The sequence below is a fragment of the Pseudomonas sp. Sample_23 genome, from assembly GCF_004307595.1.
GTDB classification, from domain to species: domain Bacteria; phylum Pseudomonadota; class Gammaproteobacteria; order Pseudomonadales; family Pseudomonadaceae; genus Aquipseudomonas; species Aquipseudomonas atacamensis.
This window is the reverse complement of record NZ_RCNX01000088.1, coordinates 1-57,671: the sequence shown is the minus strand read 5'-3', so window position 1 is coordinate 57,671 and position 57,671 is coordinate 1. Positions and strand designations below refer to the sequence as shown.

Here is a 57,671-nt window from a genome sequence, read left to right as displayed (position 1 = left end):
TGATCACTTCGCGAAAGGTCTGGCGCGGCAGGCTGGTTTCTTCCAGCGGCAAGTCGTAGCGCTTGTTGACCACGGTGAACCAGTCGATGTCGTCGTTGACGCTGTTGTCGAGAATCCGGCTCGCGCGGCCAACGGCTTTGGACGAATGGAAATAACGCTGCTGCTCGCCATAGACGATCAGTTCGGAATCGCGCTGGCTGATGCGCTCGACCTTGTACCCGGCATTCTGCTGCAAACGCCGCGACACATCGGCCCAGTTGACCTGTTCCATCGAGGTCGTCGGCGCCTTCGCCGGCAGCGGTTCGGGGGTCGGGTCGTAGGTCTTGGCCGGCGCCTTGCGGCTGACGAAATTGGTGTGAAAGGTCACGCCGAACATCGCCGTGTTGCCCCGTTCCCAAGCAGCGCTCAGATCGATCGAATCGGTCACCTTGAACACCGCGCCAAGGTTGATCGGCGAGTCCTGTTTGATCTCGTTGTCCTTCGGCTCGTTCTTGTAGTCGTTGCCTTCGAATTCCAGCTTCAGGCTCAGCCGATCCCACGGCGTCTGGTAGCTCACGCCACCGAACAGTGAAGGCTTGCCGCGAAAGTACGAGCCGGAGTTGACGTCACCGGTGCCTTCCAGCGCCGGGCGCGTATCGAAGCGATTGCTGACGTAGCCCAGCGGGTTGTCGAAGTCGCCGCGATTACCGATGTAGCCCCAGGCAATGCCGGCGCTGAAGTCGAAATTGTCGAAGCGCTTGTTGGCGACGAAGAATTCGCTGGAGAACAAACCGGTACCACCGATATCTCGAAAGCCCAGCGCCACTTCCGGCGCCCAGTGGCTTTCCTGCCACAGGCGTACTTTGGCGTCGACCGCCTTGTCCTTGTAGCTTTGACTGCCGCTGAGGGCCTCCGAGCCGTACGGCCGGTTGGTGATCGCGGTGTAGCGGAACGAACCTTCGAGCCAGTCCAGCGGTTGCAACGACACACTGTAGCGGCTGTAGGGATCGGTGCGGTTGGCATTGACGCTCAGCTCGCCGGCCGGGGCCATGCGCGCCGTCGGTGTCTGCAACAGACCGGCGCCACCGAAGTCATTCTGGGTGATGCGCGGCTCGGCGTGAGCCAGACCGCAGGGCAATAACAACACAGCTGCAAAACGTAACTTCAACGAACCACCTCGGCCAGCTGCGTGGCAATGAATTCGGCCAACTGCTGATTCAATTCAGGAAGAGGCGGATCCAGATCATCATTTTTAATCGGCACCAGAATCCTGCTGCCGGCCACCGGAAACTGCCCGGACTCGCGATTCCAGTGCGCGATGCCGACGCGCCGCGACACGCCGTTGGGCTGGATCAGCCACAGGTAATCGGCCTCGGCATCGTCGAGAATCGAGCAGCCTTCCAGGTATTCACGAGCCTCCTGCAATGGCTGGTACGGCAAGTGACATGGCTCGGTGACCGCGCCCAACACCTGCACTTCATCAACCCGTTTCGGATAGATCAGCCGATCGCCGTCATCCAGGCGAATGTTGCGCGCGAAGCCGACTTCCACCGCTACCGGATCGAGGTCAGCGATCTGCCGTCCGGTCACTGGCATTTGTCGGACTTCTTCAGCAACGCGCTGTGCCAGTGCCGCGCGGCTTGGCCGATCAAACAGCGTCGCCATGCGCTGCAGCACCTCGAGATCGAACAACACGCCGACCTTGAGCCGTGTCTGTTCCTCGACCAGCGCCTGGCGCAACAAGCCGCCCGCCAGCCAATAACCCTCTGCATTGGGCACGGCTTCGCTGATCACATCGAACAGGCGTCCACCCGGCGGCAATGCGATCGGACCGGGATTGGCGACGTCGCCGGACACGATGACGGCGGCCTGACTCGCCCCTGCGACCAGCAAAAGACCCGCCGCGATTAGGCTTAAGCGCTTCACGGCAGATGCCTGCGATCAGGAGTCAATTGCACCAGCTTCACGCGCAATTGCGAGGTCAGTTGTTGCTCGCTCTGCAGAATGAAACCGTCGCGCGGGTCGACCCAGTAACGGTTGGTCGCGCTGAGGCCGATGGCTGGGGCGTCGATCTGTTCATCGATGCGCAGCACCGAGTAAGGCTTGTCGAGAATTTCCAGGGTTTCGGTGGCGCGGCGCGAGAAGCGGCTGTTGACGATCACGCCGACTTCCTGGCCCTTGTACAGATCAATCCAGCGCCGTGTGGTGAAACCGTCGGCGACGTGATGCAGACCCTGTTTGAACGGCGAATCATCGGCCAGCCGCGTGCCATCCAGATCACCTTGCAGGCCGAGGCCGATGCTGCGCACGGCGAGGCCATCGCGCAGCAGCAACACCTGCTTGCCGGAGGCGACCCAGAATTGCAGGTCTTCGCGCTCGCGCACCAGCGCCAGTACACCTGAGCCGGATGGCGTGGTCAGTTTCAGTTGCGGGTAGTTGACCCCGGCGACTTCGGCCGCTGTCACATCAACCTCGTCGGGGCCGACGACGGCGGCTTTGAGGTTGTTCAGCGATGCGCTCATCAGCGGGTTACAGCCGCACAGCAACGAGGCCGCCACCAGGCAGACGCCCACTTTCAATAGGTTCACAGTCGGGCGGCCTTATTTGCTGTTGTTGCTGTATTCGCTCCAGTTCTTCGCTGCCGAAGCCCCGGTGCCGACAATCGACGCCGACGGCACCAACTGGCTGATGAAACGGTTCCAGCGCGTAACGTTGGCCGGGCCGACGTAGACGACATCCTGCGGCCGCACCTGAAAGTGCGAGGCCAGCGCCATGGCGGTCGGCGATTCGGCTTCGAGCTGATAGATCTTCGCCGGCTCGACGTCGAGATTTTCCACGCCGCGAATCACGTACACCGCGTTACCGTTGGAACTGGTCTGACTCAGGCCACCGACCGAACCGAGCACGTCGGACAGGTTCATGGTTGCGGTCTTGAAGCTCAGCGCGCGTGGCTGGTTGACCTCGCCCATGACGTAGATGCGCTTGTTGTCGTTGTACGGCAGATACAGCTGATCGCCGCCCTTGAGGTAGACGTTCTGCAGTTCGGAATCCTGCTGATTGAGCGAGTCGAGATTGAGCGGATACACCCGCCCGTTGCGCGTCAGCAGCAGGCCCGACAAGTCGGCGTTATTAGTGTCGATGCCAGCGGAACCGAGGGCTTCGACCACACTCAGCGGATTGGTCGAAATCGCTTGCGGGCCGGCCTTCGTCACGGCGCCGGTGACCACGACTTTCTGGCTGGCGAAGCGCAGCACCGCGACGTCGACCTGCGGCTCGGCGATGAACGCCGACAAGCGCTGTTCGATGTCAGCGCGCAGTTGCTGGATAGTCCGGCCGGCGGCCTGGACTTCCTTGATGAACGGGTAATACAGCGTGCCATCGGAGCGCACCAGACGGCCGTTGGCATCGATTTGTTGTTGCGCGCCGGAGGGGGCGGTCAGCTCCGGATGATCCCAGACGGTGATGTACAGCACGTCATTGTTGCCGATGCGATATTCCGCCGGCGTCACCAGCAGCTCCGCCGGCAGCGACTCACGCTTCTGGGTGGCGCGGTTCATGGCGATCAACTTCGGTGTGATCGGAATCAGCTCGACCCGACTGCTTTCGCTGGCACCCTGGCGGGTGATATCGCTGGTGCTCAGGTACTGGCCGGGGGAAAACATGCAACCTTGCAAAGCGAGACTTGCCAACATTAAAAGATAAACACTACGAGTCATAATGGCACTACGCTATTCAAGGGCGAATCCAAAAAACAAAGTCACCCGACTTGCGTCGGGCGACTCTGTACTGCACTAACAAATGTTCCTGTTAGTTATGCGTGCCGGTTGTACCGGTGGTACCCGTCGTACCGGTGGTACCGCCGTTGGCACTGCCACCGCTGTTGGACGCCGCTACAGCACTGGCAACCATTGCAGTACTGGCCGCGGGCGCTTGCGAAGCCGCCACACTGCCACCTACATTGGTTACCGCTGTCAACGGTGCTTCAGCGGCGGCAGCCCAGTTGCTCAACATCGTCAACAGGGCAACTGCCATCACTTTTTTCATAACAACTCCTTTCTAACATTCGAACTGTTAAAAAACAGATCTGTGTCAGAGCTGGTAGCTTTCAAGTCCGCAAAGAGCGCGAACAAGATCCGTTGTTCTTTCACAGTCCTGTGCAACTGCTAAAGTCGAACGGCAGGTTTATATCTACGGATTTGCAAATGGCATTGCCAGTGTAATTTCCCGACGTTATCTAACAACCTGACTGAAACTAACATCGGACTAAATGGCCATCATCGCGAATAACCATTGGGATGATTCGATTGCCAGCGCCAAGTGTCGGCGACCATGTCCTGCAAGTTGCGCGTGGCTTTCCAGCCGAGTTCTTTCGCCGCTTTCGAAGCATCGGCAAAACTCTCGGCGATATCACCGGCGCGGCGCGGCATCATCCGGTACGGCACCGGCCGCCCGCAGGCCTGTTCGAACGCATGCAGCACTTGCAGCACGCTGTAGCCATCGCCGGTGCCGAGGTTCCAGGTGTGAATGCCGGTGCGCTCGCTGATCGACTGCAACGCTTTCAAATGCCCGTCCGCCAGATCGACGACATGAATGTAATCGCGCACGCCGGTGCCATCGGCGGTCGGGTAATCGTTACCGAAAATCGACAGCTCACGCAGGCTGCCGACCGCAACCTGGCTGATATACGGCACCAGATTGTTCGGGATGCCGTTGGGGTCTTCGCCCATGTGCCCGCTGGCGTGGGCGCCGATAGGGTTGAAGTAGCGCAGCAGCGCAATGCTCCAGCGCGGCTCGGCGAGGCTCAGGTCGCGCAGCACGTTCTCGACGATCAGCTTGGACTGACCGTAGGGATTGGTCGGATTGCCCGTAGGAAAATCCTCGCGAATCGGCATCTCTTCAGGCTCGCCGTACACCGTCGCCGAGGAACTGAACACCAGCCGGAACACCCCCGCCGCTGCCATCGCCTGACACAGAGTGATGCTGCCGCCGACGTTGGTTTCGTAGTATTCGAGCGGCTTGCGCACACTCTCGCCCACGGCTTTGAGCCCGGCGAAATGCAGCACGGCGTCGATCTGATGCTCGCGGAAAATCCGGTCGAGCAGCGGCCGATCGCAGACATCGCCGCGAATCATCCATGCACTTTTGCCGCAAATGGCTTCAACGGCGTGAAGTGCTGCGTCGCTGCTGTTACAAAGATTATCCAGAACGACAACTTCATAACCTGCCTCAAGCAATGCAAGTGTGGTATGCGAGCCGATATAGCCGGCACCACCCGTTACCAGAATCTTCATAGCGCGGTCCGTCATTGAATAAATACCCGGTAGCGTGTCAAGCCATGCCTGGTGGATATGCGGAGCAATTCACACAAACAGGGCGACAACAACCTCAAACAAATTTAGTTCAACCACTGGCAATAATTATTTTTGCCGGTCAAACTGTTTGACGGGTACTTATTAGCACTCCCTGGATACTTATCACTATCGACAGATACCGACTAAAAATAACTTACAACCAAGTAGTCGACATCTCATAACATTAGCGCTTTTTAACAGCGCAACTAATTGCCAGCAACAACCTGACTCGGGTATTAAAGTAAGCCTTCAATAATCATTGAAACTTGCCGCCACTTTCTGGTGCGCAACCGTCGCCTGTGTTCCATGACTGTCCAGGATACTTTTATGATTCGTAAATGTTTGTTCCCCGCTGCCGGCTACGGCACGCGTTTCTTGCCGGCGACCAAAGCCATGCCGAAAGAGATGCTGCCGATCGTCAACAAGCCGTTGATTGAATACGCCGTTGAAGAAGCGCGGGACGCCGGCCTGCAACACATGGCCATCGTCACCGGCCGGGGCAAGCGCGCGCTGGAAGACCACTTCGACATCAGCTACGAACTCGAGCACCAGATTCGTGGCACCGAGAAAGAGAAATTCCTCGCCGGCACCCGCGAGCTGATCGACACCTGCATCTTCTCCTACACCCGTCAGGTGGAAATGAAAGGCCTGGGCCACGCCATTCTCAGCGGTCGCCCATTGATCGGCGACGAGCCGTTTGCCGTGGTGCTGGCCGACGACCTGTGTCTGAACCTGGAAGGCGACGGTGTGCTGTCGCAGATGATCCAGCTGTACAGGAAATTCCGTTGCTCGATCGTCGCCATTCAGGAAGTCCCGGCCGACCAGACTCACAAGTACGGCGTGATTGCCGGTGAGCTGATTTCCGAGGGCATCTACCGGGTCAACAACATGGTGGAAAAACCGGCGCCGCAGGACGCGCCGTCGAACCTGGCGATCATCGGGCGCTACATCCTCACCCCGGACATCTTCGACCTGATCGCCGACACCGAACCGGGCAAGGGCGGCGAAATCCAGATCACCGACGCACTGATGAAACAGGCGCAGAACGGCTGCGTGCTGGCCTACAAATTCAAAGGCCTGCGCTTTGATTGCGGCGATGCCGAGGGCTACTTGCAGGCGACCAACTTCTGCTACGACAACGTGTACCTCAAGGGCCGCTGAGACGCCCCCCCATCACCAGAGGCAGGCAACCATGAACATTGCACAACATTCGACAGAGATTGAACGTGAGGTGGGCAACCTCGGGGTGATGAGCTGGTTGTCGCGCCATCAACCGCTGCCCAGCGCCAACGAGACCTGGCTGGGCACGATTCTGCTGGTGGAGCGGATCGGTGTGTTTCCTGCGTCCGGCGATATTCGCCGGCCGCTGCGCGATCCTTATCCGCTGCTCGCGCACCTGAAGGCGTTGTATGGCGAACAGGCGCTGGAAATGGACGACCGCGATGGTCTGAAAGTGATCTTCAGCGACTGGCGTTTTCGCGTGCGCATCTGCTGCAACGATCCGGCGATCATCATTAATGTTGAAACCCGCTGCGATGCGCGGTTGATGCCGCGCAAGCTTGACGAACTGTTGGGGCTCATCGACGCCTTCAAACACGACGCCTGATCACCCGGGCGTCACGCCGATCCATTGTGGGAGCGAGCCTGCTCGCGAAAGCGGCGGCACAGTCAGCATTGATCGTTCCCACGCTCCGCGTGGGAATGCATCCAGTGACGCTCTGCGTCACGCTGCGGAGGGACGCGGAGCGTCCCGGGCGGCATTCCCACGCGGAGCGTGGGAACGATCAGGGTGGCGAGTCGTCGCAACCGGTACTCGTACCCGTTATCCAGCGATAAAAATAATCGGCAATCACCTTCCCGCCCGTGGCCGGCAACGGATGAATCTTGTCCGGGCCAATCATCGCGCTGGCGTAGCGTTTGACGTCGGGGCCGAAGGCGCATTGCAGGTTGGCGAAGCCCAAATGCTGCTCCCGCGCCCACGGTTCGAGCACCTGCGCATAGGCCGACATCGGATAAGCGCTGGAGCGCGTGGTGTCCTGACGCATGATCAGGTTGATGCTCGCCGCCGGCTGAATCTCGCGCAGCATGCTCACCAGGCCCTGAACGTTTTGCAGGTACTGCGCAGGTTTGACGCCGAAGCCCTGATCGTTGCCGCCGAGCATGATCAGGTAAACGTCGGCCGGGATCTTCGACACCACCGCTTTCCATTGCGCCTGCCACTGTCGATCGGCGTGATAGAAATCCGCCGATGCCGCGCCGGAGGCCGCCAGTTTCGACACCCGAATGCCCTTCTCATCATTCGTCATCCAAAGGCCGAACAACGTGGGCGCGCCCTTCACCACTTCCAGTCTGAATGACCAGTCTGCGGCTGATGGAACGCCCGCTAGCGCGACTTCCTGAACGCCCGAGCCTGCGAGTTTCAACGGTTGCCAGGCTTGCGCGGGCGACCAGCGATAGCGCAGCTCGTCGGCTTCGCCGTTGCCCAGATACAACAGTTTCGCCTGAGTGACCGTGGTATCGATGCGCGGCGAAGGACTGGCATCGACTTGCAACCAGGCGCCCGGCTTGCCGCTGATCGTGCGACTGTCCGGGCTGGCCTGGCCCAGCTCGGAAACCTTCCAGCCGCCGCCGAAGTATTTGTCGCTGCTGCGGGTGTATTTGAAATGCGTGCCGCCCAGCGCCGCGCCGTGGTTGAAACCGACGTAACCGGGGCCGGCGAAACCCACCTCGGCGGCCACTCGCTGCACCAGTTTATTCAGGTAGAAATCCTGCCCGGCGGTGTAGCTGTCGCCGATCACCGAAACCGCCAGCACCTTGCCGGCCTTGCCCTCGCGCCACTGCGCAAAGCGCTGGCGGGCATCGTCTATCGTGATGGCCGAGGTGGCGACTGGTTGAGGGGCGTCTACTGGCATCATTGAATATTTCCTTTGTCCGGGATGGCCCCTTCGCGAGCAGGCTCGCTCCCACAAAAGACCTTGTGCAATTCACACAACCTCTGTGGGAGCGAGCCTGCTCGCGAAGCTTTCAGCTGTTCTGCGTCTGCACCACCGGAGCGACAATCACCGGTGCTTTCTTCTTCGCCGCGCGCTCGCCAAGGAACAGCACCGAGGTGAAATTGAACCGGCTGAACACCATCGCCAACAGCACCGGCCCGAGCAATCCGCAACTCAGACCACCCAGCACCAGCAAGCTCTCATCCTTCACGCCGAGGCGCCCGAGGATAAACCGCGACGTGGCTGCGAACAGCACATGAAAAAGGAAAATCGCATAGGAATATCCACCGAGCCAGGTCAGCGCTTTCGAGCGCATGTCACTCGACAGCAATGCGATACAAGACACGCACCCCACCGTCAAACCAATCAGGCTGCGGCGATCGACAATCAGCTCACGATCAATCGCCGCGACATACAACAGCGTCAGCGAGATCAGCACAAACAGCAGCGGCCCGATCACTTTGAAACGCTGTTTCAAAACATCGACATTTTCCTGACCGATCATCCCTGCAACAAAAAACGGCAGCAGGTAAATCGCACCGTTGATACCGAACGCATCCAGCGGCAAGGGTGGCAGCAGGAACAACACCGCCGCAAACGCAAACAAACCATACAACCGCGTCGCCGAACGCAGCAGACCGCGCCACTCCAGCAAACCGACGAAGATGAAAATGCTGAACACCGCCTGCAGGAACCAGAAGTGGTTGATCGGTACCCAGAACGACAACAACGCATCGATCACGCCGACGTCCTTGTTCACCCCCGGCCCCACCGCTTGCAGCACCGAGAACGGCACGCCGACGCAGAACAGCGGCACGATCAGCCGCCGCACCTTGCCGGCGAAGAACGCGGCAAAGTCATTGCCGCGAATCTTGTAGATCGAATAGATGTAGCCGGAGATGAACGTGAACAGCGGCATGCGCACGTACACCATCGAGTCGGCGATGACCCGGAACGGTGAGCCGATGTCGATCTTCAAGCCGCCGCCCAGCGGGCCGATGACGTGATAGAGCACCAGCAGCAGGCACGCCAGGCCGCGCAGGGTTTCGATCTCCAGGGATTTTTTCTTGCTCGACATAGAGCACCTGCCTTAAGTGAGAATTCTTGATTCGACCTGCACCGGTTTGTTCGCGCGCAGCATCAAGCCCAGGCCGACGAACAACACCGGCACCACCATGGAGAAGTGGCGGGCGAAGGAGCCGAAGTCCGGCTCGAACAAGCCTTGCACCAACAGAAACGCCAGCGGAATCGCGATCAGTTCCTTGGGTTTGGTCTGGATCGGCGCGCCCTTGTAGTCGGTCGAAGTGATGACTTTGAACAGCAGCAGTGCAGTCATGATCATCAGCGCAACGAAGATCACCTGCCCCGGCCCGGACAGCAGAATCAGCTCAACCGGGAACGACAGGCGGAAGAAAATGATCATCGAATCCAGTGCCTGGGAGACGAAGTCGCTGCCGCTGAGCCACGAGACGATCAGCGACTTCGAGCCCTCCTCGCCCGCCGTGCGCAGCTCGTTGTTGCTCGCCCGGATCGATGACACCGGAAAGCCCAGCGCCAGCTGAATGGCCATGGCCACCGCCAGATAAAACAGGAACAGCATCAGAAAGAAGGTGAAGCGCGAGACGTACTTTTTCATCACGCAGACGCCGACCCACGACAGCGAAAACAGAATCCAGTACGGCCGGATCAACACGCCGTAAATCACCGCCGAAAGAAAAAAACCGCCGCGATATTTGCGCGTCAATGCGCTGAGCAGAATGCTCAACACCGCCACCGACACGATGATTTCCTTGGTCAGGTTCTCGAGGAAAAACGAGCGCACGATACCCCACAGGCACAGGGTGCCGAAAATGGTCAGCGGCATGCGCCGAAACACCACCACCGGAATCGCCGTGAGGAAGAAATTGCAGAACATGCCATAGGCCCAGGCATTGGTCAGGTTGATCCCGGTGGGCCGCAGCAGGAACGCCGAACATTCGTAGGACGAGCGATCCGGCGAGAACGGGTTCCAGAAATTGCAGTTGTCGGCGCGCGCATACGACGACCACAACGTCATCGCATCCGGCCCCGGATCACGCGGCACCAGCAACGGCATCGCCACTGACAGAAACAGCCCGGTGAACAGAATCAGGAAGGAAATCGACGAATCGAATTTGCGCCCACGAAACTCGATGCGCGGCAGTTTCAGGCCCATGACAGCGCAGCCTTTTTCGCGCCGCTGACACGGGTCAACAGTGCAATCACACTGAGCTGCACGACGATGGCGAAAACATTGCCCCACGCCGCGCCATAGATCGAGTAATGCTTGATCAGCACATAGCTGACCGGCACTGAAATCAGCAGGCAGAGCGCAGCGCTGGCCAGCGACACCCGGCTGTTTTTCGAGGCAATCAAACCGCCCCAGACAATGTCGCCAATCGCCCGCAAGGCGAACGAAAAGATCAGCACCGCGAGGAGCGCGTTATCCGGACGCGGCACGCTGGCGGCGACGTAATCGAGCAGCACATTGAAAAACACATAGATCGCCACGGCCACAACGGCGGAAACCACCAGCGAGCGAATCACCCATTTGTTGACGAACAGTTGCTTGACCGTGAATGCCTGCTGATCGGCCTGGAAACGCTTGGCCAGCACCGGAATGCCGACCACCGCCACCACCGCATACGACAATGCCTGCAAAGTGTTGGCCGCTGACCACGCGTACACGTATTTACCGAGGCTGGCGTAGGGCTCGAGGTCGATGATCAGAAAGCGCTCGGCATACTGACTCAGGGCGATCAGACCGGTGCCGAGATAGAACGGCAACCCGGCCTTCCACACCGTCGCGGTGTCCAGCGGCGCGGCTTCGCGGCCCTTGTGCACATTCACCACGATCAAATAACCGGCGACGATCACCAGCACGTTGGCGGCGACCCACAGCCACAACACACTGGCGATGCCCGCGACCCAGCCGAGCACCATGCCGCCCACCGCCAACACCGCCCAGAGGCCGGTCTTGATGAAGAACAGCAGAGCTCCGGCGGTGGCTTTCTGCGCGGAAAACACGAAGGAATTGATTTCGAACGACAGATGTTCGGTGAGCAGCACCAGGGTCACGCACAGGATCAACGTGGCGGTTGCTTCCACCGACTGGAACAGCGAATAGATCAGTACCGTCAGTATCGACAACAACAGCCCCACCGCCAGATACAGCAGCAAAACCTTGTCGACCACCCGCCGCGAACTGCCGCCGACGCTGATCAGCCGGTTGATTTCAGAACTGAAGCCGACGCTATAGAACTTCGACGCGATCAACGACGCCGCGACCACCACACCGTAAAAACCCAGCGCCTCGTAACCGAGGTAATGGGTGATGGCCAACACCAGCAAGAACTTCGCGCCCAAGGCTCCGCCGCGAAGCAACAGCCGAAATATCATCGAACGACACCCTTGATGATTTCGTCCATGGCCACGGTTTTCGCTTCGATTTCGCGGCAAGTATCGGTCAGGCGCTTGCCGAAATCCGCCAGCGCATTCGGTGCGTAAACGGTGTTGATGATGGTGTCGACGTCGATATCGCCGCCGTTGATCACCCAGTCCTCGACGCCCATGTCCTGATAGGCGCCAAAGCCTTTGCGCTCGTAGCTGATGTGATACGCCGGCACGCCGGAGAGCAGCGATTCGATGGCGCCGTGCAGACGCACCGAGATCACCAGGTCCGGTTGGTACTTGGCAATGGTTGCCTTCAGCGACAGCAGATCTTCGTTGATGCCCAGCTCGCGGTAGAACGCGCCGTCATCGTTGCCGCGCACCGCGCTTTGCACGGCGCAGACCACTTTGCTTTTGTTCTTCAGACGCTGCAGCAGCAGTTTCAGATTGGCCACGTAGGCGACCTTCTTCTCTTTGCTCCACTCCGGCGGCTTGCGCAGCACCACGCAGACTGTCGCCGGCGAGGCGGCGCAGCGGGTGAATTTCGGTTGCTGAAGAATCTTGCTCGCCAGCGACTGCACCGCCAGATCCGGCGCGCGGTAGACGTTTTCGCAAGCATCAAAAATTGCCGAGGAACGGTTGTCACGCACGAACACCGCATCGGCGCTGGCGTAGTGCTCAACGATCTTGCTGCTCTCACCGTGGAACGGGCCGATGCTCTGCGGCAGGTACACCGACGGCACTTTGCTGAGAATCGCGGTTTCCAGTTGCTTGGCGTGGCCGAGCTTCAGCTTGATGTGTTCGAAGGCACTTTTCGATCGCATGTAACCGCCGCCGACACCGACGATCAGATCGGTTTTCTTCAGCAGATCGGCGAGCCCGGCGTAGGACTGATTGAGAAACACCGCTTGCTTGACCCGCCCCAGACCTTTAGCCGCCATCACCGGCGCATCGAAACGCGGGTGCGGCAGATAGTTGAACGACTCAGGGTCGGACGCCACGACACTGATCGCGGTGTCGTCACCGAAGTTACGCTGCACCAGAGCAATGGCCAGATCGACGAGCAGACCGTCACCGGAGTTGGACGCACTGTAGCCATGCAAAATCGTTACGTTCATAAGCTTGAGTTCTACTTAATAAGTGGGAGCGTGATACAGGTCGTAGGTCTGGCGGATCATCAACGCGGCGCTGAAGCGTTCGCGGACAATGCTCCGGCCTTCATTGCCGAGGTCGAGCAGGCGCGGCTTCTGGATGATCGTCAAAACATCGGCCAGCGCCTGGTGATCGCCGGAGGGGAAGACGTAGCCGGACACTTCGTTGGTGACCAGTTCCGGCAGCGAGGTGCAGTTGCTGGCAATCACCGGCAGCCCCATGGCCATGCCTTCCAGCGGCACCATGGCAAAGCCTTCCCAGCGACTCGGTACGATCAGCGCATCGGCTTTCTGATACAGCGCCTGCACTTCACTCGGCGTCACCCAGGGCAGGTACTCGACAGAATCCATCGGCGGGCACTCGACAGAGTCTTCGTTGACCGCACTGCCAACGACCGTCAGTTTGAGGTCGTTGCGATTGACCTTGGCGTAGGCCTTGAGCAGCACGTCGAAGCCTTTCTGGTAATCCAGGCGCCCGACGAACAGCAGATGAATCGGCTCGGCGCCAGTGGTTTTCGGCGCGTCATCCTTGTGATGAATGCCGTTGTAGATCAGCTTCATGCGCTTGCGCTCGATGCCGAAACGCGCGGCTTTATCCAGCTCGTACTGGCTGACGCAGATGATCACGTCAGTGACTTTCTGCAGCACGCGCTCGATCCACGCATAGACTTTCTGCTTGGTCGGCGAGCTTTCCATCAGGAACGAAAACGCATGCGGGCAGTAGACGATTTTCGGCTTGCGCCATGGTCGCAGCAGCACACACACAACACGGCCGATCACCCCGGAAAAGGTGCTGTGCAAATGCACGACGTCGGGCTTTTCCTTGAGCAGCACCTGGCTCAGACGCCAGGCGAAACGCAGCAGCGACGGCACGTTGCGGCCACTGCGTGGAAAAGTGCGCACCTGCTGCGGGGCGATGCCGTGCAGCTCCCTGGCCTGATCCTCGGGCACCAGATAGACCAGTTGATAATTCGCCGCGTCATCTTCAGGCGATGCCGAGATCGTGCGGATCACCGTCGCCACGCCACCTTTGATCGTCTCTGCCACGTGCAGTATTTTTTTCACAGCTCACCCACTTCAAACAGGAAAGAACAATCGGCAACCATCAGGATTTGTCGGACGCGTATTCGTAGTTGTAATAGCCAGTGCCGCCGTAATAGCTGGCCGCACGCTTCTCGACGCCGTTGAACACCGCGCCTTTCAACTCGATGCCGTTCTGGGCGAAGCGGCGAATGGTCAGTTCGATCTCTTTGGCCGGGTTCACCCCAAAGCGGGTGACGATCAGGCTGATGCCGGCTTCGCGACCGACGATGGCGGCATCGGTCACTGCCAGCAGTGGCGGCGTGTCGATGATCACCAGGTCGTAGCGCTCGCTGAGTTCTGCCAGCAGTTCGCGGAAGTTGGCGTGCATCAGCAGCTCGGAAGGATTGGGCGGCACTTGCCCCCGGCTGATGAAATGCAGGTTGTCGACTTCGACCTTGTTGATCGCCTGTTCGAGGGTGCAGCGCTTGACCAGCAGGTCGGACAGACCGTTGCTGATCGGGGTGTTGAGGGTTTTGTGCAGGTGCCCTTTGCGCATGTCGGCATCGATCAGCACCACGCGCTGGCCGCTCAGGGCCATGACCGCCGCAAGGTTGGACGAAACGAAGGTCTTGCCGACCTGCGGGCTCGGCCCGGAAATCATGATGCGGTTGTTGGTCGAATCGAGCCCGGCAAAGTGCAGGCAGGTGCGCAGGCTGCGGATCGATTCGATCGACAGATCAGTCGGGTTGCGCAGCGCCAGCAGATACGCCGGCTTGTCGACGCCATCGCGGGCGCGGCCCTTTTTGTTGTCCTCTTCTTCCTGCAAGGCGCTGTAGGGAATCGACGCATAAACCGGCAGGCCCAACTGCTCGATGCCTTCCGGGCCTTCAAGGCCTCGGCTGAGGGATTTGCGCAGCAGCACCAGGGCCACGCCGACAAACGCGCCAAGCAATGTCGCGATCAGCACGATCAGTGGTTTTTTGGGTTTGATCGGATTGGTCAGGTCGACATCGGCAGTGTCGATCAGGCGCACGTTGCCGACGGCCCCGGCGCGGACGATGTCGAGTTCCTGGGATTTGTTCAGCAACTGCGTGTAGATCTGCGAAGCCACCTCGACGTCGCGGGTCAGGTTGAGCAATTCCTGCTGAGTGGCCGGCAAGTCCTGAACCTTGCCTTCGAGGGATTTCTGCTGCTGGGTCAATTCGCCGATCTGCGTCATCAAGGCGCGATAGGCCGGGTGCTGTTTGGTGAACTTGCGATCGAGTTCGGCCTGCTGCATTTTCAGCTCGGAGATGCGCGTTTCCAGCGCCACCGACTGGCCCAGCACCGACTGGGTTTCCAGCGAGATGTTCACGGTCTTGCCGTGGGTCTGGTAGGCATTCAAGGCGTCGCTGGCCTTGGCCAGATCACGCTTGACCTGGGGCAACTGGCTTTGCAGGAAGGCCAGGCTCTGCGCGGCCTCCGCCGAAGTGCGCCGTACGTTTTGCTCGACGTAGAGCGAGGCGATCTTGTTGAGGATCTTCACCGCCTCGGCCGCGTCCGAGCTGGCCAGCGCCAGACGAATGATCCCCGACTCCTTGCCCTGTTCGGAGATATCCAGCGCGTCCTGATAGCCCTGAATGGTCACGATGCGTGGATTGCGCACCACCTGAAAGCGCGTGCCGGGGTTGGCCGACAAGTGCGCGATCTGCCCTTCTACGCCGTCGTTGGCAAACGCTTCGCCGGCCACGCCTTCGGCGAGCAGATTGTCGTTTTCATCGAACAGTTGAAAACGCTGCTGCTCGCCGGCGATCAGGGTGAGTTTCTTGCCGAGCAGGTCTTTCGGCAATTGCAGCCGAGTGAATTCCAGGCGCTCGCCACCCCAGGCATAACTGGTCAAACCGAAACGCGGCGGCGCGACGCTGGTCTCGCTGTCTCCGCGATAACGCCGCGAAAGAAAGCCGCCGATCAACGGGAACGTGTTGGGGGTGACGTCGATATCCAGGCGCAGGTCGTCAACGGTTTTGCCGATCACCGCGCGGGATTTGATGATGCCGATTTCGGTCACCGACGGCGATTGCCCGCCGAGCATGCTGTTGAGGTCGGAAAAACCGAGCATGTCGTTCTTTTTCGGTTCGACCTGCACCAGCGCGTTCGCCAGGTACACCGGCGTTGCCAGAACCGCATAGGCGACGCCGGTGACCATGAAGGCACCGGTCAGCGCGCCGATCAGCCACTTCTGGTCGATCAGGCTGCCGAAGATGCCGAGCAGATCAATACTGTCTTGATCATTGTCGCGGGTGCCGATTACGGACGGTAACTGCATAAGTCTGTTCTTACCATTTACTGTTCTGAAGAAGATTCATCAATGCCCGAGACGCTTTGCCCATGAACTAACAGCATCTTCAATCAATGCGTGGGCATGAATAAACGCGGCTTTGCCTTGACGATACGGATCATGTATTTCGCGCTCGCTCTGCCACTTGCCGAGCAGAAACACTTTGCCTCGGGCGTGCGAGGCAATCTTCAGCACTTGATTGACGTGGGTCTTTTCCATGACCAGGATCAGGTCCGAGTCATTGACGATGTCCGAGGTCAGTTGCCGCGCCTTGAAGGCCTCGGCGCAATGCCCGTGTTCTTCGAGAACCTGCCGCGCCGAGGCCTCCACGCCCTCGCCGACGCGGGCGGACAGGCCGGCGGAAGACACGGTGATGGCGGACGGGCCCAGCGCGTTGCGCAGCAGTAGTTCGGCCGTCGGACTTCGGCATATATTGCCCACGCAGACAACGAGGATCTTTTTGAACAAGTCTTGCTTTCCTGTGTAATATCAAACAGCCAACATGCCGTGAAAGTTAATGAACCCTCTCGACTTTCCTGCACTCAGAAATAGCTTCGCCCTGTTAGTACAGGAACATTAAGTACCACAGCGTTTTAAGCCGCCCCAACCACAATTAGCGGACTAAAAATAACTGTGATTTTCAGTTGCTGTTTTCCTGACAAAAAATAACATTCGCGCACTTAGTGCCATCACCGTTATCGGAAATTGAGTAACGGGATAAATATTCGTAGTTGTCATTCTCTTCAGGAGAGCAGACATGAAAACAGCACAGCGCAATACACTCGCCGCCCTCGCCCTGATGGCGCTCGGTGCCACCAGCCAGGTTCACGCCAGTGAGCTGTTCCCCAACCTTCCAGCAAAAACCATCGGCGTGCAGGTGAAAATCCAGAGCTTCACCGCCGCCGATGCCGCGCAAATCAAGGCCGCAGGCTTCAGCTTTGTGCGCTTCGGTGTGTGGAGCGACAGCCTCACCGCCAAGACGTATCAGAAACAGGTCAGCGACGCCTTCGCCGCCGCCGCTTCCGCCGGCCTGCCGGTGCTGCTGACGGTGCGCGCGATCAAGGCATTGCCGGCCACTTCGCCGGAGGAGCTGAACGCCGCCGGCGGTAAGTTCGCCACCACCGTGACCGGGCTGGAAAAAACCTGGAGTTCGCAATTGGTGGCGATCGAAATCTGGAACGAGCCGGACCTGGAAACCTATTGGCCGACGCGCAATTTCGATACCACCTTCGTGCCGTTCATGGCTGGCATGTGCAAGGCCTTCGAAGGTCAGCCGCAGACGACACCACGGGTCGGTTTCGGCTTCGCCCGCCCGCCAAGCGCGGGCTCGGCGTCGACGGTGGCGATGAAAAGTATCGTCAGCGATTACCCGAAATGCCTCAACGCGGTTTCGTATCATCCTTATGGGATGACCGCGACGCAGATCAGCAACGCACAGACCTTCATCCAGCAGAACTTCAATCTGCCGGGGGTCATCAGTGAATGGGGGGTTTCGGCCCTCGCCTCCAACGGTGGTCCCGAGGGGCAAGCGACCAAGATCAACGCGTTTATTACCGACGTTAAACGCCTGAATATTCCCCTGACGTCTATCTATGAATGGCGGAACAGTGATTCCGGCAGCAACGATCGCGAAAAGAACTTCGGCTTTCTCACCTCTGACGGCCAGCCAAAACCGGCACGCTTGTCGGTAGAAGGTCTGTTGAACGCTGAGTAAACCTTGGGCAACCGGTCTGTTCACAGGTCGGTTGCTTTGAACCTGTGGGCTGTTTTGGCATCGTATTCAGCGACACCGCGCCCCGCCTTTCAAACAATCGTTTTCAGGTTGTTGCCGCAGGGGCCATCGATCCACGAATGCACCCTTGAGTGCCCGTCAGCGCTCGGGTAATGTCTTCAGACCCATAGGATAGAGCACGCCCATGACTTCCAAGCTGGAACAACTCAAACAGTTCACCACCGTGGTTGCCGACACTGGCGACTTCGAAGCGATCGCCCGAGTCAAACCGACCGATGCCACCACCAACCCTTCCCTGCTGCTCAAGGCTTCGGCCATTCACGGTTACGCCGAACTGCTGAACGATTGCGTTCGCGACTGCAAGGGCGATGTCGGCCTGGCCAGCGACCGTTTCGGCGTCGCAGTGGGCAAGGAAATTCTCAACGTGGTTCCGGGTCGCATCTCCACCGAAGTGGATGCGCGCCTGTCCTTCGACCAGGATGCGATCCTCAAGCGCGCGCATCGTCTGATCGAGCTGTACGACAAGGCCGGCGTCGGCCGCGACCGCGTGCTGATCAAGATCGCCTCGACCTGGGAAGGCATCCGCGCCGCCGAGATCCTCGAAAAGGAAGGCATCCAGACCAACCTGACCCTGCTGTTCTCCTTCGCCCAGGCCGCCGCCTGCGCCGACGCCGGGGTGTTCCTGATTTCGCCGTTCGTGGGCCGTATCTACGACTGGTACAAGAAGGCCAACGGCAACGACTACACCGGCGCCGATGATCCTGGCGTGCAGTCGGTGACGCGCATCTACAACTACTACAAGGCTAATGACTACAAGACTGTGGTCATGGGCGCCAGCTTCCGTAACATCAACCAGATCGAACAACTGGCTGGCTGTGATCGCCTGACCATCAGCCCCGAACTGCTGGAGAAGCTCGCCGCCGATACCGGCAAGCTGGAACGCAAACTGGCACCGGGCAATGCCGGTGAAGCGCGTCTGAGCCTCAACGAAGCGCAATTCCGCTGGTTGTCCAACGAAGACGCGATGGCCACCGAGAAACTGGCTGAAGGCATCCGTCAGTTCGCCCGCGATCAGGAAAAACTGGAAGCATTGCTGCAGGCCAAGCTGTGATCTGAGTTTGTAGAATGCAAAAAGGGCGAACCTTCACAGGTTCGCCCTTTTTCATTCTGCATTGAGAGGCGCGTTGACCGAACTGAAACCTTCGCGAGCAAGCTCGCTCCCACAAGGGGATTTGTGATCGAACTGATCCAGTGTGGGAGCGAGCTTGCTCGCGAAGAGGCCAGCCCAGACACCATCAATTCATGAGATCAGTGTCTTTCCAGGGCATTGACCAGATCATGAAACGCTTCACGATTGGAATCGTTCAGGCCCATGAGAATCTTGTGCGCTTCCAGCACCTTGATTCGCACCACTTCTTCGGATTGGTCCTGATCCGGCAGGTCGTCCAGGCACTCCGGGCACGGCACCGGGTGGTTGACGATGTTGAACACCTGCTCGAAGCCCATCGACTGCAAAAGCCGAGTGATGTCTTCGTGGGTGGTGACAACCGTCGGCAAAAGGCCGACCTTCTGCCGCGACAGGATCGACAGTTTGGCCAGCAGGCCGAGGGTGGTGCTGTCGATGCTGCGGGTTTCGGTCAAATCGATCACGATCGCGTTGAAATTCAGCGCGGTGAAGATTTTCTCAATAGTCGCATCCAACGCCGAACACAGGGTCAGGCGAACTTCACCGACGAACTTCAAGACGAAGGTGCCGTCCTGCTCGGCGAACTGGATTCTACCGGTACTCATTAAAGATTCCTGCTCAACACCAACAGGGCGATATCATCCGGCATCTCCCCTAGCGTGGCCAAACCAAACACTTGCCGCAGACCATCCAGGCTGCCGCCCGCTGACTTCACCCGTTCGGGCAAAGCAGCCTCTTTTTCTTTGAGCGTTGCTTCCGGCAAAAGGTCCAGAATGCCATCAGACATCAGCGTCAGGCTGAACGTCGGCGGCAGCTCAAGCACGTGGTCTTCGTAGGTGGCTTCATTGAAAAGGCCCACCGGCAGGCCACGGCCTTCGAGATAACGAACACTGTCAGGCGTGTACAACACAGGCAAAGGCAGATGGCCGCCAATGCTATAGGTCAACAAACCGGTCTCCTCGTCGATGACTCCACCGACCATTGTGACGTGTTTACCCAGCTTACAACTGATCAGTCCCCGGTTGATATGACCGAGCACTTCCGAAGGCTTGAACTCCGGCAAGGTACCGCTGCGTTTCGATTCGAAAAGCAACCGCGTGGTCATGAACTTCAACAGCACAGTGACGAAGGCTGATGACGCGCCATGCCCGGAAACATCCGCCAGATAAAACGCGACCCGGCGCTCGTCAACGCGGAAATAGTCGACAAAATCACCCGACAGGTACAGCGACGGAATGATCTGGTGGGCAAAATTGAATTCGTCAATGCTCCACGGGCTTTCCGGCAGCATGTTCATCTGCACCTGGCGACCGGCGTTCTGGTCTTCCTGGAGCAGGTTCAGGCTGGCTTCGAGCTCGCGGTTGGCCTTTTCCAGCTTCTCGCTGTAGCGCTGGTTTTCCAGCAGCAGCCGCGCACGATCCAGGGCCCGGCGCACGGAGTGCTCGAGCACAGCCAGATCTTCGAGAGGCTTGATCAGGTAATCCGCCGCGCCCAGGCGCAGGGCCTCGACCGCGTCGTTCATCACCCCGGCACCCGAGACCACGATCACCGGTGTATCGGGTGAGCGCTCGGTGACCTGACGGATCAGTTCGAGACCGCCCATCTGCGGCATGCGCAGATCGCAGATGACCAGATCGGGCTCGTCTTGCTCGAATACCTGAAGACCCTGTTGACCGTTGCCGGCCTGCAGGACGCTGAAACCACTGTCTTCCAGATAGGCCGCGAGGCTCGCGCGCACTACCTCGTCATCATCGATTATCAGCAGCGTGGCACTGGTTTTTGGCATGTGGGCAAACGGCGCCAGAATTAGGTTGGCGTAGTGAGCGGGGCAACGGCCCGGCGCAGACTACTGGATTCGCTTTCTAGCCTCTCTGTTGCAGCGCTTTCAAGCATTCGCCTGGCGCGCGGTTTTAAACAGAGGTGCCCTTCTAAGGCGCAGACGGTACTCCCATCCGCAGAGCGTTTCAAGCATGCGCCGATTGTCGCTTGACGACTTTGTTTGTCAAATCACCGGGAGTTATAAGAACCGCTCCAACGGTAACCCGATGGAAGGTAGCGGCAGTCGCCGGTGACGCTCTGGCGCGGACAAAAAAGGCGACCCGAGGGTCGCCTTTCTGTCGCCGGTCGAAATCAGAAATCGTCTTCGACCTGACCGTCCTTCACCTTGAACTCGCGGTTCTGCAGGTAAGCATAGCGGATGAAGGTGTATTTGTCGCCGCTGATCAGCTTCTCGCTCGACAGCAGGCTGGCGCGGGTGTCGACGATGTTCAGGCCGAAGATCGAGTTACGCGTCGGCACGTGGTCGATGTAGCGGTACGCGCCGGTGAAGCTGTCGACGTATTTCGACGGTGCGTCACGCAGGGTGCTCGGGCCCATCAGCGGCAGCATCACGTACGGCCCGCTGCCCACGCCCCAGTAACCGAGGGTCTGACCGAAGTCTTCGTCGCTGCGGTTCAAGCCCATCTTGGTGCCGACGTCGAAGAAGCCGAGCAGACCGAAGGTGGTGTTGAAAATCAGTCGGGCGGTATCAACGCCCGCTGCAGCCGGTTTGGCCTGGAGAATGTTGTTCGCCAGGTTGGTCACGTCACCGACGTTGCGGAACATATTGTGAATGCCGTCTTCAACGAACTGCGGGGTGATGAACTCATAACCCTGGGCCAAAGGCTTCAGCGCGTAGGTGTCAACGAAGTCGTTGAACTGGAAAATCGGCCGGTTGACGCTTTCCCAAGGGTCTTCTTCGGTGGCCGCCTGGGTGGCGAACGGCGCCAGCAACAGGCTGGCACATACACTTAGCTGAGTGAGCGAAGGGCTCCAGCGCATAGAAAAACTCCTTGGATTTGATACTGGCGCGGACCTCTCGGCCCAAGCATTAAGGCCGCTAGTATAAGCATAAACGGCGATTTGGGCAGTGCGCCGCTGCAAGGATATGCAGGAAGTTTCCCACGCAGGCTTTCACCCGCCTGTCATGCAACTGTCACCCGCGCGCCCTAGTCTTGAGCGTTATTTCAGGGACGTTGCCATGACTCACGCCGAAACCTTGCCCGTCGCCGCGCCCGGCCTGACTGCCGTGCTGTTCGGCCTGAGCGGTTGCCTGGTGGATTTCGGTGCCCGTGCCGCGCAAGAGCTCAACGCCCAGCCGGAACATGCCAAAACTACACCCGGCGCACTCGATAGCCTGAAAAGTTTGCAGCGCCAGGGAATTCCCTGCGCGTGGCTCGACGAATTGCCCGCTGCCCTCGCTCAGCCACTGGCCGCCTCGCTGCCAGACTGGATCAAACCGACGCAACATTCAGCAACAATGAATCCATGGCCAGCGCCCAACGCGTGCTGGCAGGCGTTGATGAGTTTGAACATCGACCGCCTCGACGGCTGCGTGCTGGTCAGCGGTGAGCCGCGCCTGTTACAGGCCGGTCTGAATGCCGGGTTATGGACGATTGGCCTGGCGTCCTGTGGCTCGCTATGCGGCCTCAGCCCGAGCGAGTGGCAGGCTTTGTCACAAAAGGAACGCGAAAAGTTGCGCGGCAAGGCAACCGTGCAGTTGTTCGGCCTGGGTGTGCATTCGGTAATCGATCATCTCGGCGAACTGGACGCCTGCCTCGCAGACATCAGCCTGCGCCGCGCCAAAGGCGAAAAGCCCTGATCGGCGTCATGCAGGTTTACCGAGAGTGGATTAATCTAAAGGTCAGCCATAGACCTTTGGCGCGTGGCTGCGGTCAATGCCAGTGCCTATTGATAAAAGGAAACCACCATGCCCGCCCAAGAACTGCAAAAACAGCTCGATACCCTGCGCGAGCAGCTGGAACACAATCCACCGCTGTCGGAAGCCGAGCGTGAGGATCTGCATGCGCTGATGGCGCAGATCGAATCGGAAATCCAGCTGGAAACTGCCACCCAGGACGCGAGCATCGCCGACGGCGTGAACCTGGCGGTCGAGCGCTTCGAAGTCGAACACCCGGCGATCGCCGGCACTCTGCGCAATATCATGAATACGCTGGGCAGCATGGGCATCTGACGCCCCGCCGCACAAAAAAAGCCCTGCCAGCGATGGCAGGGCTTTTTCATTTGCAAAATGTGCATGCAAGCCCTTGTGGGAGCGAGCCTGCTCGCGAAGGCGTCGTGTCAGTCGACATCATCGTTGAATGAAACACCGCATTCGCGAGCAGGCTCGCTCCCACAAGGGATATCGCACATTCCGTTTCTTTATTGACGTACAAGCCGGTGATTCGGCAACTGCACTTCTTCAGTGCTGCGATACGGGTTGATATCCAGCCCACCCCGGCGCACATAGCGTGCAAACACCGTGAGTTTTTTCGGCTTCAACAACCGCTGCAGATCAAGAAAGATCCGCTCCACGCATTGCTCATGGAAGTCCGAATGCTGGCGGAAGCTGACGATGTACTCCAGCAAGCTGGCATGATCCAGCGCGGCGCCGCGATATTCCACCACGACGCTGCCCCAGTCCGGCTGGCTGGTCACCGGGCAGTTGGATTTCAGCAGATGGCTGTGCACGCTCTCCTCGACCACGCGCGAATTGTCGCAACGCAGCAGCTCCGGACGCGGGTGCTCATAATTGCTGACGCAGATATCCAGATCGTCGATGCACACGCCCGGCAACGCCACCACGCCCTCAGCTTCCACGTCTTTCAGACTGCGCACCCGCACGCCCACCGGTTTGCCGGCAGCGGCGGAGAGATCCTTGACCAGCGTCGCTTCCAGCGCGGCGACGTCGGCGAACGGCGTCTGGTTCAGCGAGTTGAGGTAGAGCTTGAACGACTTCGATTCGATGATGTTCGGCGAGTCCGCCGGGATGCTGAATTCAGCGATCGCCACCACCGGCTTGCCCGAGGGCAGCAGCCACGACAGCTCGAAGCAGTTCCAGAAATCCACGCCTTTATACGGCAGGGTTTCGGCGGTCAGGCCCAGCTCGGCCCATTTCGCGGTGCGCGGAATCGGGAACAGCAGGGACGGTGTGTACGTGGCGATGTATTCGCTGGATTTGCCCAGCGGCGAATGTTCGGCTGCGGGATGCATGGCGGAAACCTGACTGAAGAATCAGCGGATTCTACCAGCCTTTGCCCGCGCCTTTGAGTGCTTACTGACTGACTGTCAGTTTGCCGACCATGCCCGCCTGATAATGCCCGGGGATATTGCAGGCAAACTCAAGCGCCATGGCCTTGCTGAAGGTCCAGGTCAACTCAGCAGTTTTACCGGGCTCGACCAGTACGCTGTTGGGGTCGTCATGCTGCATGCCATGGCCCATCGCCGCGTGATCCATGCCTGCCATGTCGTGGGACATTTCTTTCATGCCGGTAGGCGTAAGCATGCCGCTTTGCTGCATCTGCAACATTTCCTGCTGGTGACTGACATGCATCGCCGCATCACCGAGGTTGAATTCGTGCAGTAACTGGCCTTTATTCACCAGCACAAAGCGAATGGTCTCACCGGCCTTCACCTGTATGGCTTTCGGGTCGAAGTTCATGTCGCCCATGACGATTTCGATAGTCCGCGTGGCCTGGCTCGCTGCTGCCGGCTGGCCGAAGGCGAAGGTGTGCACCGGTGTCGCCCAGACTGGCGAACTCAATGCCAGCAGACAGGCGGCTATTTTCAGCGAGGTGCGCAAAAACATGGTCGTACTCCAACAAGAGAAGGTTCAGCCTGTGGGAAACTCTAATCACCCAGGGCTGGCATCGACCTGACAGGCAGATTACAACTTTGTCAGCTTGGCGCTTATCGCCGGATCTCACGGTATAACGCCTTCGCCCTTCCAAATACCAACCCCGCCCGAGTCGCCCATGAAACTGTTGATCGTCGAAGACCAAGCGAAAACCGGCCAATACCTGCGTCAGGGCCTGACCGAGGCCGGATTCAATACCGAGCTGGTGGCTGACGGGATTAGCGGCCAGCAATTGGCCTTGAGCGGCGACTACGCGCTGTTGATCCTCGATGTAATGCTGCCCGGGCGCAGTGGCTGGCAGATTCTCCAAGCGGTGCGCAGCGCCGGCCTCGAAACGCCGGTACTTTTTCTCACCGCCAAAGACGCCGTGGAGGACAGGGTTCACGGCCTCGAACTGGGCGCCGACGATTATCTGGTCAAGCCATTCGCCTTTTCCGAGCTGCTCGCGCGGGTGCGCAGCCTGTTGCGGCGCGGCAGCGCAATCGCCCAGGAAACCAGTCTGCAACTGGCCGATCTGCGCCTGGATCTGATCCGCCGCCGGGTCGAACGCAGCGGCCAGCGCATCGACCTGACCGCCAAGGAATTCGCCCTGCTGGAAATGCTCCTGCGCCGTCAGGGTGAAGTCCTGCCCAAATCGCTGATCGCCTCGCAGGTTTGGGACATGAATTTCGACAGCGACACCAACGTCATCGAAGTGGCGATACGCCGCTTGCGCCTGAAGATCGACGATGACTTCCCCAACAAGTTGATCCACACCGTGCGCGGCATGGGTTACGTGCTCGAAGAGCGTTCGCTGTGATGCGTCGTTGGTCCTTGAGCACGCGCCTGGCACTGTTGTTTGCCGCCTGCACTGCGGTGGTCTCGCTGTTCGCCGGGGTGCTGTTCGACCGCGCCAGCGAGGCGCACTTCATCGAACTCGATCAGCAACAACTGGAGACGAAACTGATCGGTCTGCGCCGCGCCTTGCAGGATCTCCAACCTGCCCAGCGCGAGGCGCGGCTGGCCGATGAACTCAGCCGTCAGGCCGATCTGTCGTTGCGCATTACCAGTGGCGACGGACAACACTGGTATGACAGCTCGGTGCAGATTCCGAAGAATCTGCCACTGCAAACAGGCCTGTCGACCATCAGCCATGACGGTACCGATTACCGCGTGCTGCGCGCCCCGCTCTACCCGGACGCAGCGGATTCGCCACAACTGACGCTGCTGCTGGACATCACCCATCACCAGCATTTTCTTACGCGCATGCAGCATCTGATCTGGCTGACCGTCGGCCTGTCAGCGCTAGCTACCGCCCTGCTCGGGGCCTGGGCGGCGCGCAGCGGTCTGCGCCCGTTGCGGCGGATGAGCGCAGTGGCCCGTGGGATTTCCGCGCAATCGCTGAATGCCCGACTGCCTGAAGAGAAGATGCCACCAGAGCTTGCGGAAATGGCCCACAGCTTCAACGCCATGCTCGCACGCCTCGACGACTCGTTTCAGCGCCTCTCGGCATTCTCCGCCGACATCGCCCATGAGCTGCGCACACCGTTGTCGAATCTGCTGACCCACACCCAGGTCACCCTCACCCGCCCACGCGCACTGGAGGACTACCGCGAAGCGCTGCACAGCAACCTCGAAGAACTGCAATGGATGGCGCAACTGGTCAACGACATGCTCTATCTGGCCAAGGCTGACCACGGCTTGCTGATGCCCAAGCGCGAACCACTGGAGCTGGCGGATGAGGCCGACATGCTGCTGGAGTTTTTTGCGCCACTGGCGGAAGACGCTGGTGTGAGCTTGAGCCGTGAAGGTGAGGCGCAAATCGAAGGTGATCGCGGCATGTTGCGCCGGGCCTTGTCGAATCTGCTGGATAACGCGCTGCGGTTTACCCCGGCCGAGGGTTATGTGCGCTTGAGCATCGTCGACGAGGGGGAGACCGTGCGCGTCTGCGTCGAAAACAGTGGCGAGGGGGTTTCAGCGCAATTACTGCCGCGTCTGTTTGACCGCTTCTATCGAGCGGATCCGGCGCGGCAGGAAGGTAGCAGTGAGCATGCGGGGTTGGGTCTGGCGATCACCCAGTCGATCGTGCGGGCACATGGCGGGACGATTCATTGCGAATCTGAAGCGGGTTGGACGCGGTTTGTAATCGAGTTGCCTCGGACCTGATCGTTCCCACGCTCTGCGTGGGAACGAGCATGGAGTCGCTTACGAATATCTCAAGGCATGCGCCGGTTCGATCTTCGCCGCCCGCCACGCCGGATACACCGTGGCCAGGAAGCTCAGAATGAACCCCGCCGAGCAGATCAACAGCACATCGCCGCCCTGCAGTTCCGAGGGCAGGTTGCTGACGAAATACACGTCCGAACTGAAGATATGCTGGCCGGTCACACGCTCGACCCAGCCGACCAGTTCACTGACATTAAGCGCCGCAATCACGCCCAGCACGCCGCCAATGATGGTGCCGACAATACCGATCACCGTGCCCTGGACCATGAAGATCGCCATGATCTGCCGGGGCGTGGCGCCGATGGTGCGCAGGATGGCGATGTCGGCGCCCTTGTCGTTCACCACCATGATCAGCGTCGCGATGATGTTGAACGCCGCCACCGCGACGATCATCAGCAACAGCAGGCCGATCATGGTTTTTTCCATCTTCATCGCGCTGAACAGGCTGCCCTGGGTGTGGGTCCAGTCGTCAGCCTTGAAGTCAGCGCCGAGGCCACCGGCAATGTCCGCAGACACCTTCGGCGCAGCGTACAGATCCTTGACTGCCAGCCGCACGCTCTGCACCTGATTCGGCTGCCAGTGCTGCATGGTCGCGGCATCGGCGACGTGGATCAGGCCCATCGAGCCGTCCAGCTCGGCGCCGACCTTGAACACGCCCACCACATTCAGGCGCTGCATGCGCGGGGTGATACCGCCCGGCGCGGTGCTGACTTCCGGGACGATCAGAGTGATCTTGTCGCCGACATTGAGGCGGAAACGCCGCGCGGTGATTTCACCGATCACCACACCGAATTCACCCGGCTTCAAGGCATCCAAACGACCCTGGACGATGTGCTGGGCAACGATCGACACCTTGCCTTCCTGGGCCGGATCAACGCCACTGATCTGAATCGGCTGCATCGAACCCTTGTAGGAAAGCATGCCTTCCATCTCGGTGAACGGCACGGCGGCCGTCACTTCGGGATTTTTCATCGCAGCCGCAGCGACCGGCTGCCAGTCGTCGATCGGCTTGACGCCAACGATGGTCGCATGGGGCACCATCCCAAGGATGCGCGAGCTCATCTCGCGCTGGAAGCCATTCATCACCGACAGCACCACGATCATCGCCAGCACGCCGAGGGCGAGGCCGATCATCGAGGTCATCGAAATGAACGAAACAAAGCGATTGCGGCGCTTGGCGCGGGTATAGCGCGTGCCGATAAAGATCGATAACGGTCTGAACATTCGCTGGGGCACCGTGTAGAAATAAAAGACCCGGCACCGTTACGGGCGCCGGGTTTCAGCCAGTCAGATGGGAGTCAGGCAGCCTTCCTGCAGCTGCAGAACGCGATCCATCTGGCGAGCCAGGTTCATGTCGTGCGTCACCACCAGAAACGCCGTGCGCATCGAAGTGCTCAGCTCCAGCATCAGATCCTGAATGCCTTCGGCGGTGTGCAGGTCGAGGTTGCCGGTCGGCTCATCGAGCATCACCAGCCCCGGGTTGTTGACCAGGGCACGGGCGATGGCCACGCGCTGACGCTCGCCGCCGGACAGTTCCGCCGGTTTGTGTTCCAGACGATGGCCCAGACCGACACGCTCCAGTAATGCCGTGGCACGCTGGCGCGCCTCCGGGATGGCGGTCTTGCCGATCAACAGCGGCATGCAGACGTTTTCCAGCGCGGTGAATTCCGGCAGCAAATGGTGAAACTGATAAACGAAACCAAGCGCGCGATTGCGCAGCAGGCCACGCTTTTTCTCGCTTAATGCCGACAGCTCTTCGCCGTCGAGCCAGACACTGCCTTTGCTCGGCGTATCGAGACCGCCGAGCAGGTTGAGCAAAGTGCTTTTGCCGGAACCGGATTTACCCACGATCGCCACACGTTCGCCCGGGTGCAACTCCAGTTGCAGGCCGGCCAGCACTTGTACCGACTCAGGACCCTCCTCGTAGGATTTGCCCAGGTTACGGCAGCTCAGAATTGCTTGTTCACTCATGCCCGACTCACTCATAACGTAACGCCTCCGCCGGCTGGGTGCGCGCGGCACGCCAGGCGGGATACAGGGTGGCGAGGAAACTCAGGACCAACGCAGCGGCGCAGACCATGACGACGTCCTGGCTCTGTACCTGCGAAGGAAGATAATCAATGAAATACACGTCAGCATTAAGAAACTTGTGGCCGATCAGCCCTTCAAGCGCCGAAATGGCCGCACTGACATTCAGTGCCGCGAGGATCCCGACCACCGCGCCGATCGCCGTGCCGACCACGCCGATCACTGTGCCCTGAACCATGAACGTGCGCATGATCGTGCCCGGAGTGGCGCCAAGGGTGCGCAGAATGGCGATGTCGCCCTTCTTGTCGTTCACCACCATCACCAGCGTCGAAATGATGTTGAACGCGGCAACGGCAACGATCAGCAGCAACAGCAGACCGATCATGGCTTTTTCCATGCGGATCGCTTGATACAGGTTGCCGTGGGTGCGCGTCCAGTCGCGGGCGTAGTAACGATCTTCGCCGAGCTGCTGGGCGATGTTCCACGCCTCGCGCGGGGCTTGGAACAGGTCGTCGAACTTCAGCCGCAGGCCTTGCACCTGATCGGCTTTCCAGCGGTGCATTTTCGCCAGATCCTGCAGATTGGTCACGCCGAGGTAGCCGTCGAGCTCACCGGCGCCGACATGGAAAATGCCGACCACGGTGAAGCGCTTCATGCGCGGGAACATGCCGGCCGGGGTCACACTGACCTCCGGCGCGACGAAGGTGACCTTGTCACCGATGCCGACGCCGAGCTTGGTCGCCGCCTTGTCGCCGATGACGATGCCGAAGCTGCCCGGTGTCAGGTCGTCGAGTTTGCCCTGCTTCATGAAGTTGTCGATGATCGACACATTGCGCTCGAGCGCAGGATCAATGGCATTGAGCAACACCTTGGAAACCTGACCGTTGTTGGTCAGCAGGCCCTGCATCTGGGTGAACGGCGCCACCGCCGTCACCTGCCGGTTCTGCTTGACCTTGTCGGCCAGGCTCTGCCAGTCATTGATCGGCTCGCCGGTCTCGAGAGTAGCGTGGGGCACCATGCCCAACACGCGGGTGCGCATCTCATGATCGAAGCCGTTCATCACCGACAGCACGACGATCATCACGACCACGCCAAGGGCGAGCCCGATCATCGAAGTCAGGGAAATGAATGACACAAAATGATTGCGACGCTTTGCACGGGTATAACGCGTGCCGATAAATACGAAGAGAGGTCTGAACATGTCGGGGCTTGTTCGGAGGGAAAAGGAACGTCCTTGTGGCGGGGGTCGAAAACCAGCTTTACACTCAGACCACCGCCGCTACCATGGGTTCGCCATGTCGACATTAGATGAAGAAGATCGCCGCGAATACTACCGTATCGAGGACACGATCGCACTGGAAATTCGGCCCCTGTCCGCTCCCGAAGCCGCAGGCCAGGAAGTGTTGCAGGATGCTTCCCCACTCTTCAACCTGCTCAGCGAACTGCACCTGAGCGAATTCGAGTCGCAGCACCTGTTGCGGCAGATCAGCGAGCGCGACCGCGCCATCGCCGCGTTCCTCAAATCGCAGAACAAACGCATCGACCTGCTCAGCCAGGTCATCGCCCTGACCGTGCTCGGCCACATCGGCGAGCCGCAGCCGGTGATCATCTCCGAGGGCGGGATCGACTTTCAGTACCCGACCCCGATTGCCACCGGCGCACACCTGTCGGTGAAACTGGTACTGATGCCGCAGGCGCTTGGCCTGCTGCTGCGTGCCCGGGTCACCCATTGCGATCCCAAGGGCGATGGCTATGACGTCGGCACCGAGTTCGAGCGCCCGACCGATGCCCAGCGCCAATTGCTCGCTCGCTACATCTTGCAGAAGCAGGCTCAGGAACGCCGTCTGGCCCGCGAACAGAACGAATCTGGCATTTAACTTAAGGAAGCACCGTGACCCTCATCTACGGCCACCGCGGCGCCAAGGGCGAAGCACCGGAAAACACCCTGAGCAGCTTTCAGGAATGCCTCAAGCACGGCGTGCGCCGCTGCGAACTGGATCTGCACCTGTCCAAGGACGGCGAGCTGATGGTCATCCATGACCCGACCCTCAAGCGCACCACCGACCGTCGCGGCAAAGTCGTCGAGCACACCGCTGCCGAGCTGGTCACCTACGACGCGCGCAAGGGCGGCCCGGGCTGGATCAAGCCGTGCCCGATTCCAACGCTGGAAGAGTTGTTCGAGCAATGTGATTTCGAGCACTGGCAGCTGGAAGTCAAAAGCGCATCACGCACCCGCGCGGCGACTACCGTGCTGGCGATTCGGGAAATGGCTCAGCGCCACGGCCTGCTCGACAAGGTGACGATCACTTCGAGTTCGCGGGAAGTCTTGAAGGCAGCGCTGGATCTGGTACCCGACGTATCCCGTGGCCTGGTGGCCGAATATGCCTGGCTCGATCCGCTGAAAGTCGCGGCGAGCTACGGCTGCGAGATTCTCGCCTTGAACTGGACGCTGTGTACGCCGGAACGCCTGCAGAAGGCGCAGCGTCAGGGCCTGCATGTGTCGGTGTGGACCGTCAACGAGCCTGCGCTGATGCGCAGACTCGCCGACTTCGGCGTTGACAGCCTGATTACAGACTTTCCCGGTTTGGCCACTGCCACCCTTGAGAATTGCTGAAATCGGTCTCCCCGGCCGGCTCAGGCCACCGGCCGGAGCCCGTCAAAAAAGCCGGTTGAGGCCGTCGTACGCCGCGACCCGATAGGCTTCGGCCATGGTCGGGTAGTTGAACGTGGTGTTGACGAAATACTTCAGCGTATTCAGCTCACCCGGCTGGTTCATGATCGCCTGACCGATGTGCACGATCTCCGACGCCTGATAACCGAAGCAGTGCACGCCGAGCACTTCCAGCGTTTCGCGGTGGAAGAGGATCTTCAGCATGCCCTGCGGCTCGCCGGCAATCTGCGCCCGAGCCATGCTCTTGAAGAAGGCCTTGCCGACTTCGTACGGCACTTTCGCCTGGGTCAGCTCCTGCTCGTTCTTGCCGATCGAGCTGATCTCCGGAATGGTGTAGATGCCGGTCGGCACGTCATTGACGAAGCGCCAGCTGCCATTGTCGACGATGCTGCCAGCGGCGGAACGACCCTGGTCATGGGCGGCACTGGCCAGGCTTGGCCAGCCGATCACGTCACCGGCACCGTAGATGTTCTCCACGCAGGTGCGGTAGTTCTGGTCGACTTCGATCTGGCCACGGCTGTTGACCTTGACCCCGATGTTTTCCAGACCCAGCGTGTCGGTGTTGCCGGTACGGCCGTTGCACCAGAGCAAGGCGTCGGCCTTGATCTTCTTGCCGGATTTCAGGTGCAGGATCACGCCGTTGTCCACGCCTTCGACGCGGTCGTACTCTTCGTTATGACGCACGGTGATGTTGTTGTTGCTGAAGTGGTAGCTCAACGCCTGGGAAATTTCCGAGTCGAGGAAGCTCAGCAACTGGCCACGGTTGTCGACCAGCTCGACCAGCACACCCAGACCACTGAAGATCGATGCGTATTCGCAACCGATCACACCAGCGCCGTAAACGATCAGTTTGCGCGGGGTGTGGCCGAGGCTGAGGATGGTGTCGCTATCGTAGATACGCGGGTGGTGGAAATCGATGTCCGCCGGGCGATACGGACGCGAACCGGTGGCGATGATGATGTGCTTGGCCACCAGTTTTTCCACCACACCGTTGCCGCAGACCACTTCGATGGTTTGCTCGTCGGCGAAGCTGCCGGTGCCGAAGAACACGTCGACGCGGTTACGGGCGTAGTAGCCGGTGCGCGATGCGACTTGTTTGGAAATGACTTTTTCGGCGCTTTTCAACACGTCCGGGAAGGAGAACCAGCGTGGCTCGCCGATCGCGCGGAACATCGGGTTGGTGTTGAACTGCATGATCTGCCGCACCGAGTGACGCAGTGCCTTGGACGGGATGGTGCCGAGGTGGGTGCAGTTGCCGCCGACCTGGCGACGGCTGTCGACCATCGCGACCTTGCGCCCCGCTTTGGCGGCGTTCATTGCCGCGCCTTCTCCCGCCGGGCCGGAACCCAGTACCACCACGTCGTAGTTGTAGACAGCCATGCGTACTCCTCAGAACAGGCCGCGGTGCCAGCAGCACCGGCGGCTAAATCACGCCGAACGGCGGCGCGAAGGAACAATTGGGGGCCAGTGAAGAACCCGGACACAGTCTATAGAAGCGTCAACGCCGCGCACATTAACCCTTGGTCGCGTCGTAGGCTACTTTTGCCTGCACTACAACGCCAGCTTTCGTCTTGTCTTCGGTCAGTTTTTTTCACCGACAAGCTGCGCAAATGCCTGACTGCTGCGGGTGACGAAACCTGTATCGGCACGCAGGACAAAGAATGCAGCAATGTCATGCTTTTGGGCATAGTCCCGCGCCCTTTCCGGCCCGAGAATCAGCAACAGCGTCGATAGTCCATCGGCCATCAACGCTGAAGGATGAATCACCGTGACTGACGCCAGATCATGTAGGACCGGTCGCCCGCTGCGTGCATCGAAGGTGTGGGAATAACGCCGACCGTCCTGCAGAAAATAATGGCGGTAGTCACCGGAGGTGGACACGCCGTAGCCATCGACATCGATAATCCGCTCGGCCACTTGCTGGTCATCGCGAGGCTCTTCGAGAGCGATGCGCCACGCTGAACCATCCGGCTTCTTGCCCCGGGCTTTGAGTTCGCCCGTGGCTTCGACCAGATAATTGTCGATGCCCATGCCCTGCAATCTGGCGGCGATGGCATCCACGGCGTAACCGGCGGCAATACTGTTGAAGTCGACTTCGACGGCGGCGTCCTTGCACAACTGCTCGCCGTCGATGCGCAGATGCTGATGACCGACTCGCTGCATGACCTCGGCCACAGCGGCCGCATCAGGGATCTTTTCTTCGCGTCCTTGCGGGCCGAATCCCCAGAGGTCCAGCAGCGGTTCCACGGTCAGGTCGTAGGAGCCTTCGCTTTGCGTTGAAAGCTGTTCGCCGATGCGGACCAATTCGAGCACCGCTGCCGGCATGGCTTGGCAGCTATCGGCGGGCAAGGCGTTGAAACGTTCGATGGCGGAGTCACTTCGGTAAGTCGACAGCTGTTGATCGACTTCACCGAGGATGGCCTGCACTTCGCCGCGCACCCGCGCAGGATCGGCGCCCCCGGCGTGGCGCACGTACTTGACCGACCAGGTGCTGCCCATGGTCGAACCGCCAACCTGTTCCAGGGAATCGCCGGTGCCGCAGCCGCCGATTGCCACCGCCAAGACCACAGGCCCCCACCAGCGTCCAGTTAACAATTCTTCATCTCCCCGCAAAACCACGGCGGCCATTATGAACTACAAGCGCCCGCTCGCTTCCCCATGGCTGCAACGCCTTTATACAAAATTGAACAGTGAGTACCTCCCATGTCCTCCACCACGGGCAAAGGCAAAGCGATCTTTCGCGTTGTCAGCGGCAACTTCCTCGAAATGTTCGACTTCATGGTCTACGGCTTCTATGCCACGGCCATCGCCAAAACCTTCTTCCCCACCGACAGCGCCTTCGCTTCGCTGATGCTGTCGCTGGCGACCTTCGGCGCCGGCTTCCTGATGCGCCCGCTGGGGGCAATTTTCCTCGGCGCCTATATCGACCGTCACGGACGGCGCAAAGGGCTGATCATCACTTTGGCGATGATGGCCGCCGGTACGGTGCTGATTGCCTGCGTGCCCGGTTACGCGACGCTCGGCGTCGCCGCACCGCTACTGGTGTTGTTCGGCCGCCTGCTGCAAGGCTTCTCGGCGGGCGTGGAATTGGGCGGCGTGTCGGTGTATCTGGCGGAAATTTCTACGCCGGGGCGTAAAGGCTTTTTCGTCAGTTGGCAGTCCGCCAGCCAACAGGCAGCCGTGGTGTTCGCTGGCTTGCTCGGCGTTGCTCTGAATCACTGGCTGAGTCCGGAGCAAATGGGCGAATGGGGCTGGCGCGTGCCGTTTCTGATTGGCTGCATGATCGTGCCGGTGATTTTCTTCATCCGTCGCTCGCTGGAAGAAACTCCGGAATTCCAAGCGCGCACCCACCGCCCTACCCTCGGCGAGATCGTCCGCTCGATCGGCCAGAACTTCGGCATCGTCATTGCCGGCATGGCGCTGGTGGTGATGACCACGGTTTCGTTCTACCTGATCACTGCGTACACGCCGACGTTCGGCAAGGCCGAGTTGCATCTGTCGGACCTCGACGCCTTGCTGGTGACGGTGTGCATCGGCTTGTCGAATTTCTTCTGGCTACCGGTGATGGGCGCGGTATCCGACAAGATCGGCCGAAAACCCTTACTGCTGACAGCGACGATTCTGGCGATCCTCACGGCGTATCCGGCGCTGTCGTGGCTGGTGGCGAACCCCAGCTTCAGCCATTTGCTGATTGTCGAACTGTGGCTGTCGTTCCTTTATGGCTCGTACAACGGCGCGATGGTGGTGGCGCTGACCGAGATCATGCCGGTGGAAGTGCGCACGACCGGTTTCTCGCTGGCGTACAGCCTGGCGACGGCGACGTTCGGCGGCTTTACCCCGGCGGCGTGTACCTACCTGATTCATGTGCTGGACAACAAGGCAGCACCGGGGATCTGGCTCAGTGGCGCGGCGGTGTTGGGGTTGATTGCGACGTTGGTATTGTTCCGTGGCAACCGGCATGAGTTGCGCACGGCGCAGGCTTCGGTAGCCAGCGGCGCCTGACAGAATGCTTTCGCGAGCAGGCTCGCTCCCACAGAAGATTGTGAACGACACTGATCCAGTGTGGGAGCGAGCCTGCTCGCGAAGAGGCCGGCAAGGACACAGAAGATCCAACAGGCCCACAAACAAAAACGCCCCGACAAAATGCCGGGGCGTTTTCATTCAAGCCTGAGGCTTAGCGCGGGAACGCTGGCGGATTCACATCAGCCATGTCTTCCATTACGCGAACTACCTGGCAGCTGTAGCCGAACTCGTTGTCGTACCAAACGTACAGAACGACGCGGTTGTCCTGCACGATGGTCGCTTCAGCGTCGACCACACCAGCGTGACGCGAGCCAACGAAGTCGGTCGACACCACTTCCTGCGAATTGACGAAGTCGATCTGCTTGTGCAGCTCAGAGTGCAGCGCCATGTAGCGCAGGTACTCGTTCATCTCTTCACGGGTGGCGGCTTTCTCAAGGTTGAGGTTGAGAATGGCCATCGACACGTTTGGCGTCGGCACACGGATCGCGTTACCGGTCAGCTTGCCGGCCAATTCAGGCAGAGCCTTGGCAGCAGCGGTAGCGGCGCCCGTCTCGGTGATCACCATGTTCAGCGCGGCGCTGCGGCCACGGCGATCGCCCTTGTGGAAGTTGTCGATCAGGTTCTGGTCGTTGGTGTACGAGTGAACGGTTTCGACGTGACCGTTGATGATGCCGAACTTGTCGTTGACCGCTTTGAGCACCGGCACGATGGCGTTGGTGGTGCAGGAAGCAGCCGAGACGATCTTGTCGTCAGCGGTGATTTCACCGTGGTTGATGCCGTGAACGATGTTCTTCAGCTTGCCCTTGCCAGGCGCGGTCAGAACAACGCGGTCGATGCCCGGGCACGCCAGGTGCTGACCCAGGCCATCGGCGTCACGCCATACACCGGTGTTGTCCACCAGCAGCGCGTCTTTGATGCCGTACTGGGTGTAATCCACCTCGGTCGGGTTCTTCGCGTAGATCACCTGGATCAGGTTACCGTTGGCGGTGATGGTGTTGTTTTCTTCGTCGATGGTAATGGTGCCGTTGAACGAACCGTGCACCGAATCGCGACGCAGCAGGCTGGCGCGCTTGGTCAGGTCGTTCTCGGCGCCTTTGCGCACGACGATGGCGCGCAGACGCAGGCCGTCGCCACCACCGGTTTTCTCGATCAGGATGCGCGCCAGCAGACGGCCGATACGACCGAAGCCGTAAAGAACAACGTCGGTGCCTTTGCGGGCCGAAGCGTTCTGCTGGCCAACCACGTCAGCCATCTCTTCACGCACGAACTGCTCGGCGCTGCGGCCGTTGCCTTCATTGCGGAATTTGAACGCCAGCTTGCCCAGATCCACCGACGCCGCGCCGAGCTTGAGCTCGCTCATGGCCTTGAGCAGTGGGAATGTTTCGTGGACGGAGAGTTCGCTGTCGTCCGAAGAACGGTGGCGAGCAAAGCGGTGAGCTTTGAGAATCGCGATGACAGACTGGTTGATCAGGCTGCGGCCATAGATCGAGCTAACCACGTTGTTATTGCGGTAGAGCTGACCGATAAGCGGGATCATCGCTTCTGCGAGTGCTTCACGGTCGATCCATTCACCAAGACACTGGTCGGGCTTCTGAGTCACGGTAACCTTCCACATGTAGGGGCAGAAAAAAGGGGCTACATTATGCCGCCGACAAGCCCTTTCAGCAATGCGCGCTTGTCGCGCAATCGGTAACAAATTCCCGTTCAAAAAATTTACGCCTTTCTCCAGCCCAGTAAAACCGGGGCTTTCAGCGCAGTCAATTTTTCGACGACTGTTAGACGATGTCTGTAACCCTCCGTAACACCACCCGGTTTCGGCACTACATAACCATGAAAAAAGTGCTCGTTTTTATGGTTACCACTACATTTCGTCCAAACCATGAAGATAGACGCAGTCTGCAACTGACAGGCGGCACCGGAGGCCGCTACAATTACCGACTTTGTCGCAACGCCTGGAGCTCAACCTTCCGTGCCTGTTCTGCGTCTACCGCTACTCCCTGCCGAAGCAGGTAAACAGCACTGGGGCAATCTGCCCGGTGCCGCCCTCAGCCTGGCGATTGCCGAGGCTGCCAGCGCTGCCAAGCGCTTTACCCTGCTGCTGACCGCCGACAGCCAAAGCGCCGAACGGCTGGAACAGGAGCTGAGTTTCTTCGCCCCGGATTTGCCCGTACTGCATTTCCCCGACTGGGAAACCCTGCCCTACGACCTGTTCTCGCCGCACCAGGACATCATCTCCCAGCGCATCGCCAGCCTGTATCGCCTGCCGGAACTGGCCCACGGCGTGCTGGTGGTTCCGATCACCACCGCTTTGCATCGCTTGGCGCCGACCAAATTCCTCCTCGGCAGCAGCCTGGTGCTGGACATCGGCCAGAAGCTCGACGTCGAACAGATGCGCGCACGGCTCGAAGCCAGCGGCTATCGCTATGTCGACACGGTGTACGAGCACGGCGAGTTCACCGTACGCGGCGCGCTGATCGACCTGTTCCCGATGGGCAGCAAACTGCCGTATCGCATCGACCTGTTCGACGACGAAATAGAAACCCTGCGCACCTTCGATCCGGAAACCCAGCGCTCGATCGACAAGGTCGAGTCGGTCAAGCTGCTGCCGGCCCGCGAGTTTCCATTGCAGAAAGACGCAGTCACCCGCTTCAAGGCGCGTTTCCGTGAGCGCTTTGACGTCGATTTTCGCCGCTGCCCGATCTTTCAAGATTTAAGCAGCGGTATCACCCCGGCCGGCATCGAGTACTACCTGCCGCTGTTCTTCGACGAAACTTCGACGCTGTTCGATTACCTGCCTCAGGACACACAAGTGTTTTCGCTGCCGGGCATCGAGCAAGCGGCGGAAAACTTCTGGAACGACGTGCGCAATCGTTACGAAGAACGCCGCGTCGATCCTTCGCGTCCTTTATTGCCACCGGCCGAACTGTTCCTGCCGGTAGAAGATTGCTTCGCGCGTCTGAAGAATTGGCCGCGAGTCGTCGCCAGTCAGCAAGACGTTGAAAGGGGTGTCGGCCGTGAACGATTCCCGGCGCACGCGCTGCCGGATCTGGCCATCGAAGCCAAAGCCACGCAACCACTGGCGGCGCTGGCCGGTTTCCTCGAAGAATTCCCCGGTCGCGTGCTGTTCACCGCCGAATCGGCGGGTCGTCGCGAAGTCCTGCTGGAACTGTTGGAACGCCTGAAGTTGCGGCCGAAAACCGTCGACAGCTGGCCAGACTTCGTTGCCAGCAAGGATCGTCTGGCGATCACTATCGCCCCGCTCGACGAAGGTCTGCTGCTCGACGACCCGGCGCTGGCGCTGGTGGCGGAAAGTCCGCTGTTCGGCCAACGGGTCATGCAACGTCGTCGCCGCGAGAAGCGCAGCGACGTCAGCAACGATGCGGTAATCAAGAACCTCACCGAACTGCGTGAAGGCGCGCCGGTGGTGCATATCGATCACGGCGTCGGCCGCTACCTTGGCCTGACAATTCTGGAAATCGACAATCAGGCCGCCGAATTCCTCACCCTCGAATACGCCGAGAACGCCAAGCTTTACGTGCCGGTGGCCAACCTGCACCTGATCGCGCGCTACACCGGCAGCGACGATTCGCTCGCGCCGTTGCATCGCCTCGGCTCGGAAACCTGGCAGAAAGCCAAGCGCAAAGCCGCCGAGCAGGTGCGTGACGTCGCCGCCGAATTGCTCGACATTTATGCCCGTCGCGCCGCCCGCGAAGGTTATGCCTTCGCCGATCCGAAGGCCGATTACGCGACGTTCAGCGCCGGTTTCCCGTTCGAAGAAACACCCGATCAGCAAGCCACCATCGAGGCCGTGCGCGAAGACATGCTCGCGCCGAAACCGATGGATCGCCTGGTCTGCGGCGACGTTGGCTTCGGCAAGACCGAAGTGGCCATGCGCGCCGCGTTCATCGCCGTGCACGGCGGGCGTCAGGTGGCGATTCTGGTGCCGACCACCCTGCTCGCCCAGCAGCACTACAACAGTTTCCGCGACCGCTTCGCCGACTGGCCGGTGACGGTCGAAGTGATGAGTCGATTCAAATCGGCCAAGGAAGTCAACGCGGCGATCGCCGATCTTGCGGAAGGCAAGATCGACATTGTCATCGGCACGCACAAGCTGCTGTCCGACGACGTGAAGATCAAAAACCTCGGGCTGGTGATCATCGACGAAGAACACCGTTTTGGCGTACGCCAGAAAGAACAGCTCAAGGCCCTGCGCAGCGAAGTCGACATCCTCACCCTGACTGCGACGCCGATTCCGCGCACGCTGAACATGGCGGTGTCGGGCATGCGCGATCTGTCGATCATCGCCACGCCGCCAGCGCGTCGCCTGTCGGTGCGCACCTTCGTCATGGAACAGAACAAGAGCACGGTCAAAGAGGCCCTGCTGCGTGAACTGCTGCGTGGCGGTCAGGTTTACTACCTGCACAACGATGTGAAGACCATCGAAAAATGCGCCGCCGACCTCGCCGAACTGGTGCCGGAAGCGCGCATCGGTATCGGCCACGGGCAGATGCGCGAACGTGAACTCGAACAGGTGATGAGCGACTTCTACCACAAGCGCTTCAACGTGCTGATCGCCTCGACCATCATCGAGACCGGCATCGACGTGCCGAGCGCCAACACCATCATCATCGAACGCGCCGACAAGTTCGGCCTGGCCCAGCTGCACCAGTTGCGTGGTCGTGTCGGCCGCAGTCACCACCAGGCTTACGCCTACCTGCTGACGCCGCCGCGCCAGCAGATCACTTCCGACGCGGAAAAGCGTCTGGAAGCGATCGCCAATACCCAGGACCTCGGCGCCGGTTTCGTGCTGGCCACCAACGACCTGGAAATCCGTGGCGCCGGCGAACTGCTCGGCGATGGTCAGAGCGGGCAGATTCAGGCCGTCGGTTTCACCCTGTACATGGAAATGCTCGAGCGCGCGGTGAAGTCGATCCGCAAGGGCGAGCAGCCGAACCTCGATCAACCGCTGGGCGGCGGCCCGGAAGTCAATCTGCGGGTGCCGGCGCTGATTCCGGAAGATTACCTGCCGGATGTACATGCGCGGTTGATTCTGTATAAACGCATCGCCTCGGCCACCGACGAGGAAGGCCTCAAGGACCTGCAGGTGGAGATGATCGACCGCTTCGGTCTGTTGCCGGAGCCGACCAAGAACCTGGTGCGCATCACCGCGCTGAAATTGCAGGCGGAAAAGCTCGGCATCAAGAAAGTCGACGGCGGGCCGCAAGGCGGACGTATCGAGTTCGAAGCGCAGACGCCGGTTGACCCGATGACCCTGATCAAGCTGATCCAGACGCAGCCCAAGCGCTACAAGTTCGAAGGCGCGACGATGTTTAAATTCCAGGTGCCGATGGAGCGCCCGGAAGAACGTTTCAATACTGTCGAGGCGCTGTTTGAGCGTCTCATCCCGAAATCCGCTTGAAGGACGCCCGATGCGCCTGTTCCGCTCTCTGACTTTGTTGCTTGCACTTGCAGCACCGACGGCGTTTGCCGATGACACCTATCAGGTCGAAATGATCCTGGTGCGCCAGAATGCTGTCCCGGCCATCGTCAGCCGCGCCGCCCCGGAAGACTGGGCCGCAGGCGCCCAGCGTCTGGGCAGCGACAGCCAGCGCACCCCAGCGCTGAATGATGTGGTGAGCAAACTCACCGCCAGCGGCGAGTACACCGTGCTGATGCACAAAGCCTGGCAGCAGAGCCTCGGCGAAGCGCCGGCGAAAGTCGCAGTGAGCGAAGGTCAGGAGCAGTTCGGCCAGTTCCCGATTGAGGGCACGCTGGAAATGAAACTCGGCCGCTTCACCGACGTGACCGCCGATTTCTGGGTCAATCAGATCGACGCCAATGGCCTGGTCACTGCCAGTGAGCGCCTGCGTCAGGACAGCCACACCAAGAACGGCCAGCTCAATTACCTCGACAACGGCCACCTGGCCCTGCTGATCAAGATCACTTCCCTGACCGCGCCAGCGCCTCGCGAAGCGCCTGAAGTCGTGCCGGACTGATCGAAGTCCTTATGCCGCCGCCCCTGAGCAAACCGCTGGCCCCGTCGTGGGTCAGCCGATTCAAAGAACAGAGTCTGGAGCGCGGCCGCCGCTACGCTTTGGAGAATCGGGTGCGCATCGCCCAGGTCGGCGATGCGACTATCACCGCCAGTTGCGAAGGCTCCGGCGGCAGTGTTTACCGGCAAACCATCCATCTGCGCGAGTCAGCCAAAGCGACGCTGTTGCTGGTCGACGCCACCTGCACCTGCCCGGTGCGCAGCAATTGCAAACATTGCGCGGCGGTGCTGCTGAAAATCCAGGAAACCCTCGACTACCCCGCCGCCGCGAAAGATGCCGAGCTGCTGGAGAAGCTCCAGGCCGTGCTGGAAAACCGCGGCCCGAAAGCGCCACCGCAAGTGCTGGTGGACAACGTGCAGCCGGTGCCGCGCCTGTGGCTGGCGAGCGTCGAGTTCAGCGCCTTCGAGCCGCGCAACGGCAAGATGCAGCGCTACATTCAGCATCGTGCGGCGCTGTCGTTCAGCTATCTGGACGAATACGTCAGCGGGCAAAAACACAGCGATATCCTGATCCGTCAGGAAGCCCAGACCCTGCGGATAAAACGTCATCCGGACGTCGAACAGTCCTACCGCGAACAGTTGCGCATCCTCGGTTTCCGCATCGCCACCCGGCAGAGCAAAGCGCTGCCGGAAAGCGCCGGCGAACTCTACGAGATGGTCAACGACAGCGCCTGGCTGACCTTCACGCTCAATGACTTGCCGAAGTTGCGCAGCCAGGGCTGGGAGTTGCAGATCGATGAGGAATTCGGTTTCGACCTGACCGCCGTCGACGACTGGTACGCCACCGTCGAACAGGCGCCGGAGCGCGACTGGTTTGATCTGGAGCTGGGCATCATTGTCAACGGCGAACGCCTGAGCCTGCTGCCGATCCTGCTGAATCTGATGCGCTCGCACACCGAGATCCTCAACCCGGAACGCCTCGCCCGGCGTCGCGATGACGAGCTGATTCTGGTGAACATTCCGCAACGCAGCAGCGAGCATGGGCCGTTGCAAGTGGCGCTGCCCCTCGGTCGCCTGAAGCCGGTATTGATGACCTTGGGCGAGTTCTATTTGCAGGAGCCGGGCGAAACCACCCTGCGCCTGAGCAAGGCTGACGCCACCCGGCTCAATTCGCTGGAAGGCCTGCCGCTGTTGTGGGAAGGCGGCGAGCAGATCCGCACCTTCGCCCAGCGCCTGCGCGACATCCGCGATTTCACGGCCGAAGCGCCGCAAGGTCTGAATGCAACGCTGCGCCCGTATCAGCTCGAAGGTTTGAGCTGGATGCAATCGCTGCGGCAACTGGAGGTCGGCGGGATTCTTGCGGATGACATGGGCCTGGGCAAAACCCTACAGACCCTGGCGCATATTCTCAGCGAGAAGAACGCCGGACGCCTCGATCGTCCGTGCATGGTGGTGATGCCGACCAGCCTGATTCCGAACTGGCTAGATGAAGCGGCGCACTTCACCCCGCAACTGAAAGTGCTCGCCCTGTATGGCGCCACGCGCAAGAAACACTTCGACAATCTGGCCGACTTCGACCTGATCCTCACCACCTACGCCCTGCTGCCCAAGGACCTCGAGCGCTTGGCCAAACAGCCGTTGCACGTGCTGGTGCTGGACGAAGCGCAATACATCAAGAACCCCAACAGCAAAGCCGCGCAGGCCGCCCGCGAGCTGAACGCGCGCCAGCGCCTGTGCCTCAGCGGCACGCCGCTGGAAAACCACTTGGGCGAGCTGTGGTCGCTGTTCCACTTCCTGCTGCCGGGCTGGCTCGGCGACGTGAAAAGCTTCAATGCCGATTACCGTGTGCCGATCGAAAAGCGCGGCAGTGAAGTCAGACTGCAACACCTCAACGGTCGGATAAAACCGTTTCTGCTGCGCCGCACCAAAGAGCAGGTCGCCACCGAGCTGCCGCCGAAAACCGAAATCATCCACTGGGTCGAACTCAACGAAGCGCAGCGCGACGTGTACGAGACCATGCGCCTGGCGATGGACAAGAAAGTCCGTGACGAGATCACTCGCAAAGGCGTGGCACGCAGCCAGATCATCATTCTCGAAGCATTGCTCAAGCTGCGCCAGGTCTGCTGCGATCTACGCCTGGTCAACGACGCCACCCTGCCCACACGCGGCAGCACCTCGGGCAAGCTCGACAGCCTGATGGAAATGCTTGAGGAGTTGTTCGAGGAAGGCCGGCGGATTCTGCTGTTTTCGCAATTCACTTCGATGCTGACATTGATCGAAGAGGAACTGAAAAAACGCAAGATCGCTTACGCCCTCCTCACTGGCCAGACCCGCGACCGGCGCACACCGGTGAAGGAATTCCAGAGCGGCACGCGTCAGATTTTTCTGATCAGCCTGAAGGCCGGTGGCGTCGGCTTGAACCTGACCGAAGCCGATACGGTGATTCACTACGACCCGTGGTGGAACCCGGCAACCGAGAATCAGGCGACTGACCGGGCCTATCGAATCGGCCAGGAGAAACCGGTGTTCGTCTACAAGATGATTGCCCGGGGCACAGTGGAAGAGAAGATTCAGCACCTGCAGAAGGAAAAGTCAGACCTGGCAGCGGGCGTGCTCGATGGGCGCAAGGCCGGGGACTGGAAGTTGCAGAGCGATGATATTGAAGCGCTGTTTGCGCCGTTGCCGGACAAGATCGACAAGCGCTGAAAGCGGCGTTGCTGGTTAGATAGCTTTTCGCGAGCAGGCTCGCTCCCACAATTAATCCAGATTCGCTCGAGATCCAATGTGGGAGCGAGCCTGCTCGCGAATGGCCCCGCCGCGATTCAAACCCTTCAATCTCTGGAAGCCGGCAACGGCGCAAACAGCGCCTCGATATCACTCTGTTCCAGTTTGAATCCGCCCGTCGTGCCACCCTCCAGTACCGCCCCGGCCAGCGCCGCTTTCTCCTGCTGCAACGCCTGGATCTTCTCTTCGACGGTGCCTTTGGCAATCAACTTGTAGACGAACACCGGATTGTTCTGCCCGATGCGATACGCCCGATCAGTCGCCTGATTCTCCACCGCCGGGTTCCACCACGGATCGAAGTGAATCACCGTGTCCGCCGCCGTCAGGTTCAGACCAGTGCCCCCGGCCTTGAGGCTGATCAGGAACAACGGCACCTTGCCGCCCTGGAAATCCCTCACCGGCGTGCGCCGATCGGTGGTGTCGCCGGTCAGCAACGAGTAGCCAAGCCCGCGTTGCTGCAATTCCTGCTCGATCAGCGCCAGCATCGAGGTGAACTGCGAGAACAGCAGAATGCGCCGACCTTCGCCGAGCAATTCTTCAAGCATCTCCATCAGGCTGATCAGCTTGCCGCTGCCCGAGCGCAACGCCTTCGCCGTCAGCGGCATATTGACCAGGCGCAGATCGCAGCAGACCTGGCGCAGTTTGAGCAGCGCATCGAGGATGATGATCTGACTGCGCGCCACGCCACTGCGGGCGATTTCGTCGCGGACCTTTTTGTCCATCGCCACACGCACCGTCTCATAGACGTCGCGCTGACCATCGCTGAGTTCGACCCAGTGGATGATCTCGGTTTTCGGCGGCAACTCGGTGGCGACCTGATCCTTCTTGCGTCGCAGCAAAAACGGCTTGATGCGCGCGGTCAGGTGCTGCATGCGCTGCACATTGCCGTGCTTCTCGATCGGTGTGCGGTAATCGCGGTTGAAGGATTTGCTGTCGCCGAGCCAGCCGGGCATGAGGAAATGGAACTGCGACCACAGCTCACCGAGGTGGTTTTCCAGCGGCGTACCGCTCAGACACAAGCGCTGACGGGCCTGCAAGTCACGCGCGGCCTGGGCGGCTTTGCTCAGCGGGTTCTTGATGTTCTGCGCTTCGTCGAGAATCAGCACGCTCCACGACTGCGGCTGCAAGATTTCCAGATCCCTGGGCAGCAATGCGTAAGTGGTCAGCACCAAGTCGTATTCGCCCAGATTGGCAAAGTCCTTTTGCCGCCCGGTGCCCTGCAGCGCCAGGACTTTCAACTGCGGCGTGAAGCGCTCGGCTTCGTCGAGCCAGTTGGGAATCAGGCTGGTGGGCATCACCGCCAGTGCCGGACAGTCCAGATGCCCGGCGTGTTTCTCCGTGAGCAGATGCGCCAGGGTCTGCAGGGTTTTACCCAGGCCCATGTCATCGCCCAAAATGCCGCCGACCTCCAGCTCGCGCAGGGTCTGCATCCAGTTCAGGCCTTCGAGCTGATACGGGCGCAGTTGCGCATTGAGGCCGGCCGGCGCAGCAACCTGGGCGTGACTGGAATTCTGCAGACGCTTGGCAAAAGTGCGCAGACGTTCGCCGCCCTGCCAATCCAGCGGCACGCCATCGAGCATACTCAGACGCGCGGCGTCTGGAGCGGTCAAGCGCAGCGCATCACCCTGATGGCCGCCCAAGTACAGCTCGCCCAGCGTCGCCATCAGCGGTTTGACCCGACTCAGCGGCAACGCGACTTTGGCGCCCGCCGGCTCGCCAAAACCGCTGGGCTTGAGCTCGATCAGGAGTTTTTCATCATCGCTGCGCTGCGCCAGATTGACCGGGTCGAGCAAGCGCGGCTGGGTTCGCAACAGGTGCAGAAGGATCGGCAGCAAGCTGTAGCGCTCGCCGTTGACGACGATACCCAACTGCAGATCAAACCACTGATGCGTGGCCTCTTCTTCGACCTCGGCGTACCACTGTTCAACCGGTTGTACATCGAAATGGAAACCGGGACTGATCTCGATTTTCCAGTCTGCGGCGCGCAGTGTGGCCAGCCCTTCGTGCATGAACCCGAGCCAGGCGGAATCATCCGGCAAGGTAAACATCTCGCCAGGACGATCCATTGCACTCTTGCGCGTGGCTTTCTTGAAGCCATGTTTTTGCAGGTTCTGGCGCAGCTTCTTTTCCAGCGCCGGTTGACGCTGAATGCGCTGGGTTTCGCTGCCGTTGAGGATCATCACTTCCGGGTTGCGATCCACCGCCGGATGACCGTTGTAGGTAAACAGCAGAGCGGCGCGGTGCTCCAGCACATATTCCCAGCGCGAGCGTTCTCGGCCGCTGACCAGGGTCAGTTGCGGCTGCGGCAGCACGTCATCGATGATCCGTTCGGTGAGTTTGTGCGGTGGCGCAATTTGGGTCGCCGCGCTCATGCGATGGCTGAACTGCATGGCCTGACGCGCCGGAATATCTGGCGCCTGGGTCAAATGACAGGCGAGTTTTTCTTCCAGCTCAGTGAACAGCGGGCCAACCTGGCGCTGCTCGCGATCAAGATAATAAAGCGGCTCCAGCGCCAGCACGGTTTCCTGCGCGGCTTCGGCACTGCTCCATTGCGCGCGGAATCCGCCATCGGCCTGCTCAGCCCAAGAGAACTGACCCACGCGTTTCGCCCCCGGTGTCAGCGCTCGCAGGTCTTCGAAGTCGAGGAACAGCCGCGAGGTGCGCAGGAGCATTTCCAGCAGTTCGGCGCCACTGTTGCCTTCCAGCGGATAGCCGCTGTAATAGGCGTGATGGGAATGCATGGCGACCAACAGCCGGGCGATGCGCAGATCCAGCTCGGACAGGTAGCCGGGCTGGCGCATGAGCATTTCCGCGAGCGAGTACATCGGTTTGACTTCGCGTAACTCGCCGCTCTTGAGCTGGTAGACCTTGAAAATATCCAGCAGCCACTTGCCGTTCGCAGACGTCGGCTTGAGCTTGTAAAACAGACGCGTACCTGCGGTTTGCGCACTTTCTTCAGCGGGCTTGGCCGGCACGGGAATTGTCGAAAGCCAATGCTCCAGCGCTCGTCCCAACGGGGTCTGCGCGTCACTTCCAGACGCATCCTCGCCAGTGCCCAGCAGGTGATAGAGCACCGCTGCGCTGTGCTTGCAGTCGATTGCAACAGGACAGCTGCACAGGCAACGCAGGTTTACCGACCCCAGCCGATCTTCGGACAGGTAAATGCTTTGCGCATACGTCTGGGGGTGAGAACCGACGCAGAACGCCTCTATCTTCTTGTCATCGATCTCGAGGATCTCGACCCGGTCATCGGCGGCATAAGCGCGGGCCTTGGCCAACGCCTTGCTACTGAATGCGTGGGTCCATGTCAGCCCTTTGAGCCGCTCGATGAAAATGCTCATGGACAGTCCTTAGCTGGCCAGCACCCGGGCCAACGTTGATTTCACCTTGCCCATGCCGTCGTGCAGGGCCTGCTCGATTTCGGCCATGGTGATGACTTCGGTGGTCTTGCCGGCTGCAGGATTCACCACCAGCGCCAGACAGGCGTAATCCAGATCCAGCTCACGCGCCAGCGCTGCTTCCGGCATGCCGGTCATGCCGACGATGTCGCAGCCGTCACGTTCCAGTCGCACGATCTCGGCGACCGTTTCCAGACGCGGTCCCTGGGTGCAGGCGTACACGCCTTGATCGCTGAATTCGCAGCCTTCGGCGGCGACTGCTGCAATCAATTGCTGACGCAACGGCTCGCTGTAGGGAAAGCTGAAATCGATGTGGGTGACGTGTTCCAGATCATCGGCGAAAAAGGTGTGCTCGCGCCCGCTGGTGTAGTCGACGATCTGGTGCGGCACACAGAAATGCCCGGTACCCATGGCCGGATGAATCCCGCCCACTGCATTCACGGCAATGATCGCTTCGGCACCCGCCTGCTTCAGCGCCCACAGATTGGCGCGGTAGTTGACCTTGTGCGGGGGGAAACGATGCGGGTGACCGTGACGGGCGAGGAACAGCACTTCCTTGCCGGCGTACTCACCAATCTGCACCTCGGCCGAAGGCGCGCCGTACGGGGTGTCGACTGCCAGCGACTGGCGAATGCTCAGGCCTTCGAGCTGAGTCAGGCCAGTGCCACCGATGATTGCGTAAACGGTCATAACGAAAAATCCTTAATCGATCAGTTGAGCGTCTTTGAGCGCGCCGAGGGCGGTGAGCCAACGCGGGTCCTGACGATAATCGGTGCTGGCGAAGGCCTGCCCGCGCATCTTCGCGATGCGCGCGGAAGGCTTGACCTTCATGCGCTGCGCGGCGCTCAGGGCCAGCTCGGCTGCCGCGCGGTCGTTGCACACCAGACCCATGTCGCAACCGGCACTCAGCGCGGCTTCGATGCGGCTGGCAGCGTCGCCGACCACGTGGGCGCCGGCCATCGACAGATCATCGCTGAAGATCACGCCATCGAACTGCAATTCGCCGCGCAGGATCTCCTGCAGCCAGCGTCGGGAGAAACCGGCGGGCTGCGAGTCGACTTGCGGATAAATGACGTGGGCCGGCATGACGGCGGCCAGCTGCTTGCTCAAACGGGCGAAGGGCACCAGATCATTGGCGCGGATTTCGTCGAGACTGCGCTCGTCGTTCGGAATCGCCACGTGGGAGTCTGCTTCGGCCCAGCCGTGGCCCGGGAAATGTTTGCCAGTGGCGGCCATGCCGGCGCTGTTCATGCCGCGAATGAATGCACCGGCGAGCAAGGCTGCGCGCTCGGGATCGCCTTCGAATGAACGGGTACCGACCACAGCGCTGCGCTGATAGTCCAAGTCCAATACAGGGGCGAAACTCAGATCGAGCCCGACCGCCAGCACTTCGGTGGCCATGATCCAGCCGCATTGCTCGGCGAGATACTCTGCATTCGGGTTATCGGCGATGGCGCGCATCGCCGGTAGACGGACGAAACCCTGACGTAGGCGCTGCACGCGCCCGCCCTCTTGATCCACCGCCAGCAGCAGATCCGGGCGAATCGCGCGGATCGCGGCGCTGAGTTCGCGCACCTGGCGAGGATGCTCGATGTTGCGGGCGAAAATGATCAGGCCGCCCACTTCGGGCTGACGCAACAATTGGCGATCTTCGGCCGTCAGCCAGGTACCGGCGACGTCCACCATCAACGAGCCTTGCAGGCCAGCAGTCATAGAGATTCCTTGAAAACGAAAAACCCGATCTGCTCGCATTCGCTACCGTGGGCATTGCCCGGACGGTCAGCAGAATTCATGCAGATCGGGTTCAGTACGAGAGTCGGCATGGCCGGCTAGCTTAGCGGATACCAGCTGCCGCGCCCACCCGTGCGCGGTCAAACCTTGGCGGCGACCGGCATGGATTTGCTGCGCGGACGCAATTGCGCGCTGGCCATGGCTGTATCGGTGACGCCGGTTTCGGCGCGCATGCCGGCAGCGAGGAACGGCACCATCAGGCGCATCACTTGTTCGATGGAGGTATTGACGCCGAAATCGGTCTCGGCAATCGCGCGCAAGGCCTTGATCCCGGACATGCTGAACGCAGCGGCGCCAAGCATGAAGTGCACGCGCCAGAACAGTTCGATCGGCGGAATGCGTGGCGCCGCTTCATTGACCAGCAGCATGTAGCGGCGAAACACCTTGCCGTACATGTCTTCCAGATAACGCCGCAAGTGGCCCTGGCTCTGGCTGAACGCGAGGCCGAGCAAACGCATGAAGATCGACAGATCGTTACCGCTGCGGGGCTGCACGACGAGCGCCTGCTCGACGAGAATTTCCAGCAACTCCTCGAGGGTCGGCTTGTTCTCAGGCTTGGCCTGACGGCGCTCCAGCTCTTTATCGAGGCTCACGCAGAACGGACCGAGAAAGCGCGAGAATACCGCCTGGATCAGCGCCTTTTTCGAGCCGAAGTGATAATTCACCGCAGCCAGATTGACGCCAGCCTTGCTGGTGATCAAACGCAATGAGGTTTCAGCGAATCCTTTCTCCGCGAACAACTGCTCGGCAGCATCAAGAATGCGTTCAACGGTTTCCGACTGGGCCATGGCTACTCCGCCTGACAAACACTTGTTTGAAACATACGTTTCAGCCTGTGCCTTGTCAAGCCTGCCGGTTCGTTTTGGGAATGGTCGGTCAGCTATTTAACCACACAAGGCGCCAGCATTAATAAGTGCCCTGCGCGACCGCTCGGCGGGCGGCAAAAAAACGCCCATTGCCAAGACCGCTTCACTGTATATAATCCCAGTCACTGTATAAAAAGACAGAGCGATCAATATGCTAAAGCTGACGCCACGCCAAGCCGAGATTCTGGCCTTTATCAAACGTTGCCTCGAAGACAACGGCTATCCGCCCACCCGTGCGGAAATCGCTCAGGAACTGGGTTTCAAATCGCCCAACGCGGCGGAAGAACATCTCAAGGCCCTCGCCCGCAAAGGCGCGATCGAGATGACCCCAGGTGCTTCCCGCGGCATCCGTATTCCCGGCTTCGAAGCCAAGGCCGACGATTCCACCCTGCCGATCATTGGCCGAGTGGCTGCCGGCGCGCCGATCCTCGCCCAGCAGCACATCGAAGAATCCTGCAACATCAACCCGACCTTCTTCCATCCTCGCGCCGACTACCTATTGCGTGTGCACGGCATGAGCATGAAGGATATCGGCATCTTCGACGGCGACCTGCTGGCAGTACATACCACCCGCGAAGCGCGTAACGGCCAGGTTGTGGTTGCGCGTATCGGCGACGAAGTGACGGTCAAACGCTTCAAGCGTGAAGGCAGCAAGGTCTGGCTGATCGCTGAAAACCCCGAGTTCGCCCCTATCGAAGTCGACCTGAAAGATCAGGAACTGGTGATCGAAGGCTTGAGTGTCGGCGTCATTCGCCGCTAAAGGAGGCTCCATGCAGTTCCCACACACACCTCAGCAAACACAACTGCCTTTGTTTGAAGCGTTTCTGGCGCAGCCGCTAGCGCCGATCCTCAAAGACGTGGTCGAGCGTGACTGGAACGCCAAACCTGACGCCTTCAGTGAGCTATCACTGCGCGGTGCGGCCGGGAACTGCCTGAACCTGCTCGCCCCGATCCTGCGTGAGCTCAGCGAGGATCAGGATGCTCGCTGGCTGACGCTGATCGCCCCACCCGCCAGTCTGACGCAAACCTGGCTGCGCGATGCCGGCCTGAATCGCGAACGCATTCTTCTGCTGCAACCGCGCGGCACTCAAAGTGCTCAGCAACTGGCGTGCGAAGCGTTGCGACTGGGTCGCAGCCACACCGTGGTGACATGGCTAAACCCGTTGAATGCCAATTCGCGGCAACAACTGATCAGCGCCGCGCGTACGGGCGAAGCGCAGAGCCTGAACATTCGTTTGGGTTGATTGATGGTAATGCGCGCTGTGTGAAGCGCAGGGCTTCTCCAGGGACAGAGAAGCCGATCTGAAGCGCAAGCGACCGAGAAAAGGCCAAAGCGTGAATCAATGAAGAACCCGCGGCCCCTCTTCCTTATCAAACTCGCCTTCAACCATACGACCCGCCATCTGCACGCCAACGCTCAACATCGCTTTGGCGATTTCAACGTGCTGGCCCTGCAGGAACGCTTTGGCATCCTCGGAGAAATCCAGCGTCACCAGAGAACCTTCGTCCTCAGCCCTGCGCAGTTCGATTCGGCCGTCTGGTAACTCGACAATTTCTAGAAAGGACGTTGGCATATAGGTCTGTTCTCCACGAAAGGCAGCGATTATATAGACATCATTCGAGCTTCGCTCAGGATCTTGACCAGCAGCATGTTTCAGATTGCCACTGCGCCAAACTACCTCAGCACTCGTTCAAGCCTTCCCGGAAACGCAGGGCCAGGCCCTTGAGGTTCTGCCGCCAGCTCTCCAGCTCATCTCGACTGAGCTCTTGTGGCGACTCTTCTTCATCAAGATTAATCGCTTGGATCAGCGGCTGCGTCACGTCGCCTTTCGGCTTGCGTGGCGCCCTCGGTGGCTGAAACAGTGCTGCGTGCGCCGCCAGCAGTTTCGCCAGCCAGGTTTCCGGATTACCGGCCAGCTCGACCATTTCCGCCAGCTCCGGGATCGCTATCGATTCCAGCACTTCGCGCCTCAGCAACTCCTCCGCCCTCGGCGAATTGGCCTGCGGCAGACGATAAAAGCCAGCGATCTCATGACACAAGCCCAGCAGCGCGCCGTATAGGTGGAACAACGCCGACTCACGCCCGGCCTGGATCAGCGCCAGAGAATTCATCGCCCGCCCTTCTTCAGCACGAGCCAGAGCTTCGAGTGACAGCCCAGCGAAATAGATCTTCTGGTTGGTGCGGGTATAGAGTTCGTGGGCCATGACGGCAGCCTCCACAACGAAATAATTGCTTCACACAGGCCCGGCAGTGTCATGGATCAACCAATGCCAGCGCAAGCACAAAACAAAAAGGCCGCATGAAACCCCCAAGGTTTCATGCGGCCTTTTCGCTGTTCAGACTAGCGCTTACTCAGCCTTGGCCTTTGCGCTGCGCTTGTCTTCAACAGTCCACTTGCCACCGTCGTAATACGCCTTCCAGCCTGTCGGTTTGCCATCGACTTCTGTCTGTACGTATTGCTCCTTGGTCTTGCGGCTGTAGCGGATGACCGCTGGCAGACCGTCAGGATCCTTTTGCGGAGCCTCGCACAGGAAGTGGTACTTCGGATCGATCTCGTCCTTGTGCGGCAGAATCTCGATCACCAACGGAGCGCGGGTCTCGCGGTTTTTCGGGAACTGACTGGCGGCCAGGAACAGACCGGACGCACCATCGCGCAGGATGTAGGTGTCGTTGACCTTTTCGCATTTCAGCTCAGGCATCTTCACCGGATCCATCTTCGGCGGCGCTGCATCACCGCTTTTCAGCAGTTTGCGGGTGTTCTTGCACTCCGGGTTGGTGCAACCGAAGAACTTGCCGAAACGGCCCGTCTTGAGCTGCATCTCACTGCCGCACTTATCGCATTCCAGACTCGGACCTTCATAGCCCTTGATGCGATAGCTGCCTTCTTCAATTTCGTAACCGGCGCAATCCGGGTTGTTGCCGCAGATGTGCAGCTTGCGCTTTTCGTCCAGCAGGTAGGCGTCCATCGCCGTGCTGCAGATCGGGCAGCGATGCTTGCCGCGCAGTACCAGCGATTCCGATTCGCCCTCGTCGTCCGCTGCGATTTCATCGCCCGGCACCAGGTTGACAGTGGCCTTGCAGCGCTCCTTCGGCGGCAGGCTGTAGCCCGAGCAGCCGAGGAACACGCCAGTCGATGCGGTACGAATCTGCATCGGACGACCGCAGGTGGTGCACGGAATGTCAGTCATGACCGGCTGGTTGGCGCGCATGCCGCTGTCCGGGTTTTCCGCAACTTCGAGTTTCTTCTTGAAGTCGCCGTAGAACTCGTCGAGCACGTTTTTCCAGTCGCGTTCGCCCTGCGCCACGTCATCGAGGTTCTCTTCCATGCCCGCGGTGAAGCCGTAGTCCATGAGATTGGAGAAGCTCTCGGACAGACGTTCGGTGACGATGTCGCCCATCTTTTCCGAGTAGAAACGACGGTTGTGCAGGGTCACATAACCGCGATCCTGAATGGTCGAAATGATCGCAGCGTAGGTCGAAGGACGACCGATGCCGCGCTTTTCCATTTCCTTGACCAGACTGGCCTCGGAGTAACGCGCCGGTGGCTTGGTGAAATGCTGCGACGGATCGAGCTTGATCAGCTTCATCACATCGCCCTGGGCCATGTCCGGCAGCACGTCATCATCGCCAGGCTTGGCAATCTGCGGCATCACCCGGGTGTAACCGTCGAACTTGAGGATACGGCCCTTGGCGCGCAGTTCGAAGTCGCCAGCGCCGACGCTGACGGTGGTCGACAGGTACTGCGCCGGCAGCATCTGGCAGGCGAGGAACTGGCGCCAGATCAGCTCGTACAGACGCTCGGCATCACGCTCCATACCCGCCAGCTTGCTCGGCGTGGTGTTAGCGTCGGACGGACGAATCGCTTCGTGAGCCTCTTGCGCGCCTTCCTTGCTGCTGTAGACGTTCGGCGTTTCCGGCAGGTACTTCTTGCCGAATTCGTCCTCGATGTAAGTGCGCGCCATCGCCACGGCGTCGGCCGAGAGATTGGTCGAGTCGGTACGCATGTAAGTGATGTAGCCGGCTTCGTAAAGACGCTGGGCCATCATCATGGTTTTCTTCACGCCGAAACCAAGGCGGTTGCTCGCAGCCTGCTGCAAGGTCGACGTGATGAACGGCGCCGACGGCTTGCTGCTGGTCGGTTTGTCTTCGCGCTTGACGATGCTGTAGCTGGAGGACTTGAGCTTTTCCAACGCAGCCATGGCCTGGGCTTCGTTCAGCGGCTTGAAGGCTTCGCCTTTTTCGCGAGCCACTTCGAAACGCACGGTCGAGCCTTTGGCAGTGCCGAGATCGGCATGCACTTCCCAGTATTCTTCGGGATTGAACGCACGGATTTCGCGCTCACGCTCGACCACCAGTTTCACGGCAACCGATTGCACGCGACCGGCGGACAGACCACGGGCGATCTTGGCCCACAGCAGCGGCGAGACCATGTAGCCGACGACGCGGTCGAGGAAACGACGCGCCTGCTGAGCGTTGACACGATCAATGTCCAGCTCGCCCGGCTCGGAGAAGGCTTCCTGAATCGCCTTCTTGGTGATCTCGTTGAACACCACGCGCTTGTAACGGCTGTCATCACCACCGATGGCTTCGCGCAGGTGCCAGGCAATGGCTTCCCCCTCGCGATCCAAGTCGGTTGCGAGATAGATGGTGTCAGCATCCTTGGCGAGCCGGCGCAGCTCTTCGATGACCTTTTCTTTGCCCGGGAGGATCTCGTACTGGGCTTTCCAGCCGTGTTCGGGATCGACGCCCATGCGCGAGACCAGCTGCTTGCGCGCTTTCTCTTTCGGCGAGAGCACCGGACCTTCGCCCGCAGCAGCCTTGCCGCGCTTGGCGGCTGGCTCTTTGCTGGCGCTAGCCGAACCGCTGGTGGGCAGGTCTCGGATATGGCCGATACTCGACTTCACCACGTATTGGTTACCCAGATACTTGTTGATGGTCTTGGCCTTAGCCGGGGATTCCACAATGACCAGCGATTTGCCCATGGATCAGAAAATTCCTGAATTCTAGAAGTGAAAGGCGGTTGGCGCCTGACGCGGCACCGCTATATATAGTTGATACAAGGTGAGGTCAAGCGCAGGGTTGTCTGCGCAGTCGCCTCAAACCTTGTCAAAAAGGCTCGGTTCGGCTTGCACCAAAGCAAAGCGCGGCACCTGCTCGCCGTCAACCTCGACCGACTCGACGAACATGCTCAACGGGCGCACCCAAAAGCCGTAATCGCCATACAGGGCTTGGTAAAAGACCACTTCTTCTTCGGTTTCGGAATGGCGCGCAATACTGAATACACGGTATTGCGGACCCTTGTAATGTTGGTAGAGCCCAGGTTGTATCGGCATGCTTCGGCCCTCACTGAAATCTTTTCAAAAATAAATAAAAAACCCAAAAACAAAAACCGGGGCACTGGGCCCCGGCTTCCATCGACGAGACGCTTAAACGCGTTCGAAGACGGTGGAGATGCCTTGGCCGAGACCAATGCACATAGTGGCCACCCCGAAGGTGCCGCTATTCTGCTTCATCACGTTCAACAGGGTGCCGGAAATACGTGCACCGGAGCAACCGAACGGGTGACCCAGGGCGATCGCGCCGCCGTGCAGGTTAACCTTCTCGTTCATCTTGTCGAGCACTTTCAGATCTTTCAGCACTGGCAAGGCCTGTGCGGCGAAAGCTTCGTTGAGCTCGAAGAAGTCGATATCGTTGATGCCAAGGCCCGCACGCTTCAGGGCTTTTTGTGTCGCCGGTACTGGACCATAGCCCATGATCGCCGGGTCCACACCCGCTACTGCCATCGAACGGATCACCGCCATCGGCTGGATACCCAGGTCCTGTGCACGCTGCGCCGACATCACGATCATGCACGAAGCACCGTCGGTGATCTGCGACGAAGTACCGGCAGTAACGGTGCCGCCCTTCGGATTGAAGGCCGGCTTGAGCGCCGCCAGACTTTCCAGGGTGGTTTCCGGGCGAATGGTTTCGTCGTAGTCGTACAGTTTCAGGAAACCGTTTTCGTCGTAACCCTGCATCGGGATGATTTCGTCTTTGAACTTGCCTTCCACGGTAGCCTTGTGGGCCAACTGGTGGGAACGCACGCCAAAGGCATCCTGCTGCTCACGAGTGATGCCGTGCATCTTGCCGAGCATTTCAGCGGTCAGGCCCATCATGCCCGAGGCTTTCGCCGCGTACAGCGACATGTGCGGGTTCGGATCGACACCGTGCATCATGCTCACGTGCCCCATGTGCTCGACGCCGCCGACCACGAACACGTCACCGTTGCCGGTCATGATCGCTTGCGCAGCGGTGTGCAGCGCGCTCATCGACGAACCGCACAGGCGACTGACGGTCTGGCCAGCAGAAGTGTGCGGAATCTGGGTCATCAGCGACGCCATGCGCGCGATGTTCCAGCCCTGTTCCAGGGTCTGGTTGACGCAGCCCCAGATCACGTCCTCGACTTCCGCCGGGTCGACCTTGCTGTTGCGTTCCAGCAGTTTGCTGATCAGGTGCGCCGACATATCTTCGGCGCGGGTGTTGCGGTGCATGCCGCCCTTGGAGCGGCCCATCGGAGTACGACCGAAGTCGACAATCACGACGTCTCTAGGATTCAAGCTCATAAGTTCACTCTCACTCTAGTTGGGGGCGCTTAACCGAAGAAGCTCTGGCCGTTCTTGGCCATTTCGCGCAGCTTCGCGGTCGGGTGGTACAGCGCGCCCAAATCAGCGTACTGGTCAGCCAGGGCAACGAACTCGGCGACACCGATCGAATCGATGTAGCGCAGCGCACCGCCACGGAATGGAGGGAAACCGATACCGTAGACCAGACCCATGTCGGCTTCGGCGGCGGTTTCAACGATGCCGTCTTCCAGGCAGCGCACGGTTTCCAGGCACAGCGGGATCATCATCCAGTTGATGATGTCTTCGTCAGTGACTTCGCGCTGCTCGTAAACGATCGGCTTGAGCACTTCGAGTACCGACGGATCGGCGACTTTCTTCTGCTTGCCTTTCTTGTCGGCCTCGTAGGCGTAGAAGCCCTTGCCGTTCTTCTGGCCCAGGCGTTTGGCTTCGTACAGCACGTCGATGGCCGAACGACGGTCATCCTTCATGCGATCCG

Annotated in this window: 50 protein-coding genes and 2 pseudogenes (1 of these 52 running past the window's edge); 17 read left to right on the top strand and 35 right to left on the bottom strand. The window is 60.0% G+C overall.

Annotation, left to right across the window (positions count from 1 at the left end; translation table 11 throughout):
• The 6 genes from D8U82_RS23870 to galE form a co-directional block, all read right to left on the bottom strand.
• A protein-coding gene (locus tag D8U82_RS23870; RefSeq protein WP_122508333.1) for a YjbH domain-containing protein crosses the window boundary here: on the bottom strand, positions 1 to 1,147 show its 5' portion. The gene continues 932 nt to the left of window position 1, outside the view; 1,147 of the gene's 2,079 nt are visible here — the first part of the coding sequence; the start codon lies at positions 1,145 to 1,147; its stop codon lies beyond the left edge, outside the window.
• Positions 1,144 to 1,905, bottom strand: a complete 762-nt coding sequence (locus tag D8U82_RS23865) for a capsule biosynthesis GfcC family protein (RefSeq protein WP_130903114.1) — start codon at positions 1,903 to 1,905, stop codon at positions 1,144 to 1,146. Before D8U82_RS23865 ends, D8U82_RS23870 begins: the two co-directional genes overlap by 4 nt.
• Positions 1,902 to 2,567 carry a YjbF family lipoprotein gene (locus D8U82_RS23860; protein WP_122880629.1) on the bottom strand — a complete coding sequence of 222 codons (666 nt, stop codon included), beginning with the start codon at positions 2,565 to 2,567 and terminating at the stop codon, positions 1,902 to 1,904. Before D8U82_RS23860 ends, D8U82_RS23865 begins: the two co-directional genes overlap by 4 nt.
• 12 nt (positions 2,568 to 2,579) lie before the next feature.
• The gene (locus tag D8U82_RS23855) at positions 2,580 to 3,641 is read right to left on the bottom strand and encodes a polysaccharide biosynthesis/export family protein (RefSeq protein ID WP_042609067.1); all 1,062 of its coding nucleotides are present in this window, start codon (positions 3,639 to 3,641) and stop codon (positions 2,580 to 2,582) included.
• Between the two features lie 145 nt (positions 3,642 to 3,786).
• Positions 3,787 to 4,023 (bottom strand): hypothetical protein, encoded by a 237-nt coding sequence (locus D8U82_RS23850; RefSeq protein ID WP_016775457.1) that lies wholly within the window; start codon positions 4,021 to 4,023, stop codon positions 3,787 to 3,789.
• 230 nt (positions 4,024 to 4,253) lie between these two features.
• Positions 4,254 to 5,270: a UDP-glucose 4-epimerase GalE gene (gene galE, locus D8U82_RS23845; RefSeq protein ID WP_016775458.1), complete on the bottom strand. Its 1,017-nt coding sequence runs from the start codon at positions 5,268 to 5,270 to the stop codon at positions 4,254 to 4,256.
• 387 nt (positions 5,271 to 5,657) lie between these two features.
• Here galE and galU point away from each other — a divergent pair, with 387 nt between their 5' ends.
• Both galU and D8U82_RS23835 read left to right on the top strand, forming a co-directional pair.
• The gene (gene galU / locus D8U82_RS23840) at positions 5,658 to 6,491 is read left to right on the top strand and encodes a UTP--glucose-1-phosphate uridylyltransferase GalU (protein WP_130903113.1); all 834 of its coding nucleotides are present in this window, start codon (positions 5,658 to 5,660) and stop codon (positions 6,489 to 6,491) included.
• Between the two features lie 31 nt (positions 6,492 to 6,522).
• Positions 6,523 to 6,936 carry a mannose-1-phosphate guanylyltransferase gene (locus D8U82_RS23835; RefSeq protein ID WP_016770593.1) on the top strand — a complete coding sequence of 138 codons (414 nt, stop codon included), beginning with the start codon at positions 6,523 to 6,525 and terminating at the stop codon, positions 6,934 to 6,936.
• 178 nt (positions 6,937 to 7,114) lie between these two features.
• Here the strand turns inward: D8U82_RS23835 and D8U82_RS23825 are convergent, their stop codons facing one another.
• The 8 genes from D8U82_RS23825 to D8U82_RS23790 form a co-directional block, all read right to left on the bottom strand.
• Positions 7,115 to 8,245 carry a GDSL-type esterase/lipase family protein gene (locus D8U82_RS23825; protein WP_130903111.1) on the bottom strand — a complete coding sequence of 377 codons (1,131 nt, stop codon included), beginning with the start codon at positions 8,243 to 8,245 and terminating at the stop codon, positions 7,115 to 7,117.
• 109 nt (positions 8,246 to 8,354) lie between these two features.
• Complete coding sequence (locus D8U82_RS23820; protein ID WP_130903110.1) at positions 8,355 to 9,401, bottom strand: acyltransferase; 1,047 nt, start codon at positions 9,399 to 9,401, stop codon at positions 8,355 to 8,357.
• 12 nt (positions 9,402 to 9,413) lie between these two features.
• Positions 9,414 to 10,517, bottom strand: a complete 1,104-nt coding sequence (locus D8U82_RS23815) for a hypothetical protein (RefSeq protein WP_016775461.1) — start codon at positions 10,515 to 10,517, stop codon at positions 9,414 to 9,416.
• Positions 10,508 to 11,740: an oligosaccharide flippase family protein gene (locus D8U82_RS23810; RefSeq protein WP_130903109.1), complete on the bottom strand. Its 1,233-nt coding sequence runs from the start codon at positions 11,738 to 11,740 to the stop codon at positions 10,508 to 10,510. Before D8U82_RS23810 ends, D8U82_RS23815 begins: the two co-directional genes overlap by 10 nt.
• Positions 11,737 to 12,849, bottom strand: coding sequence for a polysaccharide pyruvyl transferase family protein (locus D8U82_RS23805; protein WP_041477306.1), 1,113 nt, complete (start codon positions 12,847 to 12,849; stop codon positions 11,737 to 11,739). Before D8U82_RS23805 ends, D8U82_RS23810 begins: the two co-directional genes overlap by 4 nt.
• Before the next feature lie 15 nt (positions 12,850 to 12,864).
• Entirely contained in the window at positions 12,865 to 13,947 is a 1,083-nt protein-coding gene (locus D8U82_RS23800; protein WP_130903108.1) for a glycosyltransferase, read from the bottom strand.
• Between the two features lie 40 nt (positions 13,948 to 13,987).
• A complete protein-coding gene (locus tag D8U82_RS23795; RefSeq protein ID WP_123441998.1) occupies positions 13,988 to 16,210 on the bottom strand; it encodes a polysaccharide biosynthesis tyrosine autokinase in 2,223 nt (740 codons plus the stop codon).
• Between the two features lie 39 nt (positions 16,211 to 16,249).
• The gene (locus tag D8U82_RS23790; RefSeq protein WP_123441997.1) at positions 16,250 to 16,690 is read right to left on the bottom strand and encodes a low molecular weight protein-tyrosine-phosphatase; all 441 of its coding nucleotides are present in this window, start codon (positions 16,688 to 16,690) and stop codon (positions 16,250 to 16,252) included.
• Positions 16,691 to 16,979: 289 nt separating this feature from the next.
• On the opposite strand from D8U82_RS23790, the gene D8U82_RS23785 reads away from it, so the two are divergent.
• Complete coding sequence (locus D8U82_RS23785; RefSeq protein ID WP_016775467.1) at positions 16,980 to 17,936, top strand: cellulase family glycosylhydrolase; 957 nt, start codon at positions 16,980 to 16,982, stop codon at positions 17,934 to 17,936.
• Between the two features lie 202 nt (positions 17,937 to 18,138).
• Positions 18,139 to 19,065, top strand: a complete 927-nt coding sequence (gene tal, locus D8U82_RS23780; protein ID WP_016775468.1) for a transaldolase — start codon at positions 18,139 to 18,141, stop codon at positions 19,063 to 19,065.
• Positions 19,066 to 19,262: 197 nt separating this feature from the next.
• Here the strand turns inward: tal and rssC are convergent, their stop codons facing one another.
• The 3 genes from rssC to D8U82_RS23765 form a co-directional block, all read right to left on the bottom strand.
• Positions 19,263 to 19,745: an anti-sigma factor antagonist RssC gene (gene rssC, locus D8U82_RS23775; protein WP_003226553.1), complete on the bottom strand. Its 483-nt coding sequence runs from the start codon at positions 19,743 to 19,745 to the stop codon at positions 19,263 to 19,265.
• Entirely contained in the window at positions 19,745 to 20,926 is a 1,182-nt protein-coding gene (gene rssB / locus D8U82_RS23770; protein ID WP_024013622.1) for a two-component system response regulator RssB, read from the bottom strand. Before rssB ends, rssC begins: the two co-directional genes overlap by 1 nt.
• Before the next feature lie 344 nt (positions 20,927 to 21,270).
• Positions 21,271 to 21,960, bottom strand: coding sequence for a VacJ family lipoprotein (locus tag D8U82_RS23765; RefSeq protein ID WP_130903107.1), 690 nt, complete (start codon positions 21,958 to 21,960; stop codon positions 21,271 to 21,273).
• A gap of 199 nt (positions 21,961 to 22,159) precedes the next feature.
• On the opposite strand from D8U82_RS23765, the gene D8U82_RS23760 reads away from it, so the two are divergent.
• The 3 genes and pseudogenes from D8U82_RS23760 to D8U82_RS28660 all read left to right on the top strand — a co-directional run.
• On the top strand, positions 22,160 to 22,780 hold the full coding sequence (locus tag D8U82_RS23760) for an HAD family phosphatase (protein ID WP_130903106.1): 621 nt from the start codon (positions 22,160 to 22,162) through the stop codon (positions 22,778 to 22,780).
• Between the two features lie 108 nt (positions 22,781 to 22,888).
• Positions 22,889 to 23,152, top strand: a complete 264-nt coding sequence (locus D8U82_RS23755) for a DUF4404 family protein (RefSeq protein ID WP_016775472.1) — start codon at positions 22,889 to 22,891, stop codon at positions 23,150 to 23,152.
• Positions 23,153 to 23,209: 57 nt separating this feature from the next.
• Positions 23,210 to 23,317, top strand: a pseudogene (locus D8U82_RS28660) (metal ABC transporter ATP-binding protein); the annotation flags it as partial.
• 23 nt (positions 23,318 to 23,340) lie between these two features.
• Here D8U82_RS28660 and queF read toward each other — a convergent pair.
• Both queF and D8U82_RS23740 read right to left on the bottom strand, forming a co-directional pair.
• The gene (queF, locus tag D8U82_RS23745) at positions 23,341 to 24,171 is read right to left on the bottom strand and encodes an NADPH-dependent 7-cyano-7-deazaguanine reductase QueF (RefSeq protein ID WP_130903105.1); all 831 of its coding nucleotides are present in this window, start codon (positions 24,169 to 24,171) and stop codon (positions 23,341 to 23,343) included.
• A gap of 61 nt (positions 24,172 to 24,232) precedes the next feature.
• On the bottom strand, positions 24,233 to 24,766 hold the full coding sequence (locus tag D8U82_RS23740; protein ID WP_130903104.1) for a cupredoxin family protein: 534 nt from the start codon (positions 24,764 to 24,766) through the stop codon (positions 24,233 to 24,235).
• Positions 24,767 to 24,932: 166 nt separating this feature from the next.
• Here D8U82_RS23740 and D8U82_RS23735 point away from each other — a divergent pair, with 166 nt between their 5' ends.
• Together D8U82_RS23735 and D8U82_RS23730 are read left to right on the top strand one after the other, a co-directional pair.
• Positions 24,933 to 25,613, top strand: coding sequence for a heavy metal response regulator transcription factor (locus D8U82_RS23735; RefSeq protein WP_130903103.1), 681 nt, complete (start codon positions 24,933 to 24,935; stop codon positions 25,611 to 25,613).
• On the top strand, positions 25,613 to 26,959 hold the full coding sequence (locus D8U82_RS23730) for a heavy metal sensor histidine kinase (RefSeq protein ID WP_130903102.1): 1,347 nt from the start codon (positions 25,613 to 25,615) through the stop codon (positions 26,957 to 26,959). Before D8U82_RS23735 ends, D8U82_RS23730 begins: the two co-directional genes overlap by 1 nt.
• A gap of 39 nt (positions 26,960 to 26,998) precedes the next feature.
• Here D8U82_RS23730 and D8U82_RS23725 read toward each other — a convergent pair whose 3' ends face one another.
• The 3 genes from D8U82_RS23725 to D8U82_RS23715 all read right to left on the bottom strand — a co-directional run bounded on the left by D8U82_RS23725 (position 26,999) and on the right by D8U82_RS23715 (position 30,248).
• Positions 26,999 to 28,243 carry a lipoprotein-releasing ABC transporter permease subunit gene (locus tag D8U82_RS23725; protein WP_024013627.1) on the bottom strand — a complete coding sequence of 415 codons (1,245 nt, stop codon included), beginning with the start codon at positions 28,241 to 28,243 and terminating at the stop codon, positions 26,999 to 27,001.
• A 63-nt stretch (positions 28,244 to 28,306) separates the two neighbouring features.
• Complete coding sequence (gene lolD / locus D8U82_RS23720; RefSeq protein WP_016775477.1) at positions 28,307 to 28,990, bottom strand: lipoprotein-releasing ABC transporter ATP-binding protein LolD; 684 nt, start codon at positions 28,988 to 28,990, stop codon at positions 28,307 to 28,309.
• A gap of 7 nt (positions 28,991 to 28,997) precedes the next feature.
• Positions 28,998 to 30,248, bottom strand: coding sequence for a lipoprotein-releasing ABC transporter permease subunit (locus tag D8U82_RS23715; protein ID WP_024013629.1), 1,251 nt, complete (start codon positions 30,246 to 30,248; stop codon positions 28,998 to 29,000).
• Between the two features lie 94 nt (positions 30,249 to 30,342).
• Between D8U82_RS23715 and D8U82_RS23710 the strand changes: the two genes are divergently transcribed.
• Positions 30,343 to 30,924, top strand: coding sequence for a PilZ domain-containing protein (locus D8U82_RS23710; RefSeq protein ID WP_016775478.1), 582 nt, complete (start codon positions 30,343 to 30,345; stop codon positions 30,922 to 30,924).
• 14 nt (positions 30,925 to 30,938) lie between these two features.
• Complete coding sequence (locus D8U82_RS23705; protein ID WP_008087738.1) at positions 30,939 to 31,661, top strand: glycerophosphodiester phosphodiesterase family protein; 723 nt, start codon at positions 30,939 to 30,941, stop codon at positions 31,659 to 31,661.
• A 42-nt stretch (positions 31,662 to 31,703) separates the two neighbouring features.
• On the opposite strand, the gene sthA is transcribed toward D8U82_RS23705, so the two are convergent.
• A complete protein-coding gene (sthA, locus tag D8U82_RS23700; RefSeq protein WP_016775479.1) occupies positions 31,704 to 33,098 on the bottom strand; it encodes a Si-specific NAD(P)(+) transhydrogenase in 1,395 nt (464 codons plus the stop codon).
• A 201-nt stretch (positions 33,099 to 33,299) separates the two neighbouring features.
• Complete coding sequence (locus D8U82_RS23695) at positions 33,300 to 34,346, bottom strand: FAD:protein FMN transferase (RefSeq protein ID WP_130903101.1); 1,047 nt, start codon at positions 34,344 to 34,346, stop codon at positions 33,300 to 33,302.
• A gap of 75 nt (positions 34,347 to 34,421) precedes the next feature.
• On the opposite strand from D8U82_RS23695, the gene D8U82_RS23690 reads away from it, so the two are divergent.
• A complete protein-coding gene (locus D8U82_RS23690) occupies positions 34,422 to 35,720 on the top strand; it encodes an MFS transporter (protein WP_130903100.1) in 1,299 nt (432 codons plus the stop codon).
• A 172-nt stretch (positions 35,721 to 35,892) separates the two neighbouring features.
• Here D8U82_RS23690 and D8U82_RS23685 read toward each other — a convergent pair whose 3' ends face one another.
• Positions 35,893 to 37,356, bottom strand: a complete 1,464-nt coding sequence (locus D8U82_RS23685; protein ID WP_016775482.1) for a glyceraldehyde-3-phosphate dehydrogenase — start codon at positions 37,354 to 37,356, stop codon at positions 35,893 to 35,895.
• A 354-nt stretch (positions 37,357 to 37,710) separates the two neighbouring features.
• On the opposite strand from D8U82_RS23685, the gene mfd reads away from it, so the two are divergent.
• The 3 genes from mfd to D8U82_RS23670 are packed head-to-tail and all read left to right on the top strand — an operon-like array spanning position 37,711 to position 44,439.
• Positions 37,711 to 41,160 (top strand): transcription-repair coupling factor, encoded by a 3,450-nt coding sequence (gene mfd, locus D8U82_RS23680; protein ID WP_130903099.1) that lies wholly within the window; start codon positions 37,711 to 37,713, stop codon positions 41,158 to 41,160.
• A 10-nt stretch (positions 41,161 to 41,170) separates the two neighbouring features.
• On the top strand, positions 41,171 to 41,737 hold the full coding sequence (locus D8U82_RS23675) for a CsiV family protein (protein WP_071173055.1): 567 nt from the start codon (positions 41,171 to 41,173) through the stop codon (positions 41,735 to 41,737).
• 11 nt (positions 41,738 to 41,748) lie between these two features.
• Positions 41,749 to 44,439 carry a DEAD/DEAH box helicase gene (locus D8U82_RS23670; RefSeq protein ID WP_130903098.1) on the top strand — a complete coding sequence of 897 codons (2,691 nt, stop codon included), beginning with the start codon at positions 41,749 to 41,751 and terminating at the stop codon, positions 44,437 to 44,439.
• 125 nt (positions 44,440 to 44,564) lie between these two features.
• Here D8U82_RS23670 and D8U82_RS23665 read toward each other — a convergent pair whose 3' ends face one another.
• From D8U82_RS23665 to D8U82_RS23650, 4 genes are all read right to left on the bottom strand, one after another.
• Positions 44,565 to 47,858, bottom strand: a complete 3,294-nt coding sequence (locus tag D8U82_RS23665) for a DEAD/DEAH box helicase (protein WP_130903097.1) — start codon at positions 47,856 to 47,858, stop codon at positions 44,565 to 44,567.
• Between the two features lie 9 nt (positions 47,859 to 47,867).
• The gene (locus D8U82_RS23660; protein WP_130903096.1) at positions 47,868 to 48,605 is read right to left on the bottom strand and encodes an S-methyl-5'-thioinosine phosphorylase; all 738 of its coding nucleotides are present in this window, start codon (positions 48,603 to 48,605) and stop codon (positions 47,868 to 47,870) included.
• Positions 48,606 to 48,617: 12 nt separating this feature from the next.
• Complete coding sequence (gene nagZ, locus D8U82_RS23655) at positions 48,618 to 49,616, bottom strand: beta-N-acetylhexosaminidase (protein WP_177434164.1); 999 nt, start codon at positions 49,614 to 49,616, stop codon at positions 48,618 to 48,620.
• A gap of 170 nt (positions 49,617 to 49,786) precedes the next feature.
• A complete protein-coding gene (locus tag D8U82_RS23650) occupies positions 49,787 to 50,494 on the bottom strand; it encodes a TetR/AcrR family transcriptional regulator (protein ID WP_016775489.1) in 708 nt (235 codons plus the stop codon).
• A gap of 229 nt (positions 50,495 to 50,723) precedes the next feature.
• On the opposite strand from D8U82_RS23650, the gene lexA reads away from it, so the two are divergent.
• Together lexA and sulA are read left to right on the top strand one after the other, a co-directional pair.
• Entirely contained in the window at positions 50,724 to 51,332 is a 609-nt protein-coding gene (lexA, locus tag D8U82_RS23645) for a transcriptional repressor LexA (protein ID WP_016775490.1), read from the top strand.
• A 10-nt stretch (positions 51,333 to 51,342) separates the two neighbouring features.
• The gene (gene sulA, locus D8U82_RS23640; protein ID WP_024013637.1) at positions 51,343 to 51,816 is read left to right on the top strand and encodes an SOS-induced cell division inhibitor SulA; all 474 of its coding nucleotides are present in this window, start codon (positions 51,343 to 51,345) and stop codon (positions 51,814 to 51,816) included.
• 96 nt (positions 51,817 to 51,912) lie between these two features.
• Here the strand turns inward: sulA and D8U82_RS23635 are convergent, their stop codons facing one another.
• The 6 genes and pseudogenes from D8U82_RS23635 to fadB all read right to left on the bottom strand — a co-directional run.
• Complete coding sequence (locus tag D8U82_RS23635) at positions 51,913 to 52,146, bottom strand: hypothetical protein (RefSeq protein WP_003226592.1); 234 nt, start codon at positions 52,144 to 52,146, stop codon at positions 51,913 to 51,915.
• A gap of 106 nt (positions 52,147 to 52,252) precedes the next feature.
• Positions 52,253 to 52,777 carry a DUF6586 family protein gene (locus D8U82_RS23630; protein ID WP_125927773.1) on the bottom strand — a complete coding sequence of 175 codons (525 nt, stop codon included), beginning with the start codon at positions 52,775 to 52,777 and terminating at the stop codon, positions 52,253 to 52,255.
• Positions 52,778 to 52,921: 144 nt separating this feature from the next.
• A complete protein-coding gene (topA, locus tag D8U82_RS23625; protein WP_016775493.1) occupies positions 52,922 to 55,555 on the bottom strand; it encodes a type I DNA topoisomerase in 2,634 nt (877 codons plus the stop codon).
• Positions 55,556 to 55,669: 114 nt separating this feature from the next.
• The gene (locus D8U82_RS23620; RefSeq protein ID WP_125927776.1) at positions 55,670 to 55,906 is read right to left on the bottom strand and encodes a DUF1653 domain-containing protein; all 237 of its coding nucleotides are present in this window, start codon (positions 55,904 to 55,906) and stop codon (positions 55,670 to 55,672) included.
• 93 nt (positions 55,907 to 55,999) lie between these two features.
• Complete coding sequence (fadA, locus tag D8U82_RS23615; RefSeq protein ID WP_016775495.1) at positions 56,000 to 57,175, bottom strand: acetyl-CoA C-acyltransferase FadA; 1,176 nt, start codon at positions 57,173 to 57,175, stop codon at positions 56,000 to 56,002.
• Between the two features lie 29 nt (positions 57,176 to 57,204).
• A pseudogene (gene fadB / locus D8U82_RS23610) lies at positions 57,205 to 57,671 on the bottom strand (fatty acid oxidation complex subunit alpha FadB); the annotation flags it as partial.

Coding starts and splice junctions, on each gene's coding strand:
- D8U82_RS23855 (WP_042609067.1), bottom strand. CDS start 3,641: ATGTTTTCCCCCGGCCAGTACCTGAGCACCAGCGATATCACCCGCCAG.
- D8U82_RS23850 (WP_016775457.1), bottom strand. CDS start 4,023: ATGAAAAAAGTGATGGCAGTTGCCCTGTTGACGATGTTGAGCAACTGG.
- galE (WP_016775458.1), bottom strand. CDS start 5,270: ATGAAGATTCTGGTAACGGGTGGTGCCGGCTATATCGGCTCGCATACC.
- galU (WP_130903113.1), top strand. CDS start 5,658: ATGATTCGTAAATGTTTGTTCCCCGCTGCCGGCTACGGCACGCGTTTC.
- D8U82_RS23835 (WP_016770593.1), top strand. CDS start 6,523: ATGAACATTGCACAACATTCGACAGAGATTGAACGTGAGGTGGGCAAC.
- D8U82_RS23825 (WP_130903111.1), bottom strand. CDS start 8,245: ATGATGCCAGTAGACGCCCCTCAACCAGTCGCCACCTCGGCCATCACG.
- D8U82_RS23820 (WP_130903110.1), bottom strand. CDS start 9,401: ATGTCGAGCAAGAAAAAATCCCTGGAGATCGAAACCCTGCGCGGCCTG.
- D8U82_RS23815 (WP_016775461.1), bottom strand. CDS start 10,517: ATGGGCCTGAAACTGCCGCGCATCGAGTTTCGTGGGCGCAAATTCGAT.
- D8U82_RS23810 (WP_130903109.1), bottom strand. CDS start 11,740: ATGATATTTCGGCTGTTGCTTCGCGGCGGAGCCTTGGGCGCGAAGTTC.
- D8U82_RS23805 (WP_041477306.1), bottom strand. CDS start 12,849: ATGAACGTAACGATTTTGCATGGCTACAGTGCGTCCAACTCCGGTGAC.
- D8U82_RS23795 (WP_123441998.1), bottom strand. CDS start 16,210: ATGCAGTTACCGTCCGTAATCGGCACCCGCGACAATGATCAAGACAGT.
- D8U82_RS23785 (WP_016775467.1), top strand. CDS start 16,980: ATGAAAACAGCACAGCGCAATACACTCGCCGCCCTCGCCCTGATGGCG.
- tal (WP_016775468.1), top strand. CDS start 18,139: ATGACTTCCAAGCTGGAACAACTCAAACAGTTCACCACCGTGGTTGCC.
- rssC (WP_003226553.1), bottom strand. CDS start 19,745: ATGAGTACCGGTAGAATCCAGTTCGCCGAGCAGGACGGCACCTTCGTC.
- rssB (WP_024013622.1), bottom strand. CDS start 20,926: ATGCCAAAAACCAGTGCCACGCTGCTGATAATCGATGATGACGAGGTA.
- D8U82_RS23765 (WP_130903107.1), bottom strand. CDS start 21,960: ATGCGCTGGAGCCCTTCGCTCACTCAGCTAAGTGTATGTGCCAGCCTG.
- D8U82_RS23760 (WP_130903106.1), top strand. CDS start 22,160: ATGACTCACGCCGAAACCTTGCCCGTCGCCGCGCCCGGCCTGACTGCC.
- D8U82_RS23755 (WP_016775472.1), top strand. CDS start 22,889: ATGCCCGCCCAAGAACTGCAAAAACAGCTCGATACCCTGCGCGAGCAG.
- queF (WP_130903105.1), bottom strand. CDS start 24,171: ATGCATCCCGCAGCCGAACATTCGCCGCTGGGCAAATCCAGCGAATAC.
- D8U82_RS23740 (WP_130903104.1), bottom strand. CDS start 24,766: ATGTTTTTGCGCACCTCGCTGAAAATAGCCGCCTGTCTGCTGGCATTG.
- D8U82_RS23735 (WP_130903103.1), top strand. CDS start 24,933: ATGAAACTGTTGATCGTCGAAGACCAAGCGAAAACCGGCCAATACCTG.
- D8U82_RS23730 (WP_130903102.1), top strand. CDS start 25,613: ATGCGTCGTTGGTCCTTGAGCACGCGCCTGGCACTGTTGTTTGCCGCC.
- D8U82_RS23725 (WP_024013627.1), bottom strand. CDS start 28,243: ATGTTCAGACCGTTATCGATCTTTATCGGCACGCGCTATACCCGCGCC.
- lolD (WP_016775477.1), bottom strand. CDS start 28,990: ATGAGTGAACAAGCAATTCTGAGCTGCCGTAACCTGGGCAAATCCTAC.
- D8U82_RS23715 (WP_024013629.1), bottom strand. CDS start 30,248: ATGTTCAGACCTCTCTTCGTATTTATCGGCACGCGTTATACCCGTGCA.
- D8U82_RS23710 (WP_016775478.1), top strand. CDS start 30,343: ATGTCGACATTAGATGAAGAAGATCGCCGCGAATACTACCGTATCGAG.
- sthA (WP_016775479.1), bottom strand. CDS start 33,098: ATGGCTGTCTACAACTACGACGTGGTGGTACTGGGTTCCGGCCCGGCG.
- D8U82_RS23695 (WP_130903101.1), bottom strand. CDS start 34,346: ATGGCCGCCGTGGTTTTGCGGGGAGATGAAGAATTGTTAACTGGACGC.
- D8U82_RS23690 (WP_130903100.1), top strand. CDS start 34,422: ATGTCCTCCACCACGGGCAAAGGCAAAGCGATCTTTCGCGTTGTCAGC.
- D8U82_RS23685 (WP_016775482.1), bottom strand. CDS start 37,356: ATGTGGAAGGTTACCGTGACTCAGAAGCCCGACCAGTGTCTTGGTGAA.
- D8U82_RS23675 (WP_071173055.1), top strand. CDS start 41,171: ATGCGCCTGTTCCGCTCTCTGACTTTGTTGCTTGCACTTGCAGCACCG.
- D8U82_RS23670 (WP_130903098.1), top strand. CDS start 41,749: ATGCCGCCGCCCCTGAGCAAACCGCTGGCCCCGTCGTGGGTCAGCCGA.
- D8U82_RS23665 (WP_130903097.1), bottom strand. CDS start 47,858: ATGAGCATTTTCATCGAGCGGCTCAAAGGGCTGACATGGACCCACGCA.
- D8U82_RS23660 (WP_130903096.1), bottom strand. CDS start 48,605: ATGACCGTTTACGCAATCATCGGTGGCACTGGCCTGACTCAGCTCGAA.
- D8U82_RS23650 (WP_016775489.1), bottom strand. CDS start 50,494: ATGGCCCAGTCGGAAACCGTTGAACGCATTCTTGATGCTGCCGAGCAG.
- lexA (WP_016775490.1), top strand. CDS start 50,724: ATGCTAAAGCTGACGCCACGCCAAGCCGAGATTCTGGCCTTTATCAAA.
- sulA (WP_024013637.1), top strand. CDS start 51,343: ATGCAGTTCCCACACACACCTCAGCAAACACAACTGCCTTTGTTTGAA.
- D8U82_RS23635 (WP_003226592.1), bottom strand. CDS start 52,146: ATGCCAACGTCCTTTCTAGAAATTGTCGAGTTACCAGACGGCCGAATC.
- D8U82_RS23630 (WP_125927773.1), bottom strand. CDS start 52,777: ATGGCCCACGAACTCTATACCCGCACCAACCAGAAGATCTATTTCGCT.
- topA (WP_016775493.1), bottom strand. CDS start 55,555: ATGGGCAAATCGCTGGTCATTGTGGAATCCCCGGCTAAGGCCAAGACC.
- D8U82_RS23620 (WP_125927776.1), bottom strand. CDS start 55,906: ATGCCGATACAACCTGGGCTCTACCAACATTACAAGGGTCCGCAATAC.
- fadA (WP_016775495.1), bottom strand. CDS start 57,175: ATGAGCTTGAATCCTAGAGACGTCGTGATTGTCGACTTCGGTCGTACT.